At 70.0% G+C, this 42,974-nt stretch carries 31 protein-coding genes and 3 pseudogenes (1 of these 34 only partly in view); 18 read left to right on the forward strand and 16 right to left on the reverse strand.

The window, feature by feature from the left end:
- Positions 1-1,463, reverse strand: partial view of an MMPL family transporter gene (locus ACFZBP_RS21070; protein WP_391415042.1) — the 5' portion only. 736 nt of this gene lie to the left of the window's left edge; only the first 1,463 of its 2,199 coding nucleotides appear in the window; it begins with the start codon at positions 1,461-1,463; the stop codon falls past the left edge of the window.
- Positions 1,464-1,815: 352 nt separating this feature from the next.
- On the opposite strand from ACFZBP_RS21070, the gene ACFZBP_RS21075 reads away from it, so the two are divergent.
- From ACFZBP_RS21075 to ACFZBP_RS21085, 3 genes and pseudogenes are all read left to right on the forward strand, one after another.
- A complete protein-coding gene (locus ACFZBP_RS21075) occupies positions 1,816-3,222 on the forward strand; it encodes an FAD-dependent oxidoreductase (RefSeq protein ID WP_391415044.1) in 1,407 nt (468 codons plus the stop codon).
- 35 nt (positions 3,223-3,257) lie between these two features.
- Positions 3,258-3,743: an SRPBCC family protein gene (locus ACFZBP_RS21080; RefSeq protein WP_383449179.1), complete on the forward strand. Its 486-nt coding sequence runs from the start codon at positions 3,258-3,260 to the stop codon at positions 3,741-3,743.
- A 161-nt stretch (positions 3,744-3,904) separates the two neighbouring features.
- Positions 3,905-4,060 (forward strand): annotated as a pseudogene (locus tag ACFZBP_RS21085) (TetR family transcriptional regulator); the annotation flags it as partial.
- Here ACFZBP_RS21085 and ACFZBP_RS21090 read toward each other — a convergent pair.
- A complete protein-coding gene (locus ACFZBP_RS21090; RefSeq protein ID WP_391415046.1) occupies positions 4,042-4,170 on the reverse strand; it encodes a hypothetical protein in 129 nt (42 codons plus the stop codon). The pseudogene ACFZBP_RS21085 and the gene ACFZBP_RS21090 sit on opposite strands and share 19 nt — an antisense overlap.
- Positions 4,171-4,345: 175 nt before the next feature.
- Positions 4,346-4,741, reverse strand: a complete 396-nt coding sequence (locus ACFZBP_RS21095) for a hypothetical protein (protein WP_383449180.1) — start codon at positions 4,739-4,741, stop codon at positions 4,346-4,348.
- A 51-nt stretch (positions 4,742-4,792) separates the two neighbouring features.
- Between ACFZBP_RS21095 and ACFZBP_RS21100 the strand changes: the two are divergent.
- Together ACFZBP_RS21100 and ACFZBP_RS21105 are read left to right on the forward strand one after the other, a co-directional pair.
- Positions 4,793-5,126 (forward strand): annotated as a pseudogene (locus ACFZBP_RS21100) (transposase); the annotation flags it as partial.
- Positions 5,127-5,858: 732 nt separating this feature from the next.
- Positions 5,859-6,947, forward strand: coding sequence for a GDSL-type esterase/lipase family protein (locus ACFZBP_RS21105; protein ID WP_391415131.1), 1,089 nt, complete (start codon positions 5,859-5,861; stop codon positions 6,945-6,947).
- 181 nt (positions 6,948-7,128) lie between these two features.
- Here the strand turns inward: ACFZBP_RS21105 and ACFZBP_RS21110 are convergent.
- Positions 7,129-7,881: pseudogene (locus ACFZBP_RS21110) on the reverse strand (helix-turn-helix domain-containing protein); the annotation flags it as partial.
- Between the two features lie 82 nt (positions 7,882-7,963).
- Between ACFZBP_RS21110 and ACFZBP_RS21115 the strand changes: the two are divergent.
- The 3 genes from ACFZBP_RS21115 (at position 7,964) to ACFZBP_RS21125 (ending at position 11,174) form a co-directional block, all read left to right on the forward strand.
- Entirely contained in the window at positions 7,964-8,782 is an 819-nt protein-coding gene (locus ACFZBP_RS21115) for a phytanoyl-CoA dioxygenase family protein (RefSeq protein WP_383460808.1), read from the forward strand.
- Positions 8,779-9,054 carry a hypothetical protein gene (locus ACFZBP_RS21120; RefSeq protein WP_391415047.1) on the forward strand — a complete coding sequence of 92 codons (276 nt, stop codon included), beginning with the start codon at positions 8,779-8,781 and terminating at the stop codon, positions 9,052-9,054. Before ACFZBP_RS21115 ends, ACFZBP_RS21120 begins: the two co-directional genes overlap by 4 nt.
- Positions 9,055-9,971: 917 nt before the next feature.
- Positions 9,972-11,174 (forward strand): GDSL-type esterase/lipase family protein, encoded by a 1,203-nt coding sequence (locus tag ACFZBP_RS21125; RefSeq protein WP_391415049.1) that lies wholly within the window; start codon positions 9,972-9,974, stop codon positions 11,172-11,174.
- A gap of 129 nt (positions 11,175-11,303) precedes the next feature.
- Here the strand turns inward: ACFZBP_RS21125 and ACFZBP_RS21130 are convergent, their stop codons facing one another.
- The 6 genes from ACFZBP_RS21130 to ACFZBP_RS21155 form a co-directional block, all read right to left on the reverse strand.
- Entirely contained in the window at positions 11,304-13,757 is a 2,454-nt protein-coding gene (locus tag ACFZBP_RS21130; protein WP_391415051.1) for a SpoIIE family protein phosphatase, read from the reverse strand.
- A gap of 583 nt (positions 13,758-14,340) precedes the next feature.
- Positions 14,341-14,508: a hypothetical protein gene (locus ACFZBP_RS21135; protein WP_391415053.1), complete on the reverse strand. Its 168-nt coding sequence runs from the start codon at positions 14,506-14,508 to the stop codon at positions 14,341-14,343.
- A gap of 493 nt (positions 14,509-15,001) precedes the next feature.
- Positions 15,002-15,757, reverse strand: a complete 756-nt coding sequence (locus ACFZBP_RS21140; protein WP_391415133.1) for a methyltransferase domain-containing protein — start codon at positions 15,755-15,757, stop codon at positions 15,002-15,004.
- 247 nt (positions 15,758-16,004) lie between these two features.
- Entirely contained in the window at positions 16,005-16,976 is a 972-nt protein-coding gene (locus ACFZBP_RS21145) for a glycoside hydrolase family 6 protein (RefSeq protein ID WP_391415056.1), read from the reverse strand.
- Positions 16,977-17,074: 98 nt separating this feature from the next.
- A complete protein-coding gene (locus ACFZBP_RS21150; protein WP_391415059.1) occupies positions 17,075-19,138 on the reverse strand; it encodes a non-reducing end alpha-L-arabinofuranosidase family hydrolase in 2,064 nt (687 codons plus the stop codon).
- A 107-nt stretch (positions 19,139-19,245) separates the two neighbouring features.
- Positions 19,246-20,895, reverse strand: coding sequence for a family 43 glycosylhydrolase (locus ACFZBP_RS21155; RefSeq protein ID WP_391415061.1), 1,650 nt, complete (start codon positions 20,893-20,895; stop codon positions 19,246-19,248).
- Between the two features lie 484 nt (positions 20,896-21,379).
- Between ACFZBP_RS21155 and ACFZBP_RS21160 the strand changes: the two genes are divergently transcribed.
- Positions 21,380-23,026 carry a glycoside hydrolase family 27 protein gene (locus tag ACFZBP_RS21160; RefSeq protein WP_383460829.1) on the forward strand — a complete coding sequence of 549 codons (1,647 nt, stop codon included), beginning with the start codon at positions 21,380-21,382 and terminating at the stop codon, positions 23,024-23,026.
- Between the two features lie 58 nt (positions 23,027-23,084).
- Complete coding sequence (locus ACFZBP_RS21165) at positions 23,085-24,515, forward strand: family 43 glycosylhydrolase (RefSeq protein WP_391415064.1); 1,431 nt, start codon at positions 23,085-23,087, stop codon at positions 24,513-24,515.
- A 157-nt stretch (positions 24,516-24,672) separates the two neighbouring features.
- Here the strand turns inward: ACFZBP_RS21165 and ACFZBP_RS21170 are convergent, their stop codons facing one another.
- From ACFZBP_RS21170 to ACFZBP_RS21180, 3 genes are read right to left on the reverse strand one after another with little or no spacing between them, the layout of a single operon-like run.
- The gene (locus tag ACFZBP_RS21170; RefSeq protein ID WP_391415067.1) at positions 24,673-26,184 is read right to left on the reverse strand and encodes a family 43 glycosylhydrolase; all 1,512 of its coding nucleotides are present in this window, start codon (positions 26,182-26,184) and stop codon (positions 24,673-24,675) included.
- A gap of 41 nt (positions 26,185-26,225) precedes the next feature.
- Positions 26,226-28,358: an alpha-galactosidase gene (locus tag ACFZBP_RS21175; protein ID WP_391415069.1), complete on the reverse strand. Its 2,133-nt coding sequence runs from the start codon at positions 28,356-28,358 to the stop codon at positions 26,226-26,228.
- 16 nt (positions 28,359-28,374) lie between these two features.
- Positions 28,375-29,094: a beta-galactosidase gene (locus ACFZBP_RS21180; RefSeq protein WP_391415135.1), complete on the reverse strand. Its 720-nt coding sequence runs from the start codon at positions 29,092-29,094 to the stop codon at positions 28,375-28,377.
- A 256-nt stretch (positions 29,095-29,350) separates the two neighbouring features.
- On the opposite strand from ACFZBP_RS21180, the gene ACFZBP_RS21185 reads away from it, so the two are divergent.
- Positions 29,351-29,689: a hypothetical protein gene (locus ACFZBP_RS21185; protein ID WP_391415071.1), complete on the forward strand. Its 339-nt coding sequence runs from the start codon at positions 29,351-29,353 to the stop codon at positions 29,687-29,689.
- Positions 29,690-29,726: 37 nt separating this feature from the next.
- Here ACFZBP_RS21185 and ACFZBP_RS21190 read toward each other — a convergent pair whose 3' ends face one another.
- Complete coding sequence (locus ACFZBP_RS21190) at positions 29,727-31,352, reverse strand: PucR family transcriptional regulator ligand-binding domain-containing protein (protein WP_391415072.1); 1,626 nt, start codon at positions 31,350-31,352, stop codon at positions 29,727-29,729.
- A gap of 245 nt (positions 31,353-31,597) precedes the next feature.
- Here ACFZBP_RS21190 and ACFZBP_RS21195 point away from each other — a divergent pair, with 245 nt between their 5' ends.
- The 4 genes from ACFZBP_RS21195 to ACFZBP_RS21210 all read left to right on the forward strand — a co-directional run bounded on the left by ACFZBP_RS21195 (position 31,598) and on the right by ACFZBP_RS21210 (position 37,781).
- Entirely contained in the window at positions 31,598-32,866 is a 1,269-nt protein-coding gene (locus tag ACFZBP_RS21195) for an aminotransferase class III-fold pyridoxal phosphate-dependent enzyme (RefSeq protein ID WP_391415074.1), read from the forward strand.
- A complete protein-coding gene (locus tag ACFZBP_RS21200; protein WP_391415077.1) occupies positions 32,863-35,766 on the forward strand; it encodes an FAD-linked oxidase C-terminal domain-containing protein in 2,904 nt (967 codons plus the stop codon). Before ACFZBP_RS21195 ends, ACFZBP_RS21200 begins: the two co-directional genes overlap by 4 nt.
- Complete coding sequence (locus ACFZBP_RS21205) at positions 35,763-37,202, forward strand: aldehyde dehydrogenase family protein (RefSeq protein ID WP_391415079.1); 1,440 nt, start codon at positions 35,763-35,765, stop codon at positions 37,200-37,202. The genes ACFZBP_RS21200 and ACFZBP_RS21205 overlap by 4 nt, the downstream gene beginning before the upstream one ends.
- A 225-nt stretch (positions 37,203-37,427) precedes the next feature.
- The gene (locus tag ACFZBP_RS21210) at positions 37,428-37,781 is read left to right on the forward strand and encodes a cupin domain-containing protein (protein WP_383460854.1); all 354 of its coding nucleotides are present in this window, start codon (positions 37,428-37,430) and stop codon (positions 37,779-37,781) included.
- A 14-nt stretch (positions 37,782-37,795) separates the two neighbouring features.
- Here ACFZBP_RS21210 and ACFZBP_RS21215 read toward each other — a convergent pair whose 3' ends face one another.
- Both ACFZBP_RS21215 and ACFZBP_RS21220 read right to left on the reverse strand, forming a co-directional pair.
- Positions 37,796-38,539: an IclR family transcriptional regulator gene (locus ACFZBP_RS21215; protein ID WP_383460877.1), complete on the reverse strand. Its 744-nt coding sequence runs from the start codon at positions 38,537-38,539 to the stop codon at positions 37,796-37,798.
- Between the two features lie 366 nt (positions 38,540-38,905).
- Positions 38,906-39,652: an IclR family transcriptional regulator gene (locus ACFZBP_RS21220; protein ID WP_383460880.1), complete on the reverse strand. Its 747-nt coding sequence runs from the start codon at positions 39,650-39,652 to the stop codon at positions 38,906-38,908.
- 284 nt (positions 39,653-39,936) lie between these two features.
- Between ACFZBP_RS21220 and solA the strand changes: the two genes are divergently transcribed.
- From solA to ACFZBP_RS21235, 3 genes are all read left to right on the forward strand, one after another.
- Positions 39,937-41,076 (forward strand): N-methyl-L-tryptophan oxidase, encoded by a 1,140-nt coding sequence (gene solA / locus ACFZBP_RS21225; protein WP_391415081.1) that lies wholly within the window; start codon positions 39,937-39,939, stop codon positions 41,074-41,076.
- Between the two features lie 2 nt (positions 41,077-41,078).
- The gene (locus tag ACFZBP_RS21230) at positions 41,079-42,140 is read left to right on the forward strand and encodes a succinylglutamate desuccinylase/aspartoacylase family protein (protein WP_391415083.1); all 1,062 of its coding nucleotides are present in this window, start codon (positions 41,079-41,081) and stop codon (positions 42,138-42,140) included.
- Between the two features lie 76 nt (positions 42,141-42,216).
- A partial coding sequence (locus ACFZBP_RS21235; protein ID WP_391415085.1) for an extracellular solute-binding protein occupies positions 42,217-42,974 on the forward strand: 758 nt, incomplete at its 3' end.

The following is a 42,974-nucleotide window of genomic DNA, read 5'->3' on the forward strand; positions in this document are numbered from 1 at the left end:
TCGCGGACGAGCCGGTCGGTGCGGACGCTGTCGGGGCCGCTCTCGGGGACGACCTGGATCACGGTCTGCGCCGAGTCACGCGTGGGAACCGCCGGCAGCACCGCCTTGACCCCCTTGAGGTCCCGCAGCTCGCGGGCGACCTCGGAGCCCGCCTGCGCGCCGGGCCCGTCGCCGGTCTCGGTCAGCACCAGGAGCGGGCCATTGAAGCCGGGGCCGAACTTGTCGTCGATCGTGTCGTAGGCCTTGCGCTCGGTGGAGCCTACCGGGGCCGACGCGTTGTCCGGCAGGGCCAGGCGCAGGTCGGCGGCCGGGAGGGCGAGCGCGAGGAGGAGGCCCGCGACGGCCAGGACGGTGAGCAGGGGCTTGGCGACGACGAACTTCACCCAGCGGGCGCCCAGAGTGGTTCGTCCGGCGACCCCGTCGGGGTCGGTGGCCTGCCGGGCGGCCTTGCTGCCGGGCTTCGGGGTCAGCCGGGTGCCGGCGAATCCGGCGAGGGCCGGGACCAGGGTGATCGCGGCCAGGACGGCGACGAGGACTGCTGCGGCGGCACCGAGGCCCATCACGGTCAGGAACGGGATGCCGATGACGCTGAGTGCGGCCAGGGCGATGATCACGGTGCTGCCGGCGAAGACCACCGCGCTGCCGGCCGTGCCGGTGGCCAGCGCCACGGACTCCTGCGGATCGGTGCCGCGGGCGAGCTGCTGGCGGTGGCGGGACAGGATGAACAGGACGTAGTCGATGCCCACGGCCAGCCCTAGCATCAGCGCGAGCGTGACCGCGGTGGAGGAGATGCTGACCGCCGGAGCGAGGGCGAGCAGCCCGGCGAGTCCCACGGCCACACCGAGCAGGGCCGGCAGCAGCGACATGCCCGCGGCGAGCAGGGAGCCGAAGGTGACGACGAGGACGAGCACGGCGACGGCGACGCCGATGATCTCGGACGGGCCTATGTGCACGCCGTTGCTGCCGTAGACACTGCCGCCGACGGAGGTCTTCAGCCCGTTCTTCTCCGCGGACTCGGCCGCCCGCTCGATGGCGTCCAGGGACGAGGCGCGCACCTCCGCTCGCTGAACGGAGTACTGCACCTGCATGATCGCCGTGCTCCGGTCGGCCGAGACGGCGCCGGTGGCGGCCGGGCCCATGACGGCGCTGACCTGGGGCGCCTTCGCGGCCGCCACCTCGGCTCCGGCGATGGCCGCGGTGAAGCGGGCGTCGGTGACCCGGCTGCCCTCGGGTGCGGTGAAGACGATCTGGGCGTTCACTCCGGAGGCTTCGGGCAGCGTCTTGCCGAGCGTGTCCAGAGCGCGCTGCGACTCGGTCCCGGGCACGGTGAAGCGGTCGTCGAGCTTACCGCCGAAGACCCCGACGCACGTGATGAGAGCGGCGAGGACGACGAGCCAGATGCCGAGCACCAGCTTGCGATGACGGAAGGCACTGCGGCCCAGCCGATGGAGCAGGACAGCCATGACGAACTCCCAAGGTCTGTAAGGGATTCCCGCACGTCGCGTCGCGGACGCGGAACGAGAGACGGAACCGGTCGGCCCGCGTCGGCGAGCGGCCACGGGCATGAGGCATTCCGGTGCGGTGGGCGGCGGCCGGGCTGCTTCGAGCACTGACTTTATCACTTGCTCAAGTCGCACGCTCAAGTCGATTAACTTGAATTGCTGACATTGTCAGGCGACCATGTCATCTGTATGGTGATGGCCACCGGAGCACACCGCCCCCGGGAAGGGCCAGGTCACAGGCCATGTGCCTGTGCCGCATCCCCCCACGGAGCACTTCCGCAGCGCCGGGACCCCCCATTGGCAAGGAGTGATCATGAGCAGCACGCAGGACAAGGACATCGCCACGTCGCACCGGGCCCGCAGGGCAGATGTGGTGGTGATCGGCGCGGGACTGGCCGGTCTGACCGCGGCACGTGAACTGGTGGCGGCCGGCAAGTCGGTGGCCGTGCTGGAGGCCCGGGACCGGGTCGGCGGCAGGCTGCTCAACCACCACCTCGGCGACGGGCAAGTGACCGAGATCGGCGGGCAGTTCGTGGGTCCGACCCAGGACCACATCCTGGCGCTGGCCAAGGAGGTCGGCGTGGACACCTACCAGGCCGCCGTCCCCGGCGAGACCGTCTACGTCAACGACGGCAAGGCCAAGCGGTTCACCGGGCACACCCCGCCGGACCTGTTCGCGCTGCCCGACATGGGCATCGCCCTGGCCCGCATCGGCCAGGCCGCGGCCAAGGTGGACCCGGCCGCCCCCTGGCGGGCCCCCGACGCCCGCGAACTGGACGGCATGACCTACGAGACCTGGCTGCGCAAGGCCGAGATCACCGGCGACGCCGTCGACATGATCAACCTCTTCCTCAACTCCGCCTACGGCGGCGAGGCCCGCGACGCCTCCGCCCTGTTCAGCCTCTGGTACGTCTCCACCTTCGGCAACGAGACCCACCCCGGCACCATGGAACGCGGCACCGGCACCACCGGCGGCGCCCAGGACAGCCGGTTCGTCGGCGGCTCACAACTCGTCGCCCAGCGCCTCGCCGAGGAACTCGACGGCCGGGTCCATCTGTCGGCGCCCGTGCGGCGCATCAGCCAGGACTCCACCGGCGTCACCGTGGTCTGCGACGCCGGCGACTGGCGGGCCGAGCGGGTGATCGTCGCCGTACCGCCGCTGGTGGCCTCGCGGATCGTGTGGGACCCGCTGCTGCCCGCCCAGCAGGACCAGCTCTTCCAGCGGCTGCCGTTCGGCACCCTCATGAAGTGCGTCGCCGTCTACGACAAGCCGTTCTGGCGCGAGGACGGGCTGTCCGGCATGGGCCTGCTGCGCGGCGGATCCCCCATCCGCGAGATGTTCGACAACACCCCGCCCGACGGCGGACCCGGCGTCCTCATGGGCTTCCTCGGCGGCAGGGAATGGCGCAAGTGGGCCCACCGTCCGGCCGTCGAACGCCGCGGCGCCGTCCTGCGCTGCTTCGCCCAGGTCGTCGGGGACCGCGCCTTCGACACGGTCGACTACGTCGAGCAGGACTGGACCGCCGAGCAGTGGACCCAGGGCGGCCCCACCTCCGTCGCCGCCCCCGGCGTGCTCAGCGACTACGGCCAGTGGATGGGCCGCCCCCACCACCGCGTGCACTGGGCGGGCGCCGAGTTCTCCCCCTACTGGAACGGCTACATGGACGGCGCCGTCCGCTCCGGCCGCCACACCGCCACCGAACTCCTCCACCAGATCTGAGCGCAAGAAGCACCGACAAGCAAGGGAACCCTGCCATGAACCGTTTCGTCGTCACCGAGACCACCGTCATCGACGCCCCCCTCGGACGGGTCTGGGACGTCATCTCCCGCACCGACCGGTACGCCGAGTGGGTCGCCGGAGCCATCGAGGTCACCGACCACCACGGCGTCGCCACCGTCGGCAAGACCTACTCCGAGCGCAACCGCACCCTCGGCCCGCTCAAGACCGACTCCGTCTGGACCGTCAAGGAGATCGAGCCCTTCAAGCGCCGCGTCGACACCGGCACCGGCTTCGCCCCCCTCCAGGACGTCACCAACATCTTCGAGTTCCGCCCGGTGCAGAGTGCCGACGGCCGGGAGGGGACGGAGATGCTCTACCAGGTCGAGTACACCATCGGCCTCGGTCCGCTGGGTCTGCTCCTCGACTCCATACAGCAGCCCGCGATGCGTGCCGGCATCCGCACGTCCATGGCCAACCTCAACACGCTGCTCCGCTCCGAGGCGCAGAGGACCGCCCTCTGACGGGCGGCGCATGCTCCGGCCGGGGGCCGGTGACCAGTGGCGGGTTCGCCCGGGCCAAGTGGCCCCGTCCGACCGGCCGCCGGCCCCGGAGCGGCCGATGTCATGTGCCGTTGCTCTGCCGAGCGAGCTGTCCGGCAGTCTGAGTCGAAAAGGATCGTGTCATGGCCCATGTGTCCGCGGCGGAGCGCCGTCCACAGCTGGTCAAGGCGGCAATCGCTCTCATGGCCAGGGAGGGTGTCGCCGCCGGCAGTACCCGCGCCATCGCCACCGAGCTCGGGGTGGGACAAGCGACCGTGCACTACACCTTCGGCAGGAAGCGGACGAACTGGGTGAGGACGGCCGGGTCGCGTTCCTCGCTGAACCGCAGTACTCCCCCTGCCGCGGCCACCGACCGTCGGAACGAGGTCCTGCTCCTGGCCGTCCTCACCGCCAGTGTCCTCCGGCACGTCTTCGCCACCGTCGACGTCGTTCTCGGAGCGCCAACTGCCGCTGCGCAGACGGGGATGGCAAGCGCCTCGACACCGACCAGGCCATGGGGGACGAGACGCTGGAGTTCGAGGCGGGCCGGGAGATGGCGGAGGAGATCGCGGGACCGCTGGGAATTACCGGTACAGGACGATCGAGTTGATCGGGGTCAGGTTCAGGTACTCCCCGTAGCCGGGACCCAGCACTTTGCTGCAGTCGCCGGTGCCGTTGTAACCGGTGCACAGCTTCACGTACGCGTCCTCGAACGGGCCGTTCTGGTTGTTCAGGACCCAGTGCTGGTTGACCTGGTTCGACAGGTTGTAGGTGCCGTAACGGAAGTACTTGTTGGTGATGTCTCCGGCGCCGATGTTGCTGTAGCGGCCCTCGGCGTAGATGCAGACGTTGCCGTCCGGGCAGCCGGCCCAGTCCGCCTGAGCGGCGGCGGAGGCGCCGGTCGCGCCCGTGAGCACGGTGGCGCCGGTCGCAGCGGCGACGGCGGCCACGGCCAGCAGGTTGCGGAGCTTGTTCCTCATGGCGGTTCCCTTCCTGGCTCTGTTTGACATGTCACATGCCTACCAGGGGGCGTTGCCGGGCGGGCACCTGACAGATGTCAGGGTGAAACGTGGGAGTTGTCCGGAGCGAACGACGCCGTCGGCACCGCCACCGTGATCGCCGACGGCGGCTACCGCGGCACCGGCCTGGTCATCCCGCACCGCCGCGAACCTGGCCAGACCGCACTCCCGCCCTGGAAAGAGGAACACAACGCGTCTCACCGCAAGGTCCGTGCCCGCGTCGAGCACGCCTTCGCCCGGATGAAGACCTGGAAGATCCTCCGCGACTGCCGTCTCAAAGGGCGAGGGCGTCCACCACGCGATGCTCGGCATCGCCCGCCTACACAACCTCGCCCTCGCCGGGTGACGAAGGGGCAGGCAGGTCAACGAACCCGTCGTAGATCATTTATGGGACAGCGCTCAGCCGATTTTGACCGGCCGTCAAAGTGCTCGTACCGCTCATCGATGAATTCGATAAGGCGATCTCGAGTGGATCTGCCGTGTGTTGCCGTCCCTGGCCGTGGAATGGGTCGGCCGGTCGGACCTCCGGAAGAACTTTCACCGAACGCGGCTGTTCGGTCCGCCGAACGAAAGGGGCGACCGTGGTGCTCTCCATCAGCCCCAAGGGTGGTCGGTAGCCGACCGTAGAGTCTGTGCTCTTTCCGGAGTGGCTCGGTTCGTGCAGGTGGTCGGGCTGCTGCGAGGGAGATTAACTGCTTGGTTGATCACTCAATGAATGGCTACGGGTGAGTCTCGTGACCAATTCCCGACCGCTCGAGCCTTTCTGGTGGTTACACGTGTCTTTGTTATCGTCACGTTGTCGATCTCCCCTGCCCAAGTTGATGTCGGCCTTGCTACGTTGACGTCCACACCTCCGAGGCGAAGTCGGGCAGATCCCGCGGGCCGCGGAGGGAGAATTCCCCCCAAGCCTTCACCAGGCTTTCTTTTGGTGCCCGAAAACCGTTGCGGCTGAGTTTCGCTGCTTCCAGCCATGCTTCATGCCAATCCGTTTCGGCACGCAAACCCCCCAACAACTGGAAAGCGCACGTAAGTGATGAGATCTTTTCAGCGTTTCGCTGCCCCGTTGGCCGTCTCAGCTGTGACGGTCGTGCTGAGCACGCCCGGGCTGGCTGCCGCCGACGAGGCGACCAACGTCAAGGACGCCACGTACTACATCTCGCTCGGTGACTCCCTGGCCTCCGGTTACCAGCCGGACGTGGACAAGGACACCGACGTCGCCTACACCGACCAGCTCTACACGCAGCTCAAGCAGCGCACCCCCGGGCTGAAGCACATACGCCTCGGTTGCACCGCCGAGACCACCGAGTCCCTGATCCAGGGCGGGAAGTGCGACTACCCGAACGCCAAGTCCCAGCTGGACGCCGCCCTGAAGGCCATGGCCCAGCACCCCGGCAAGGTCGCCTACGTGACCGTCAGCGTGGGCGCGAACGACATCCTGCTGAACTGCGTCAGCCCGGCCGGCACCCTCGACGGGGCGTGCCTCAACAGCCGGAGCCAGGCCATGGCGAAGAACCTCGCGCAGATCGCGGGCGCGCTCCGTAAGGCGGGTACGGAGAACACCCAGTTCGTGGGCTCGACGTACCAGAACCCGTTCCTGGCGGCCTGGTTGCAGGGCGCCCCGGGGCAGCAGGCCGCCAAGGAGTCGGCAACCCTGGTCGGGGCCGCCAACGCCGGGATCGCCCAGGTGTACAAGTCCACCGGTTTCAAGGTGGCGGACGTGGCCGGGGCCTTCTCCTCGGACGACTTCACCACCCAGGTGAACGTGCCCGGCGCGGGCGAGGTGCCGGCCAACGTGGCCAAGATCTGCCAGCTGACCTGGGCGTGCACGAAGAAGGACCCCCACCCCAACGCCGACGGCCACCAGGTGATCGCAGCAGCCTTCGCGGCGCAGCTCGCTGCGAACGACGCGCCCGGCGCGGGTGAGTCCCCGACGCCCGGCGAGCCGGCCTCGCCCGGCGCGGGTGAGTCCACCATCCCCAGCGAGTCCGCCACTCCGGCGCCCGGCACGGGCACGGGGGCGAACAGCCTGACCGCGAACGGCGATCTCGCCGAGACCGGCGCGTCGAGCAGCACGCCCGTACTCGCTGGTGCGGGCCTCGCGGTCGCGGCGATCGGTGCCGCCGCGGTGTACTTCGCGCGCAAGCGCCGTACGAGCGAGGCGAGCTGACGGTCAATCAGTAGATCGAACCTGAGGAGCAGGCCGCCCGCGGTGTCGCGGGCGGCCTGTTCGGCTCCTCCTGACTTCCCTGCACGCCTTGCCGGTGAGGTGATGCCGCTTGCGTCCAGGGCGGGGTCCGGTGACGTCCTTGACGGTGCCGAGGGCCTGGGCCGTCCGGCCCCGCAGGGGCAGCCGCACGTACGTCACGTGGGCTCGCGCCGAGTTCACGGCGGCAGGCCTTGTTGAAGGCCTGGAGATCGGCGATGCCCACGGCCGCCGCGATGGCGGTGATGGACAGGGTGGAGGACAACAGGAGGTGGCGGGCGCGTTGAAGGCGTCGGTGCCGGATGTACGACACGACCGTGAGGCCGGTTTCGGCACGGAACACGCGCGTGAGGTGTGTGTGGGAGATTCCGACGGCGTGAGCGATGTCCGGTACGGACAGCGGTCCGGCCAGGTGCTCCTCGACGTAGGCCTGGGCGGCTGCCACGAAGGGGTGGCGGCGCCCGGCTCCATCGCCCCTCGGCAACTCGGCGACGCGCCACAGAGCGGCCCAGACCTCGGCCGTGGCCCTCGATGGAGAGGTCGGCATGGCCGTCACGGCGTGTCGGAGCAGATCGGCCAGGCGTGTGCTCTCGGCCGCGGCGTCCTGCATCAGCGGCACCACCCGCGCGGTTCCGCCGTCGTGCAGCCGCAGGTGGACGTAGAAATGCTCCGATCTGCCCCGGTAGTGGAAGTGCACCTCCGTGTTCGGCGGCACGAGGCTGACGTGGCCGGGGCGTAGGGGGTGGACCGACTGCCCGAGGGACAGTGCACCCTCGTAGTTGTAGAGGTGCAGCTGCCACAGGTCGGGCAGCCGGAAGACGTCGTGGGCGGTGGAGACGCCGTGCACCCCGATGCCGGCGTCGACCACGGTGGGCGCCTCGTCGAGCCGTAGTGTCACGTGCTTCACGAGGACGGAAAACTACCAGCACTGGACGATTTCAGCCCACGACGGGCCCGGACGTGACACGTACGTTCGTCGCATGTCAACCAGCAAGCAACTCCTGACATCGGTTCAGGTGGCGCGCTTCGTCGCGCAGGGATTCCTGCGCCTGGACGGGGTGGTGCCGCAGGAGATCAATGAACGGGCCATCGCGGCCTTGACCGAGGCCCTGCCGGAAGTGTCCTACGGCACTGCGCTGGGCGAGGCGTTCGCGCGGGACACCTTCGTCCACGAGCTGCTCGCCCTGCCGGTCGTCGCAGGCGCTGTCGAGAGCCTGGTCGGCCCCGGGCCGACCGTCGACCATCATGCGGTTCATGTGCGCGAGCCGCACGAGGGACAGGCGCAGCCGCTCCACGGAGACGCGATCATCGACGTGCGGCCGGATGCGTTCGACATCCAGCTCATGTACTACCCGCACGAGGTGACCGCCGAGATGGGCGGCACCCTCAGCGTGCCCGGAAGCCATCTGCGCAGGATCAACGAGACGGACGTCGGCCGCGTCCAGAACCTCAGGGGCCAGACCCGGCTGACCTGCCCGGCGGGCACGGTCGTTCTCGTGCACCACGGCATCTGGCACAGTGGCCGCCGCAACGACACCGCGGGCCGTCGCTACATGTACAAACTCCGCCTCAACCCGACCGTGCCGCAGGTGCGCCTGTGGGACGTCTCCGACCTGAACGACCCTGCGGTGACCGCGGAACTCAATACGTACCTCCCCTGGTACGAACAGGCCACGGCCCGACTGGAGATCTACAACCGGGTTCTCCTTTGGCGCGCCCTGACCGGTGACGACTCGTTCGATGTCGACTACTGGGTCACGCGCGTCAGCAACCGGCCCACCCTGAGGAGTCACGCATGAGGCAGCGGGTTCTGGTCCTCTATCTCTCGACGTCGACGCTGGACTCCCACGTCGTGGGCTGGTCCCAATACGACGGGACCGGCCGGACCCAGCCGACGACCGGTGACAGCGACGAGCCGCCCTATCCCACGGGGCTGGCCGCCCTGCTCGACGGGTGGCGCCTGTTCCAGGCCTCCCAACTGCTGCCCCCTCAGGCCGGTCACGAATACGACGTCTCCTTCCTCAAGCACGAGTTCTTCTTCGAGAAGATGGAGGACGGCTCTCGTCCTTGACCCGGCGCTGGAACTGCTGAACGGCCGAGGGCGCCGGCGATGACGTCCTCGCGCTCGTCGATGTCGGCCTGGGACGTGCAGACGTAGTCCGGGAGGGAGTCCGGTGCGATGAGGAAGTCGGCCGGGCGGTTGGCGACCCGAGGGCGAACTGCGCGATCCAGGTCGCCTGGGCGGACGGCGAGGCGGCTCCGCCCGGGGAGCGCCTGCTGGACCTCGGCGGAACATGGGAGACGACCGACCACCTGGTCGCGCGCGGCCGGACTCACGTGGCGTGATCTGCGCGTTTCCGGACACCGCGGTTGTTCGCCCGCAGCGATGCCGATGCGTGCGTCGCGCAACGCGACAGACGTGCCGCATCGTTTGAGAGCCCGGATCAAGTGATCAAGCGCCACGACACCGCCCCGCCGATCGTCCGCCGTACCTCCATACCTACGGATCTGAGATCGAAGCGTCGCAGCCGGTTACATTCGAAGCGCTTCGACAATAGGGTGTGCGCCGGAGAATCGCGTCCGGAGCGCCTGGAGTGACCAGACGTCTCAGACGTCTTCTCCGAGCCGACGGCGCGTCACCCCGGGAGGGCACGTGCGGGCACCGCCGATACGCATGGTGGGAGCGCGATCGAGATCCGCGACGGCGCCAACTCGGGGCTGCTCCGCGGTACTGAGCCGAGCGCGCTTCACCCCGCTCGTGCTCCGGGCGTCAGGGACGGCGACTCATGGCGGCCATCCGAAGGCCTCGCCGTTGACGCGTGATCGGCGGTGACCGCCGATGAGGCCCGCCGCTTGCTGGTGATCCGTGACCAGGCGCTGACGCACTCAGTGAAGGAGACGAGGATGCAGGGCACGTATACGACACTCAGCGTTCCGTGGCGGCGACGCGGGAGGCGAACGGCCGTGCTCGCCGCGGTGACCGCTCTGATGGCAACGCTTCTGACCGGGTTGGGTGCCGTCGGGACGGCACAGGCGGCCACCGTGGACACGAGCGCGTCATATGCGCTGGTCAACCGCAACAGCGGCAAGGCGGTCGAGGTGCCGAACGCCTCCACCGCGGACGGCGACAAGGTCGGGCAGTTCGCCGACCGGGGCGGCGCCAACCAGCAGGGGCAACTGGTCCGCCCGAGGGGAGTGCTCGCACAGGTCCACACCGCGGGGCGGGTCAAGGACGCCGGGAACAGGGTGCAGTACAGCTGGCCCGGCGTGTACTTCGAGGGCCGCGTCAGCGGCACCGGAGTGGGCATCGTGCTCAATGACCCGGTCGCCGACTACGACGTCCAGATCGACGGAACCACCGTCGCCACACTCGTCACACCCGGCAACACCACGCACTGGATCAACGGCCTGTCCAACGGCACCCACACCGTCCGGCTCGTCAAGCGCAACGACACCCCATGGGACACCAGCACGTTCGGAGGCTTCGTCGCCGCGCCCGGCGGTGCCGTCCTGAGCGAACCGGCCGCCCGCAACCGCCAGATCGAGTTCATCGGCGACTCCCTCACGGTGGGCTACGGCAACCTCTCGACCACCCGCATCTGCACCGGGGACCAGGTCAAGCGGACCACCAACGCCGACGTGAGCTACGGTGCCCTCACCGCCCGGCAACTGAACGCCGATTACCAGATCAACGGCTACTCGGGCCTTGGCATGGTCCGCAACTACAACGGAGGCTCCCCGGACGTCACCTACCGGACCTTCTACGATCGTGCCCTGCTGAACGAGCCCGGCGACGTCTGGCAGAACCCGGGCACCTGGCGCCCCCAGGTCGTGGTGGTCAACCTCGGCACCAACGACTTCTCGACCGCCATCAACCCCGGTGAGCCGTGGACGTCCGACAGCCTCGCGGCCGGCTACCGCGCCGCCTACGGCGACTTCATCCAGAAGCTGCGATCGCGCTACGGGGCCGGCACGACCATCGTGGCGGTCGGCGCCGGCCAGTACGCCGGTCATGTCCAGCAGGTGGTCAGGGCGCGCAACGACGCCGGCGACAGCCGGGTCCGCTACTGGTTCCTCGACGACTCGGGCCTGGACTTCCTCGGCTGCGACTGGCACTACTCGGCCCGTGACGACCGACTCATCGCCGACCGGCTCACCTCGTTCATCGCCGGTCTGCCGACAGGGTGGTGACGGCACCGAGCCACCAAGAGCAGCACGGATCCGACCAGGGACTCGCGAGGCTGCGGGCTCCCGCGCCGTACGTGCAGTGCCGTTGCCGTGCCCTGCCGCGCGGCCGGCGACGGTTCGTGGGCTTGGCTCTCAGCGTGGCTCAGGCTGGGGGAGGGTCTGCGCGCACCAGATCGTCTTGCCGTTGGTCGTGTGCCGGGTGCCCCACCCTTGGGTGAGCTGGGCGACGAGCAACAGGCCCCGGCCGCCCTCGTCGAAGGCGCGAGCCCGGCGCAGGTGCGGAGCTGTGCTGCTGGCGTCGGACACCTCGCAGATCAGCGAGGTGTCGCGAATCAGCCGCAGCCTGATCGGCGGCTCGCCGTATCTGATGGCGTTGGTGACCAGCTCGCTGACGACCAGCTCGGTGACGAACGCCGCCTCCTCCAAGCCCCAGGCGTCCACCTGGTCGACGGCGAACTTCCTGATGCGCGGCACCTGCGCGGGTTCGGGCTCGACGTCCCAGTCGGCGACGTGATGGGGATCCAGTGCGTGCGTGCGAGCGAGCAGCAGGGCGGCGTCGTCGGTGCGGTGTTCGGGGAGCATGACGTCCATCACCGTGTCGCACAGGGCCTCCAGCGAGGTCGCCGAGTGTTCCAGGACCCGCTGCAGTTCGGTGATCCGCTGGTCGACGTCGAGCTCGCGGCTTCCCACCAGCCCGTCGGTGTAGAGGGCGAGCAGGCTGCCTTCGGGCAGCTCGAGTTCGGTGGCCTCGAAGGGCAGCCCACCGATGCCGAGCGGCGGTCCCGGCTGTGCGGTTACGGGTGTCCTGGTGCCGTCCGGAGAGACGATCAGCGGCAGCGGATGGCCGGCGCTCGCCAGCGTGAAGCGCCGGGAGACAGGGTCGTAGACGGTGTACAGGCAGGTGGCACCGGACTCGCCGCTGGGCTGGAAGTGGCTGTCGGGCTGGAGGTCGCTTGCGAGGTGGAGTACCAGGTCGTCCAGGTGGGTCAGCAGCTCGTCCGGCGGCAGGTCGACGTCGGCGAGGGTGCGGACCGCCGTACGCAGCCGGCCCATGCTGGCCGAGGCGTGCAGTCCGTGACCGACGACATCGCCGACGACCAGGGCGACCCGTGCACCTGACAGCGGAATGACGTCGAACCAGTCACCGCCAACTTCCGCCTCGGTCCCGCCGGGCAGGTAGCGGGAGGCCACCTCGACCGCCTCCTGGACGGGCAGCCCCTGCGGCAGAAGGCTGCGTTGCAGGGTCAGCGCGGTCGCGCGCTCGCGCGAGTACCGGCGGGCGTTGTCGATGGCGACGGCTGCCTTGGCGGTCAGCTCCTCGGCGAGGATCAGGTCGTCGGCGGTGAAGGCCTCGGGCCGGTCGAGGCGGGAGAAGGCGACGACGCCGAGCAGCGCGCCGCGCGCCCGGAGCGGCACGGTGATCCGGCCGGTCAGCCCGTCCGCGGCGATGGACTCGTCGATCACCGGGTTGCCCGGTGGCCAGTGGGCCGGGTCGGCGGCGAGCCCAGGCCCGAAGGCCCACTCGCCGCCCTGGCCGGGGTCAGCGGCGAGCTCGACCGTGGACCTGCCGGTGGCCATGCAGCGGGCGGCGACGGAATCGGGTCGGTGCGTGACGGGCTTCGTGGGCCCGGGAGCCCGGTCGGCGCCGTCCTTCGCACTGTGCTGGGCGGCACGGCTGAGCCTGATCGTCTCGCCGGGCGCGAACGCGGACACGGAGGGCGGTTCCTCACCGTGCAGTACCTCGTCGAAGAGATCCACGCTGACGAGGTCGACGAATCTCGGCACCGGGGTCATGGCCAGCTCCTGGGCCGTGCCGATCACGTCGAGTGTCCGGCCGATGCCGCCGCTGGCCTGGTTGAGGATGAGCAGGCGTTGCCGAGCCCAGTACTCGGCGCTCATGTCGAATCCCCAGTTGGCGATCCCGCGTACCCTGCCCTCGGCATCCCGGACGGGCCAGATGCTGGTGGCCCAGGCGTTGGCGTAGTCGCTGCCGCGCGGGCGGAAGACGGTGATCAGACGCGTGGGCTCGCCCGTCCTCGCCACTTGGGCGAGAGCGTCGGTGTAGGGCTTGTCGTCCCTTTCGGGAAACAACGTGCGGTCGAATTCGGGAAGCACCTCGCGGTACTTCTTGCCGAGCACCTGCTCCTCGGAGTGCGCGATCACCCGGCACGAGGAGGCGTTGATCCACAGGAACCGCAGCTCAGGGTCGTATACGCCCAGAGCGAAGGGAGACTGCTCGAATGCCCGGTCGGCGATCACCGGACGGCGTCCCCAACGCTGGATGGTCATTACGTGGCCCAGCGCCCGCCCGTCGGGGCCGAGCAGCGGGTGAGCCGTCACCACGGCGTCCACCGTGGAACCGTCCCGGTGGCGCAGGGGGATGAACCCCGTGGGGTCGGGGCCGGCGCCGTAGCCCTCGGGGAAGCCGGGGGGCGGGGGATCGACCAGCAGGTCGGTCACGGGGCGCCCGACGGTGTCCTCCGCCGTCCAGCCCAGCAGCAGCCGGCCCCCCTCGCTCCAGCCGCTCACCAAGCCGTCCGGGTCCACCACGACAGCGGCAGTGGGGGCATCCTGCTTGTCGGCCATCTCCACACACCACGCCTCCGTCCGGACAGCCGTGCCCGTCAGGGCTGGTTCCAGCGGCTGCTTCCAGCCTAGATCGGCTCCCGCTCCATGGCGCTTTGGCTGGTGCGTTCGGGGGGGGGGCCGGGTGGCCGGGTGCCGGAGCGACCGGGGGCGGGGCCTGCGCGTCCTCGGTCGACAGCAGCCGCAGTGCCTCCGCCGATGTGGGCCCGCCTCCGTGCCATACCTCACGGGACACCCGTGGGGACGGCGGGTCTCGAAGGTCGGGGCCCGCTCGTCTTGAACGGGTGACGCACCGCGCAACGAGGTCCAGCCCGCTACGCCGGCCGTCAGGACGGCGGCCGGGCCGCACTGCTGTCTCCCCTCCAGCGCAACAAGAACCGCCCCTGCTGCGTGGACGGTCTGGTTCACAAATATGGCAAGTCCATCTCCCCGGGGCGGCCGCAAGCTGCAAGCCGTCGGCATTGCACCGGGCGAGAACGCCACGTCCGGGCCCCTGCCCGAGCGCACCAACGATGTGTCCCGGCGGGGTCGTGCGTGTCCAGGCGCCGCCGGGATGGTGACGTTGTCTGCCCGTGCACGGACATCAGTCACTGCCTTGCATCCTGTAGACGTTGCCTGCTTGGAACAGGGCGTATCTGTTGGAGTCCTGGGCTGCGATGACGGTGTCGGAGAAGCCGTTGGTGAACTGGTCGACGGCCGTCTCGGATCGCTTCAGGTGTCCGTTGCCGCTCGCCGACCTGTGCCCGTTCATGGGCTCCTTGGACACGGCAACGGCGGGGCCGTTACGAAGCCGTCCGAGCAGCGGTGCGGAGGTGGGTGACGGCGATGCGAAGAGAGACGTGCCCCCGAAGGAGAGGTACGGCCGTCGGGGGCCGATTACGTCCTGGTCGAGGAGGTCGGGCGGGACGGCGTCGTCGGCCTATCCGGTCTGCGGGAGACGGTCCGCGGGGGAGAGGTCGCTGGTCGAGGCTTGAGGGAGGCCGGTGCCGGCCGCCTGCCGTGCGGGCCTTCCGGGCCATGCACAGGAGCGCTTCTGAGGAAGGGCGGGGAGGGCCAGGGGCGTACCTTCCTCGGAACGCCGCGACGAGGCGCCCGACGGCCGGGGCGAACCGATGCGAAGCGCTTCGACTAGGCATCCTTTCGAAGTAATGGGGTGTCCGCCTTCAGCTCGGCAATCCAGTCACGACACCGCAGCCGACGGCTCACCGCCGGGTGTCCAGGTGCGCCATGAAGGGTTGACGCATCTATACCTTGCTCGCGACCACCATGTAGTCCTCGGCCTCAAGATCGAACGTGCTCACTTCCGTCCGGAGTCCGACCCGGTCCAGCTCGACTTCGAGTTCCTCGTACCGGTAGGGCCAGCAGGACAGCAGTTCCGAGCGGACAAGAACCAGCCCGGTCGCATCAACTTGGGCGATCGCGATCTCGATGTGGTGCTCATCCTCCCAATGCGGCGCAATCTCCCAGCGGTAGACCACGACGGCATCGCGACCGTTCCGTCGGACGAGTCGGTCCCTGATGTCCAGCCGGGAGCCTCTGGCCCTCACGAGTTCCCAAGTGCGGGATGTGAGCACCAAGCGCCCGCCAGGGCGCAGAAGCCGTGACATCGACTCCAGAGCAGCACCCCTGCCTGTCGCGCCCGCGGCATGGTGAAGCGAGTTGCCGACGCAGAACACCATTTCGAACGTGGCGTCCTCGAAATGATCGGGCAACTCTTCCCAGCTCGCCCGCACGGTTCGGACGGAGGCCCCGAACTCCTCAGACAGCTCCGCAGTCCGGCGAACCATCGCTTCGCTGGCGTCAGTTGCGACAACCTGCATGCCACGACCGGCGAGGCCAACCGCCAACTGTCCGGTTCCGCACGAACAGTCGAGGACGTGAGCGTTCGACGGCAGGAGACTGAGGACGTCGTCGAACGACGCAGCGAACTCGGCGGGAGGCAGCTTTGCATCCGAGATGAGCCATTCGTACACCTCGGCAAGCACGTCATATTCCGTCACAACCACTACCTCCGTCACACAGCAGGCTCACGGCGGGACGTGAGTCCATCAGAGGAGCAAGCCGGGCACCAATGGTTTTCGCAAGGAGAACCCGTCCCCACCCATGCCGCGGATAGCGCGAGCCGATCCACTCCGAGGGCCGCCTCGTAGTGTGCTTCGGCCAGAGCAGGTTCCGGGCGAAACCGCTTGGCCGGGACCGTCGTCTTTGCGCCTCGGCCCGCGGAGCCGCGCCCGAGCGGCTCCCGGATCAGTAGCCGTAGATCATCTTGTAGGCGACCTCCGGAAGGAACTGTCCTGCCGAGGAGCCGGTTCCCACGCCGCAGTTGCCGTCGGACTCGCCCGGAACCTTGATCCACAGGAGCATCTCGGCGCCTCCGCCCAGCTGCGTGGGGGTGCCGATGCGCCGGCCCGAAGGGTTGCACCACTGGCCGTTGGAGCCGTTTCCGTTGCGGCTGGTGTCCACGACGAACGGCTTGGTGTAGCCGAACCGGGCGGCGAGTTCCCTGTTGACGGCGTTGCCGTACGCGGTGTTCTCGGCCGTGGTCAGGTAGTTGGAGACGTTGAGCGAGAAACCGTGGGCCTGCCGGACGCCGGCTTCGTGAAGGCGCACGGCCATGGTCGCCGCGCTCGCCCAGGCCGGGTTGCCGGCGTCGAGGTAGACCCAGGTGTTGGGAGCCTGGCGGTTGAACTCGGCGAGTGCTCCGGTCAGCATGCTCTCGCGTTCGTCGATCTGGGCCTGGGTCATGCAGCCGTAGTCCCCGAGAGAGTCGGGTTCGAGGACGACGACGGCCGGACGGCCCGCGATCCCGCCCGCGAACTGGGCGATCCAGTTCGCGTAGGCGGCCGGCGAGGTGGCTCCACCCGCGGAGTGCCCGCCGCAGTAGTCGCGGTTGTAGATGTTGTACGCGACGAGGAGCGGCAGCTTGTCCCGGGCGTCCGCGGCGCCCACGTACGCGCCGGTGGCGGTGCCGATGGTGCCGCTCCAGGAGCCGAACCAGCGGGCTGTCGGCGTGTTGGCGATGGAGGCGTTGATCGCGGGCGTCCGGCCGTCACCGGGGTTGGCGGCGGCCCACCGCTTCGCGCTGGAGTCAGGGTCCGCGTAGAAACCGCTGGTCATGGTCGTCGGGTCGGCCGCGTGGGCGGTCGGGGCGGTGGCGAGCGCCAGCGGCAGCGGCAGCGAGGAGAGTGCTGCCACCAGGGCGAGGAGTCTGCGGCGCATGAAGGGTACCTCGGCTTCTTTTGACGGGGGTGCGTCCGAAGGTCGGCGGTGAGGATGGGGAGCGCTGCCATCGGAAGCGCTCCCCACGGCAGGGCCGGTCAGCAGGTCGAGTTGGTCTGGGTCAGGAGGCCGAGCCGCCACGGGAGGAGGTTGTAGTCTCCGCCCGCGTTGGGGTTCATGCCCTGGTAGACGTACTGGAGCCGGCATGCGGGAATGGTCAGCGTCTGGTCGTAGCCGGCACGGATCATCTCGCCGTGACTGATGTCCCGGGTCCAGGCGCCCGACGGGAAGGAGACATTGCTCGCCCGTGCGAACGGGTTGCTCTCGGACGCGGCCAAGGGGGTCCAGGAGCCGGCGAGACTGCCCGAGGTCCAGGACCGGAAGTAGCGCCGGCCGTCCGATCCGATGGCTTCGACGAGCAGCAGATACTGATTACTGCCCTGCACCTTGTACACGTTGCTCGCTTCGAACAAGGCGTACTTGGAGTCCTGGGCCGCGATGACGGTGTTGGTGAAGCCGTTCGGGAACTGGCCCACGGTGGTCTGCGAGCGGTACAGGTGTCCGTTGTCGTCGGAGGAGAACAGGTAGCAGTTGGCGCTGTCGCAGATCACCCACATGTCGACCCAGTGACCGTTGCCGATGTTCTGACGGATGATGTCGGGCATCGACGAGTAGAAGTTGCGCGGCGCGCTCCACCCGTTCGGGTTGCTGATGTCGGGGTTGGTGGAGAACGAGGCATTGCCGGTCTGGTACACGAGGTACCACAGGCGTTGCGGCGCGTAGTAGAAGACCTGCGGTGCGGCTCGGTACCCGCGGCCGATGGCGCTGCGGTCCAGGTAGTGGTGCGTGGCCGAGCCGGCCTGGGACCAGTCACTGAAGTTCAGGTACACGAGGTTGTAGCCGGAGGAGCTGGCGACGCTCGCGAACACGTGGTACTTGCCGTTGTACTGCACGACCGTCGGGTCCTTGATCCCGGCGATGTTGTGGGTGGCGTCCGACTTCGGCGAGATCAGCTGGCCGCTGGAAGTCCACGAGTAACGGCTGGGCAGAGCAGCGGCGTTGGTGGTGCCGCGCGGGCCGGCGGGCGTGCCGCTGGTGGTGGCGGGCGTCGTGGTGGGCGTGCCGCTGGTGGTGGCGGGCGTGCCGCCCAGCGTCGTCAGCACCGCGTTGTACGCAGACTTCTTGTTGCCGCTGCGGTCGAACAGCAGCGGGTTCTCCGAGGCCCGCCAGGAGTCGCTGTCGCGGATTCCCCAGACCGTGATGCCGCTGCAACGGGCGACGTTCATGCAGGCCCTGACCGTGTTGGCGTACGCGGTCGGCGACGCCTGTGCGATGTCCAGTTCGGTGATCTGGACATCCACGCCGAGGGCGGCGAAGTTCGACAGCGTGGTCGGGAAACTGGCGGGCGGGCCGCCGGCGCCGAAGTGGGCCTGGAGGCCGACGCAGTCGATGGGTACGCCGCGCGCCTTGAAGTCGCGGACCAGGCGGTAGACACCCTGGGTCTTGGCGTCGCTCCAGTTCTCGATGTTGTAGTCGTTGTAGCAGAGCTTGGCCGCCGGGTCGGCGGAGCGCGCGGTGCGGAACGCCTGCTCCAGGAATCCGTTGCCCAGCACGTCCCGGAAGACCGAGCCGCGGAGCTGGCCGCTGGGGCCGTCGGCGAAGGCCTCGTTGACCACGTCCCAGGAGTGGATCCGGCCCTTGTAGCGGTTCATCACCGTGGTGATGTGGTTGTTCATCACGCCGCGCAGGGTGTTCGCGTCCCTGATGGAGCTGACCCAGCCGGGCAGTTGGGAGTGCCAGACCAGGGTGTGGCCCCGCAGGCGCTGACCGCGGGCCTGCGCGCGGTTCGCGATCTGGTCGGCCGGGCCGAAGTTGAACGAGCCGCGGGAGGGCTCGGTCGTGTCCCACTTCATCTCGTTCTCGGGCGTGACCGAGTTGAACTCACGGTCCAGGATGCCGGTGTACGTGCCGTCGCCGAGCCGGCCCGCGGCCACGGCCGTTCCGAAGTACCGTCCGGACTGGGCCGCCTGGGCGCCCAGCGTGGAGGCCTTCACGGCGTCGGGCGCGCCGGTCGCGGTCCCGGGTGTCACCAGGAGAGTCGCGGCCAGCAGGCCTAGGACCGAGGCCCGGCGACAGCCGAGCCGTTTCTTCAGCGGGTTCATGGTTCTCCTCGTGGAGTGGGTGGGGGGTGTGGTTGCGGTCGGCGGACCTCCTCAGGCGTGGTGCGGTCGGTGGGCTCCACAGGTCGGAGTGCGACCGGTGGTCCGCTTCAGGGCGTGGACAGCTCGAAGCGCGTGACGCGGACCGCGCCGCCCAGCGCCCGCGTGGCGTGGTTGAAGAGGGCGAACCGGTAGCCCATGAAGAACCGCCAGTCGTTGCCCAGGGAGAAGGCGGGGCCGAGGCGGGTGAAGGTGGTGCCGTCGGTGCTGTAGGAGAAGGTGCCGAGGCGTCCGGTGCCGGGGCGGATGTCCGCGGTCGCGCGCAACCAGACGCGGCTGCCCGAGAGGGCCGCGCTCGCGGCCTCTCCGCCGGTGCCGGTCGTGTTCCAATTGCCGTCCATGGTCAGCCCGTTGACCATCACCACCCGTGACACTCCGCCGTCGCGCTTGACGCCGATCCAGGCGGAGGAGTCGCGCAGCAGCGCGAGTCCGGCGCGGTCGCCGTCCCGCATCGCGGAGTGGTCGAGCTGGACCGTGGCGGTGGAGGTGGGGCCCTGGATGCGGTGCGTCAAGGTGTTGCGGGCCCAGTAGAGGTCGTTGGTGACGGTCGCGGTCCGCAGGGTCAGCCCGTTGCCGGCCGACCACTTGGTGTTGTCCGGGTTGTGGTTCCACTCCCATCGCGGTTTCAGGGCGGGCCCGTCGAAGGTGTCGACGCCGGTCATGGGAGTCACCGGGCGAGGCGGAGGTGGCACGGCCGGGCTGGGATACGAGGTGCCCCATGCGCCGTCGACGAGCTGCACGACCGGCCAGCCGTCCGAGGTCCAGGTGACGGGTGCCAGGGCGGGCATCCGGCCGCCGGGGTAGGCGTCGACGAAGGCCATGTAGTACCAGGCGCCGTTCTGCGTCTGTACCAGCCCGCCCTGGTGCGGGACACCACCGCCGGGGATCGGTCCGCGCAGGTCGAGGAGGACCTGTCGCATCGTGTACGGACCGAAGGGGCCGCTCGACGACTTGAGGATGTACTGGCCGTTGGCGGGGCGGGTCAGGAAGATGTAGTACTGCCCGTTGATCTTGTAGAAGCGGGCGCCCTCGAGGGTGCCGACACTCGACGGTGTGGTGAACACCTGCTGTGTGCGCACCTGGTTACGGCCGTCGGGTGAAAGCTGGGCCACGCTGATGGTGGTGTTGCCGTACGCCACGTACAGGGTGTCGTCGCTGTCGACGAGCAGCCCCGCGTCGTAGTACGGAGTGCTGATCGTCGTCAGCCTGCTCCACGGCCCCTCGGCTGCGGTGGCGGTGTAGACGTACGTCCGGGCGAAGTCGATCTGGCCGAGCCAGTAGAAGGTCCTGTTGCTCGGACGGTAGGCCAGTGACGACGCCCAGATCCCTCTGACGTAGCCACGGGCACCGTTCAGGTCGTACTTGCCGCCGAAGTCGAGCACGGGCACCGAGTGACCGGCTATCTCCCAGTTCACCAGGTCGTACGAGCGCAGCACGGGTGCGCCCGGCGAGTAGTGCATCGTCGAGGCCGAGGCGTAGAAGGCGTCACCGACGCGGATGACGTCGATGTCCGCGAAGTCCTGCCAGATCACCGGGTTGATGTACTGCGCGTCGGCGGTGTGGACCGGCGACCGCGCGGGAGCGGAGGCGGCGGTGGGGGCGGGGCCCGCCAGAGCCAGGAAGGCGCCGGTGACCAGGCCGCCGCCGGCGGTCAGTGCCCGGCGGCGATCCAAGTGTTGATGAGGGCATGACATATCCATGTGTCGTTCTCTCTGCGAGGGAGCGCTGTGGGGGTGGGTCGAGCCTGCTCGTTCGAGAGCGTGAACGCCGACTGGGAGTCGAGCATCCAGGATGCTAGGAGGCTGGTACATCCCGTCAATGCTTCTCGCAGGATTCGTTGAGATCATCGAAATGTTTCGATTTCGGAGTGGCCTCAAGATCGGCGGAGAGTCTGTCTGACGGGCCATCGGAGATGGTCGACCACGGTGCCGATGGTGAGCTGACTGGCCATACGGTGTTGACATGTCCAGGACTCCCTCTAGCATCCGTGGAGAAATTACGATCCGAAAGTCGACCGAAATTTCGAACGCACGGGCAAGTGTCGAATACGCGCCATGGCTCAGTCCTCCCCATCGGTCATCCGCTGTCTGTCACGGCCTGTCGACGAACGCGTCAAGCGCCGAGCCGCTCGCGGGGCGCCTTCGGTGGGCAGGTCCGCGGCGCCCTCCCCGAAAGGAGCCCACGGTGCCCCGACCCTCAGGCAGACGACTGCTGCGTGTCTTCGCGGCCACCGCGCTGGCGGTCGCCGCGTCCCTCACGGCCTCCGCCCACTCCACCGCTTCGGCCGCCCCTGGCAGCCCCGCACCCACCCCACCCCTGGGCTGGAACAGCTGGAACAGCTTCGGCTGCGGGATCACCGAGACGCAGGTGCGCCAGGCCGCCGACGCGATGGTGTCCTCCGGTATGCGGGACGCCGGCTACCGGTACGTCGTCGTCGACGACTGCTGGTTCGACCCGCAGCGCGACGCGGCGGGCAACCTGCGGGCCAACCCGACGAAGTTCCCCAGCGGCATGAAGGCGCTCGGGGACTACCTCCACGGCAAGGGCCTGAAGTTCGGCATCTACCAGGCGCCCAACGAGAAGACCTGCGCGCAGGGCGTGGGCACCTACCCCGGCTCCACCGGCAGCAAGGGCCACGAGGTCCAGGACGCAAACATGTTCGCCTCATGGGGCGTGGACTACCTCAAGTACGACTGGTGCTCCGGCAGCGGCACCCTCGCCGAGCAGGTCGCGCGGTTTACCCTGATGCGCGACGCCCTGCGTGCCACCGGGCGCCCGATCGTCTACAGCATCAACCCCAACAGCTTCCACGCCCCCACCGGCGACAAGCACAACTGGGGCGAGGTCGCCGACCTGTGGCGGACGACCGAGGACCTGCTCGACATCTGGCAGAACAGCAACACCAACAGCTACCCGATGGGCGTCGGCAACGTCCTGGACGTCACCGCGCCACTGGCCGCGCAGTCGGGCCCGGGACACTGGAACGACCCCGACATGCTCGTCGTCGGACGTCCCGGCCTGTCACTGACCGAGTCCCGCTCCCACTTCGCCCTGTGGGCTCTCATGGCCGCCCCGCTCATGGCCGGCAACGACATCCGCACCATGTCCGCCGACGTCAGTGCCATCCTGCGCAACCCGCGTCTGCTGGCCGTGAACCAGGACTCGCTGGGCGCGGGCGGACGTCGGGTACGCGACGACGGCGACACCGAGGTGTTCGCCAAGCCCCTGTCCGACGGTTCGGTCGCCGTGGGCCTGTTCAACCGGGGAGGCAGCGCCACCACCATCACCACCACTGCCGCCGAAGCCGGCCTCTCCGGCGGGCCGTTCACCCTCACCGACCTGTGGACCGGCGGGACGTCCAGCACCTCCGGGCAGATCTCGGCGAGCGTCCCCGCGCACGGAGTGGCCGCGTTCCGCCTGACCGGTGGCAGCCCGCTGCCGGCCACCACCTCCCGGCTGCGCGGCAACGCCTCCGGACGCTGCCTGGACGTCGACAACGCCTCCACCGCGGCCGGGGCCACGGTACTGATCTGGGACTGTCACACGGCCGCCAACCAGCTGTGGACCACATGGGCGGGCGGCGAGATCAGAGTCTTCGGCGACAAGTGCCTGGACGCCTACAACCAGGGCACCGCCAACGGCACCCGGGTCATCACCTGGCCCTGCAACGGCCAGAACAACCAGAAGTGGACCATGCAGGCCGACGGGTCGATCCGCAACGTCCACGCCGGCCTGTGCCTGGACGTCAACGGATCCGGCACCGCGAGCGGAACCCCGCTGGTCCTGTGGACCTGCAACGGTCAGGCCGGGCAGAAGTGGAGCCGCACGTGAGGGACGTCGCGCACCGGTCAACAGCTCAGCCGCCAGCCCGCGTTCACCGGAGGTCTTGATGAGCACGGCTCGACCGTCACGCACCACCGGCACGAGGCTCACCCGGGCAGCCGCCTGGGTGCTGGGCCTCCTGCTGGCGTTCGCCGTCGTTCCCGCCGCGGTACAGCCCACCGCGGCCCGAGCCGACAACCCCATCGTGCAGCACGTCTACACCGCCGACCCGGCCCCGTTGGTCCACAACGGACGGGTCTACCTCTACACCGGGCACGACGAGGACGGCTCCACCTACTTCACCATGAAGGACTGGCGGGTGTGGTCCTCCGCCGACATGGTCAACTGGACCGACCACGGCTCCCCGCTATGCCTGGCCACCTTCAGCTGGGCGTCCGCCGACGCGTGGGCGGGACAGGCCGTGCAGCGCAACGGCCGGTTCTACTGGTACGTACCCGTGAAGAACCGGGCGACCGGCCGGATGGCCATCGGCGTGGCGGTGGCGGACAGCCCCACCGGCCCGTTCCGGGACGCCCTCGGCCGTCCCCTGTTGGAGAACGGCGAGATCGACCCGACCGTCTTCATCGACGACGACGGCCAGGCCTATCTGTACTGGGGCAACCCGAATCTGTGGTACGTCAGGCTGAACGCCGACATGACCTCCTACTCGGGCAGTCCCACCAGGATCCCGCTCACCACCGCGGGGTTCGGCACCCGCGTCGGTGACCCCAACCGTCCCACGCTCTACGAGGAGGGCCCCTGGGTCTACAAGCGGAACGGCCTGTACTACATGGTGTTCGCGGCCAAGTGCTGCTCGGAATTCATCGCCTACTCCACGGCGCCCGGCCCGACCGGGCCCTGGACCTACCGCGGGACCGTCATGCCCACACAGGGCAGCAGCTTCACCAACCACCCCGGAATCGTGGACTTCAAGGGCAGTTCGTATTTCTTCTACCACAACGGCGCACTTCCGGGCGGCGGTGGCTACACCCGCTCGGTCGCGGTGGAGAGGTTCTCCTACAACGCCGACGGCACGATCCCGACCATCACCATGACGAACACCGGCGCACCCCAGGCCGGCACGCTCAACCCGTACGTACGCCAGGAGGCCGAGACGCTCGCCTGGGGATCCGGGATCGAGACCGAACCGGCCGGCGAAGGCGGAATGAACGTCGGCTGGATCGAGAACGGCGACCACATCAAGGTCAAGGGCGTGGCCTTCGGACAAGGCGCGTCCTCCTTCACCGCGCGGGTGGCCTCGGGCAGCGGCGGTGGCACCGTCGAACTGCGTCTGGGTTCGCCGAGCGGGACGGTCGTGGGCCGGTGCGGTGTGCCGAACACCGGGGGCTGGCAGGCCTGGACGACGGTGACCTGCCCGGTAGGCGGCGCGGCCGGAACGCAGGACCTCTATCTGCGGTTCACCGGCGGCAGCGGCTACCTGCTCAACATGAACTGGTGGCAGTTCACCCCCGGCACCACCCTGACGGCACCACGCTGACCTGCGGCGCCGCACGTCCCCCAGGGTGACGCGGCGCCGCCTGCGCTGTCGCGGGGAGTTGACGGATCGCCGCGGCACGGCGTGCGTCCGACCCTCACCTGCACCACCTCGCCACTGACTGTCACAACTGGCGGTGTGGCAGGAGGGAGTGCACCGGTCAGCTGTCCAGGGGCTCGTAGTCGAACCAGTCGAAGTGGACAGTGCCCTCAGCCGCGTACATGCCGATGACGCGGCCGGTGAAGCCGCCGGCGACCTCGGTCGACAGGTAGCGGCCGTCGAGAGCCGCGAGCTCGGTGAACATGCCGTCGGGTTGTTCGATGCCGAGGGAGACGGTGTCCGGGCCGGTGCACGGTCCGAGCGGAGGCTGCGGATCCGTGATCGTGACGCCGAGGACCAGTGGCCCGGTGGGCACGGAGAGTTCGGCCACGACCGTGCGCAGGGAGCCGACGCGCGCGATCACCCGTACGTCGGTCCCGGACGCCTCGATCGCGTAGTGGTGCCGCTCGTCCAGCCGGACGGCGAGGCCGCCGCGCCCCTGCCCCGGGTCGACCAGGGTGCGTGCCCGGCAGGTGAGGTGCTGCTGGCGGCGGCCGGTGAACACCACGTCGGGCTCGTCCAGGGACCCGCCCCGCGCGCGGAGCGTCAGCCATCCGGGGCGCTCCTTGGTGGTGCAGAGCTCGGCGGGGCGGTCCCGTACGGAGATCCAGGTCGCCCCGAGTTCGCTGAGCTCGAAGTCGTCGTGCCGTTCCTCAGCGGGAGCGGGGGAGAGGGGCCAGGGGAGCGCGGGTAGGTCCAAGGTGACTTCCCCGACGACCGGCCAACCGTCCTCCCAGGTCACGGGAGCCAGGAAGGTCTCCCGGCCGAGCGCGTGCCAGCCGGGTGTGCCGCCGCGCGGGCGTACGCCGAGGAAAACCATCCACCAGGAGCCGTCGGGCGCCTGGACCAGGTCCGCGTGCCCGGTGTTCTGCACGGGGTGGTCGGTGCCGCGGTGGGTGAGGATCGGGTTGGCCGGGCATGGCTCGAACGGGCCGGTCGGCGTGAGGCCACGGGCGACGGACACGCCGTGCCCGCGTTCGGTGCCGCCCTCGGCGATGAGCAGGTACCAGTAGTCGCCGACCCGGTACAGGTGCGGCGCCTCCGGGGCCTTCGCGCCGGGGCCGCCGGACCAGACCTCGTGCGGTGTGCCGTGCGTCTCGCCGGTGGCAGGGTCGAGGCGGACCTGCGACACCCCCGCCACCGTGCACCAGCACCTGCCGTCCTCGTCCCACGCCAGGTCGGGATCGATGCCGGGCACGCCGGGCGCCCAGATCGGATCCGACCATGGTCCGGCCGGGTCGGTGGCCGTGACGATCAGGTTGCCGCCGCCCTCGCTGCAGTTGGTGACGATCAGCCAGAAGCGGCCGTCGTGGTGGCGCAGGGTGGGGGCGTAGATCCCGCCGGAGGACGGCATGGAGGTGGGCAGACGCAACTGCTCCGGTCGGTCCAGGACGTTGCCGATCTGCCGCCAGTGCACCAGGTCACGGCTGTGGAAAAGGGGTACGCCTGGGAAGTACTCGAAGCTGGAGCAGGCGAGGTAGTAGTCGTCGCCGACCCGGCAGATGCTCGGGTCGGGGTGGAACCCGGGGAGCACGGGATTGGCGGCGCGGGCGGGTTGGTTCTGAGCGGGCACTCTTGGGCGTCCTTTCGTCGGGTGGGCGGCAGGGACGGCGCTCAGGAAGCGTCCGGCTCTGTGCGGGTGATGCGGAACAGCGCCGCGGAGGGCGCGGTGGGCAGGGTCACGGTGAGGTCGGCCGTGTCCGGGTCCCAGACGGCGACGGCCTGGTGTGCTGCGGGGTACAGCACCTCGATGTCGGCCGCACCGCCCGCCCGTTCGGGCAGTTGGAGGGTGGTGACCTCGCTGCCCGAGCGGCGCCATACGGTGAGGTAGGTGGTGGCGGGGGTGTGCAGGGCGAGAGCGATCCAGGGGTCGTCCCAACCGGGAAGGCCAAGTGGCCAGGAGGGCACGGCCCGTGGCAGGTCCGCGCGGATGGACTTGTACACGCTTACCGCCTCGTGGACCAGGGCGCGGGCCTCGGGCCCCAGCTCCGACAGGTGGCCGGAGAGGTGGATGCGGCCCAGGAGTCCGCTCGCCATGGTGAAGGCGACCTCGTCGAGGGAGTCCTCCGGCTGCGGGTAGGCCCAGACGGCGCCTTGCTCGGGAGTGACAGCGGTGGGTGCGGAGGCCGCGATGGGCGCGTACAGGTGGAGGTTCTGCTGGTCGCTGGTGGACTGCAGCTGCAGTCGCGACAGCAGGGCGTGGTCCCAGCGCATGCCGCCCGAGGAGCAGTTCTCCAGCACCAGGTGCGCGTAGCGGTCGAGGATGCCGTCGAGCCAGTCGAGATGCGCCCGGTTGTGGCCGAGCAGGCCGGCGCCGGGACTCTCGCCGGGGTGGGCGCTGGTGCCGGAACCGGGGTCGATGTTGTGGTCGAGCTTGAGATAGCCGACGCCCCACTCGCCGACCAGGCGGTCCACGACCCGGTCCAGGTGGGACCGGGCGGCGGGGTGGCGCAGGTCCAGGTGGTACCGGCCGACTTCCGAGACGCGGGCGCCGTCGCGGCGGAAGAACGCCTCGTCGGGCAGGGTCTCGGCCATCGGGCTGTCGACGCCGACGACTTCCGGCTCCAGCCACAGCCCGGGGACCATGCCGCGCTCCCGGATACGGTCCAGCACCTCGTGGATCCCTTTCTCGCCGGGGAAGCGGGAGGTGGCCGGTTCCCAGGCGCCGACGGTGGTCCACCAGCCGCCGTCATCGTCGTCGTACCAGCCGGCGTCGATGACGAAGTACTCGGCGCCGGCCTCGGCGGCCTCGTCGATCAAGGGCAGGAGCTTGTCGGTGGTGGGGTCGCCCATCAGGCAGTTCATGTAGTCGTTGAAGATGACCGGCAGCCCTCGGTGGTCGGAATGCGGGCGGCGCTGAGCGCGGCGGTAGCGGGTCAGTGCGGCGAACGCCTCATCGGGGCCGCCGTCGGCGCTGAAGGACAGCGCGGCCGGTACGGTGCGGAAGGCGGCGCCGGGTTCCAGGGGGTGCCGCCAGCCGTGGTGGGTGTCGGTGGGCCCGAACAGCGCCGCGTAGGCCGCCCGGTCGTGCTCTTGGCACTCCCAGCGCCAGCCTCCGCCGTTGTGCTCGATCTGCCACACCCAACTGCGGCCGGTGTGCCGGTCCGTCAGGCCGCCCATGGGCAGGTGTCCGCAACTCGACCAGGTGCCCTGGCCGTTCAGGGCGAAGCCGGCCTTGCCATGCCCGTACTGCACGCGTCCGCTGACGCCTGGCGTGGTCCGGCGCAGAGGCTGGCGCTGCCAGCGGCACTCGGCGAGCCAGTCGTTGTCCGCCCACAGCAGGTCGGTGGCGTCGACGGCCGCCGGGTCCTGCGGGGTGAGGCAGCCCACCGTGAGCGAGCTGACCGACTCCAGGTGCAGCGTGGTCTGCCCTTCGTTGCGCAGGGTGACCTCGCTGCGGAGCACGGGGATGCCGTCCCGCGACCGGTAGGCCACCTCCGCGACCAGCCCGGTTTCCGGGTCGTGGAGATGCACGGTCAGGGTGTGCCAGTCACCGTCGCGGGCCGCGCGGTGGGCCCGATGGCGCAGCCGCCCACCGAGAGCGGTCCCGATCAGACGGCTGCCCGACCAGCCGCGGCCGTGACCCGCGGCTGTCACCTCCACCAGCGGCAGGGACGCACCGGTGTCGCTGCCCGCTTCGCCGGGCAGTCCGAGGTGTGTCAGACGGGCGCTGCCGTCGTCGCCGAGGACGAAGTCGAGTCGCAGGGCCTCGTGACCCCAGCTGAAGCTCCGCTGTTCATTGTCCATGGTGTCCTTCTCCAGGTCAGTGACCGCGCAGGACCGCGCAGCCGCCGGGCGGGAGTTCGTGGGCGGTTGTGCCGGTGAGCAGGGCATGGGCGGGATCCGGCAGAGGCGCGGCGTCCGCGGTGTGGTTGATCAGGACGTGCCAGCGGCGGCCGTCGGCTGCGTGCCGGGTGACGGCTTCGGCACCGGCCGGCAGGCCCGGCGGCTCCGGCTCGACGCCGCCGTCCTTCGGGAGCCGTCCGACCAGGGCGCCGTAGTCGGAGTCGTCGAGGCGGGTGGAGAGATACCAGCCCTGTCCGCTGCCGAAGCGGTGCCGGGTCAGTGCCGGGCTGCCCGTGAGCAGGTCGTGGGTGCCGTGCTCCATCAGCAGCCACGGGCGGCCGCCGGCCAGGGAGCGGGAGCGGTCGGCGTAGTGGGCCACATGTGCGGCGCCGTCGAGGCCGTTCGCGTCCGGGTACTGGTCGCAGCCGACGACGTCGAGTTCGCGGGCGAACGCCCACCCGTCGAGCCGCAGACAGTAGGGCAGCATCAGGTTCGTCGTCACCGGACGGTCGCTGTGCTCGCGGATCGCGTCGCGCTGCTCGCAGTAGGCGGCGATGATCTCGTCGCCCCAGAAGCGCGCTGCCGTGGACCAGGCGGATGCCGTCGGCCATGATCGCCAGCGCCTCTGGGTGGGCGATGGTGAACCAGGGCGGCGGTCAGCCGGCCGATCATGTGGTCGGTCGGCTGACCGGCTCAGTTCCCGCCTCGGGCCGGACCCGAAGGTGAGCGTGGGCCACGAGGGCGAGCCAAGGTCCTGCTGCGCCGCCGCGCCTACGAAGCTCTGGCGGTTCGACTCCGTGCGTCATGGAACAGCCCTTCTTTCCGATGTGTCGAAGCGCTTCACTAGATGGGGAAGTTAACGGACAGGTTTCGTGCGAAACAAGAGACTCGGCATGAAGAAAGTCACTCCATCCTTGTTAGTTGACGGACTGTGGGCGGAAAGGGCGGCGTCGATGCGCTTCGACAACCTGCCTCTCAACCGACATCCGGTGCGGCGCACCCCACGACCGCCCGCTATGCGGCCGAGGTGCCGACATCCGCGCGCCGACGACCAGCACCTGGTCTCCGCCCTGAGGGTGCACGCCTTCACCGGCGGCGCGCGGCCCACGGTCGTGATGCCGCGCACGGACCGCCCCGGTGGGACGGCCCGCCTCGCCGTCCACCGAGGGAGCCTGCTCCGCGTCACGACCGCCAGCCAGCACCCATGGCGACTGCGGATCGGCGGCCCCGACGGCACCGTGCACACCCATACCGCGAGGCGGGCGACGACCGACGTGCGCCACGAGGACTGAGTGTTCCTGCCATCAGCCCCCGCCCCGGGATTCCGCGTCAGTCGGCTCGCAACACGTCGAGTGCCGTGAGTGCCACATGGAGCTCGGTGCGCTGGTCGCCCGATTCGAGGTCACGGGCGAGGAGACGCTCGATGGTGCGCAGCCGCTGGTACATCGTCTCGCGGGAGAGGCCGCCCCGGCGCGCGGCGGTCGTCTTGTTGCCGGCCGCGTCGAGGTAGTGGCGCAGGGTCGTCAGCAGGTCGGTGCCGTGCTGGGTGTCGTGGTCGATGAGGCGCCGGAGCTGCCGTTCGGTGTACTCCTGGATCCGGGCGTCCTCACGGAGCGCGTACAGCAGGCGGCGCAGACCGATGTCGGACAGTTCGTGGAAGGAACGGTCCGGAGGGAGGGGCTGACCGGACGGGGTGGCCTCGGCGACGCGGGCCGCTGCACGGAACGAGCGGGCGGTGTCGGTGAGGTCCGTGACCTCGGAGCCGACACTCACGACGGCTTCCGGGGCCAGGCCCAGTACCGTGCCGGACAGGCGCTCGACGATGGGACGCCAGGGCTGGGAGGTGCGCAGAGCCAGCAGGATGCCGAGGCGGTCGGGGGCCAGTTCGCCGACGAGGGCCGGGACGCCTGCCGTTCTCAGCTCCTGCAGCAGACGGGACTCGGTCTCGGCTCTTCGCTTCTCTGCGCGCAGGTCCACCAGGGCGGCGACGAAATGGCTTCGATCAGTCGGCAGGCCCAGTGCGGCGCAGCGGGCGCGGGCGTCCTGCGCGGAGCGGTGGCGCTGTTCCACGAGGTCGAGAAGGGCGTTCCGGTGTGCGGTGCGTTCCCATGGGGTGGGGTGGATCAGGCGCGCGACGGTCAGTGCCATCGCGGTCCTCTCCAGCAGGGTGATGTCCTCCGGCCCGAACGTCGGTCCGGCGGTGCGCGCCGGGAGCATGGCCACGCGACCCCAGCGCTCGCCCTGGTACTCGACGGAGGCCGTGAGCCAGCCTTCCGGGCCGCGGATCGCCGTGTTGTCGCCGGGCCCGGTCGCCCTGGAGCGCTGTTCCCAGTCGGCGAGTGCCTCCTCGACGGTGAGCCCGGACGGTTCGCAGATCAGGGCCTGGTGCACCAGGTTCTCCAGGACGACCGTGCGGCCGCACATCTCCGCCGCCGCGCGCACCACGTCCTCCGGGCCGGCGCCGCGCAGGGTCAGGGCGGTGAACGCCTCGTGGATGCGCTGGGCGCGGCGCATCGCGTCCGCCTGGTTGCCGAGCAGCAGGGTGTGCACGACCTGGGTGACCTCCAGGAAGTTGACGTCCTTGGCGAGGGTGACGAGGGGGAGGCCGCGCTGGCGGCAGGCGTCGACGAGCGCGTCCGGCGGTCGGTGATAGCGGCGTACGAGTTCGATGACCAGCGCCGCGGCCCCGATGCCGGCGAGTTCGTCGACGTACCGGCGCACACCGGCCGCGTCCTCCGGAAGCGGCATGCCGGTCGTGAGGACGAGTTCGCCGCCCTTGAGGAAGGACGCGGGGTCGGTCAGTTCCGTGATGTGGACCCACCTGACCGGCCGGTCCAGGTCGGCCACACCGGTGACGACCTGGGGGCGTCCCGCGGCCAGGACCGGAAGGGCCAGGACGTCGGCCACGGTGAGCGCACGGGCGGGCCCGTGGTCGGCCGGGTGGTTGTCGTTCACATGTCTCCATGGGGTCCCTGCCGAGCACGGCCCAGCGCCCGGGAGTGCCCGGCCACTGTGACAAGCGTCGCTGACCAGCGCAAGTGCGGTCCGTGAGCGAAGAGCACCCGGCATGCCTTCGAGGAGGCTGACACATCGTCCGGATGTCGCGGCCCGGCCGGACAGATCGCAGGTTGGCGCACCCCCCGACCGCGGAGATGCTCAGGAGACCGCAGCAGACCGAACACCGAGGCCGGGAGACGAACATGACCGCACTGTCGCCGCACCTTCGCCAGGCCACGCCCGTGGTGGCGGCCCGAGGCGAGGGCGTCCACCTCTTCGACCAGGACGGCCGCCGCTACCTCGACTTCACCGCCGGCATCGGCGTCACCAGCACCGGCCACTGCCACCCCAAGGTCGTCGCGGCGGCCCAGGAGCAGGTGGGCTCGCTGATCCACGGCCAGTACACGACGGTCATGCACGAGCCGCTGCGCCACCTCGTCGAAAAGCTCGGTGAGGTGCTGCCCGCTGGCCTGGACAGCCTGTTCTTCACCAATTCCGGCAGCGAGGCCGTCGAGGCCGCGCTGCGCCTGGCCCGCCAGGCCACCGGTCGGCCGAACGTCATCGTCTGCCACGGCGGCTTCCACGGTCGTACGGTCGCAGCCGCCGCCATGACGACCTCCGGCACCCGTTTCCGCTCCGGTTTCTCCCCGCTGATGAGCGGCGTGGTCGTCACTCCCTTCCCGGCCGCCTACCGGTACGGCTGGGACGAGGAGACCGCCACCCGCTTCGCCCTCAAGGAGCTCGACTACACACTCCAGACGATCTCCTCGCCCGCCGACACGGCCGCGATCATCGTCGAGCCGGTGCTCGGTGAGGGCGGTTACGTGCCCGCCAACCGCGCCTTCATGGAAGGCCTGCGCGAGCGCGCGGACCGGCACGGCTTCCTCCTCATCCACGACGAGGTGCAGACCGGCGTCGGTCGCACCGGCCGCTTCTGGGGCCACGACCACTTCGGCGTGACACCCGACATCCTCGTCACCGCCAAGGGCCTGGCCAGCGGCTTCCCGCTGTCCGGCATCGCCGCCTCCGAGGAGCTCATGACCAAGGCGTGGCCCGGCTCGCAGGGCGGGACGTACGGCGCCAACGCCGTCGCCTGCGCCGCGGCCTGCGCCACCCTCGACGTCGTACGCGACGAGAAGCTCGTCGAGAACGCCGAGGCGATGGGCGAGCGGCTGCGCCAGGGCCTGGAGGCGGTGGCCGACCGGACGCCGGGCATCGGAGACGTGCGCGGCCTCGGCCTCATGCTCGCCACCGAGTTCGTCACCGAGGACGGCAGCCCCGACCCCGAGACCGCGGCCCGTGTCCAGCGCGCCGCCGTCGACCAGGGCCTGCTCCTGCTGCTGTGCGGCGCCTGGAACCAGGTCGTCCGCATGATCCCGGCACTCGTCATCGACGAGACCGCGGTGGACGAGGGCCTGCAGGCGTGGGCGACCGCGGTCGAGGTCGGCACATCGGGAGCGGCACGGCGATGACGGACATCACCACGGCCCTGGAGCCGCTGGTCGCGCGGCTCGGCGAGACCGCTCCCGGCCTGCGGGTGGAGACCGGCCCCGGCTCCACGGGTCTCTACGCCTACGACGCCTCCAACTACCGGGTCCCGCCGAGGGCCGTGGTGTTTCCCCGCAGCGCCGACGACGTCGTCGCGGTGCTGCGGGCCTGCCGTGAGACAGGCATTCCGGTCACCGCGCGCGGCGGCGGCACCAGCATGGCGGGAAACGCCGTCGGACCTGGCGTCGTGCTGGACTTCTCCCGGTACCTGAACCGGATCCTGGACATCGACCCGGTGACCCGCACCGCGCGCGTCGAGGCCGGAGTGATCCTGGACGCGCTGCGGTCCGCGGCCGCCCTGCACGGGCTCACCTTCGGCCCCGACCCCTCCTCGCACAGCCGCTGCACCATCGGCGGCATGATCGGCAACGACGCGTGCGGCAACCGATCCGTGCGGCACGGGCGCACCAGCGGCCACATCGAGGCGCTGGAGATCGTGACGGCCGACGGCGTGCGGGCCGTCGCCGACCGCACCGGACTGCGCGCCGTCGACCCGGACGACACGGAAGCCGTCCGGCGTGTCGCCGCTTTGGAAGCAGACGTGCGCCGCCTGATCGACGGCAACCTGGCGTCGATCCGCACCGAGCTGGGCCGGGTACCGCGCCAGGTCTCCGGCTACCAGCTGCACCACCTGCTGCCCGAGCACGGCTTCGACATGGCCCGCGCACTGGTGGGCACCGAGGGCTCCTGTGCGGTCGTCACCGCAGCGACGGTCCGCCTCGTGGCGACCGCACAGGCTTCCACCCTGCTCACCCTCGGCTACGACGACGTGGTCGACGCCGCCGAGGACGTCCCCGAGATCCTGCGCCGGAACCCCACCGCCGTGGAGGGCATGGACGAGGCGATCGTCGCCACCATGCGCGCCCGGCGCGGCCCGGACTCCGTCACCGGCCTCCCCGAGGGGCGTGCCTGGCTGTACGTCGAGCTCGACGGTGACGACCAGGCGGCCGTCGACGCCCGCGCCGCCGAACTGCTGGACGTGCTCAAGGCGCAGGGCCGGATGACCGGTGGGCGGGTCGTGCACAGTCCGGCCGAGCGGCGCTCGCTGTGGCGGGTCCGCGAGGACGGGGCAGGGCTCGCCGCCCGCCTGGTCGACGGCGGGGAGTCCTGGCCGGGCTGGGAGGACGCCGCCGTCGCGCCCGAGAACCTGGCCGCCTATCTGCGCGACTTCCGCAAGCTGCTGGCCGCGCACGGTCTCACCGGTGTGCTGTACGGGCACTTCGGAGCGGGCTGCGTCCATGTGCGCATCGACTTCGACCTCGCCACGGACACAGGGCGGGCCGCCACCCGCCGGTTCCTGACGGAGGCCGCCGCCCTGGTCGTCGAGCACGGCGGAAGCCTGTCCGGCGAGCACGGCGACGGACGGGCCCGGGGCGAGCTGCTGGAGGTCATGTACAGCCACCGGCTGATCCGGGCATTCGCCGGCTTCAAGGAGATCTTCGACCCCGAAGGGCTGCTCAACCCGGGCGTCATCGTGGCCCCGGCCTCCCTCGACGCCGACCTGGCACTGCACACGCCCGCCGAGGTGCTGCCCGTCGAGACGCTGTTCTCCTTCCCCCACGACGAGGACGGTTTCGCGGGAGCGGTACGCCGCTGTGTCGGGGTCGGCCGCTGCCGCAGCGACGCCGGCGGAGTGATGTGCCCCAGCTACCGGGCCACGGGGGAGGAGAACGACTCGACGCGGGGCCGGGCCCGTCTGCTCCAGGAAATGGTGCGGGGCGGAACCGTCCAGGACGGCTGGCACTCCACGGAGGTGCGTGACGCCCTCGACCTGTGTCTGTCCTGCAAGGCCTGTTCCAGCGACTGTCCGGTCGGCGTCGACATGGCCACGTACAAGGCGGAGTTCCTGCACCAGCACTACAAAGGCAGAGTCAGACCCCGCTCCCACTACTCCCTGGGCTGGCTGCCCCTGACGTCCAAGCTCGTCGGATACGTGGCCCGCCCGGTGAACGCGCTGCTGCGCGGCCCCGTCGGGAAGCTGCTCGCGCGCCTCGGCGGCGTGACCACCAAGCGCCGGATCCCGGCCTTCGCCTCCCGCCGCGCGGTGCGCCGGGCCCTGCGCGCGTCGCGGACCGGCGAACCGACGAAGACGCTGCTCTTCGTGGACAGCTTCACCCGCGCCTTCCGCCCCGAGGTGGCCGGGGCCGCGAGCCGCGTACTCGCCGACGCCGGCATCCCCTGCACGGCCGAGGACGATCTGTGCTGCGGCCTGACCTGGGTGAGTACCGGACAGCTGTCCCTCGCGCGCCGCATCATGGCCCGCACCGTCGCCCGCCTGGACAACGGCGACGAACGGCCCATCGTCGTGGCCGAACCCAGCTGCGCCGCGGCGCTCAAGCGTGACGTGCCCGAACTCCTCGGCACCGACGCCGCCCGGCGCGTCGCGGCCCGCGTCCACACCCTCACCGGAGCCCTCACCGACCTCGCCGCGCCCGGCTGGACGCCCCCGGAGCTGCCGGACAACGTCGTGCTGCAGACCCACTGCCACGAGTACGCCACCTTCAAGGGCCGCCACCCCCGCGACCTGCTCGGCCGCCTCGGCGTGCGCAAGGTCGACGAGGCCGAGGGCTGCTGCGGACTCGCCGGCAACTTCGGGTTCGAGGAGCAGCACTACGACACCTCGATGGCAGTCGCCGACCTCGCCCTCAAGCCCCGCCTCGACGACATCGACCCGGGCGCACCGGCCGTCGTCGTGGCCGACGGCTTCAGCTGTGCCACCCAGATCGACCACCTCGCCGCAGACCGGGGCATCCGTGCCCTGCACCTCGCGGAACTGCTCGACCCCGCCGCCGACCGACCCGGACAACCAGGAGAGAACTCATGACCGACACACCCACACAGTTGTTCATCGGTGGCGCCTGGGTGGATGCCGCGGACGGTGCCACCATGCCCGTCGACGACCCCGCCACCGGCGAGGTCCTCTGCCACGTGGCCGACGCGGGCGCGAAGGACGCCAAGTTTGCCGAGGAAGCGGCCGTGCAGGCGCAGGAGGAGTGGGCGCGTACGGCACCCCGGGTGCGCAGCGAGATCCTGCGCCGCGCCTACGAGATCATCATCGAGCGTACCGACGAGCTCGCCCATCTGATGACGTCCGAGATGGGCAAGCCGCTCGCCGAGGCCAGGGGCGAGGTGGCGTACGCGGCCGAGTTCTTCCGCTGGTTCTCCGAGGAGGCCGTGCGCATCGACGGCGGCCTCGCCACCTTGCCGGACGGCCGCAACCGCATGCTGCTCTCCCGCCGCCCGGTCGGCCCCTGCCTGCTGATCACCCCGTGGAACTTCCCGCTGGCCATGGGCACCCGCAAGATCGGCCCGGCGGTCGCCGCGGGCTGCACCATGGTGCTCAAGCCCGCCCCGCAGACCCCTCTGTCCAGCCTTGCCCTCGCCGCGATCCTCAAGGAGGCCGGGCTGCCGGACGGCGTGCTCAACGTCGTCACCACCTCCCGTGCGGGGGAGGTGTGCGAACCGCTCCTGCGCGGCGGGCGGATTCGCAAGCTTTCCTTCACCGGCTCCACGGCCGTCGGACAGCTGCTCCTCGCCCAGAGCGCGGAGGCGGTCGTACGAACCTCGATGGAGCTGGGCGGGAACGCGCCGTTCATCGTCTTCGAGGACGCCGACCTGGACAAGGCCGTCGACGGCGCGATGGTCGCCAAGATGCGCAACATGGGCGAGGCGTGCACGGCCGCCAACCGCTTCTTCGTGCACCGCTCGGTGGCGGAGGAGTTCGGGCGGCGCCTGGCCGAGCGCATGGGCTCGCTGATCGTAGGCCCGGGCACCCGGGACGGCGTCGATGTCGGCCCGCTGATCGACAGGACGGGGCGCGCCAAGGTGGCGGATCTGGTCGCCGACGCGGTGGAGCGCGGGGCGCAGGTGCTCGTCGGAGGCCGTACCCCCGAAGGCCCCGGCTGCTTCTACCCGCCGACCGTGCTGGCCGACGTCGATCCCGGCAGTCGGCTGATGGAAACGGAGATCTTCGGCCCGGTCGCCGCGATCCTCACCTTCGACGACGAGGACGAGGTGATCCACCGGGCCAACGACACCCCTTGGGGCCTGGTCGGCTACGTCTTCACCGAGGGCCTCGACCGTGCCCTGCGGGTGAGCGAGCGGCTGGAGGTGGGCATGGTGGGGCTGAACACGGGTCTGGTGTCCAACCCGGCGGCACCCTTCGGCGGCGTCAAGCAGTCGGGGCTGGGCCGCGAGGGCGGCCGGGTCGGGATCGACGAGTTCCTGGAGTACCAGTACCTCGCGGTGCCCGTGAGCTGACGGCGGTCATGCCCTGACCGCGCCGCAGCGCGCACCGTGACGGGCCTCACCCGTGCCCGGTCCTCCACGCCACCGGGCGCGGGTGCACGGCCCGTGATCTCTCCTCGGCGACGGCCTCGGCAACCTGCGAGTCCGGCAGCCTCTCCTGCCCGGGCCCGGGGATCGACGCGGGCCGCGGCCGTCAATTTCTCGACTCCGGGACTCGCACCCAGGAAAGGAAACACCATGTCGTTCCTGAAGACCATCGACAGCAATCCCTCCGTCGCGCCGCACAAGTCCGGCCCGCTCCCGGAACGTCTGGTATCCGGCGACCCGGCGTTCATGACCTGGCCCCAGGACATCGCCCGCGGGGAGATGATCCATACGGGAGTCTGGGAAGCGACGCCCGGCGAGACGCGCTCGATCAAGGGTGAGACCTTCGAGTTCTGCCATATCCTCGCCGGCGTCGTCGAACTGACGCCGGACGGGGGTGAGCCGGTGGTCTACAAGGCGGGCGACAGCTTTGTCATGAAGCCGGGTTTCGTCGGTGTCTGGAAGACCATCGAAACCGTGCGCAAGATCTACGTGATCGTGAAGTGATGCCGCAGCCGTCGTCAGGCCAGGTGCCGGGCGGTGATCTCCGCCGCCGTCTCGGCGACCAGCCGGCCCAGCTCGGGCAGTCGGCCGGACTCGAAGCGGGAGTCGGGCATGGAGACGGCCACGGCGGCCAGCGGTGTGTCCTCACCGTCGAGCACGGGTGCCGCGATCGCGCAGACACCCTGCAGGTACTGGTTGTGGTTGACGGCGTAGCCACGCTCTCGAACGCGGTGGAGCTCCGCCCGCAGTCGCCCCGGCTCGGTGATGGTCTCCTCGCCGTAACCCTCCAGCCCGCCCGCGGTGACCTCGTCTATCTCGGACTTCCCCAGATGGGCGAGGACGGCGTTCCCGGCGGCGGTGGCGTGCAGGGGCGAGGTGTCGCCGATGGCGTGGAAGGTGCGTACGGCGTGGTCGCAATCGACGCGGTCGACGACGACCATGCCCTGCAGGGCGTCCGGCACCGACAGGTGGATGGTCTCGTTCAGCTCGTCGCGGAGCCGGATCATGGGTTCACGGGCGGCGGCGAACAGGCTGGAGCCCTGTAGGGCGGCGGGTCGTACGGCCAGGACGCGGGCGCCGATCTCCCAGCGGGTGGTGTCCTTGCGGTTCGCCCGCAGCCAGCCCGCCTCTTTGAGGGTGACGAGGGTGCGCTGCACGGTCGACTTCGGCAGGCTGAAAATCCTCGTCAACTCCCCGACAGTCACGGGCTGATGTCGGGCGACCGCCTCCAGAACCCGCAGCGACCTGGTGACGCTCTTCATTTCCATTCGATGCCCCCTCAGACCTGTGGATTCCCGGTTCTCATTTCGTGACTCCAGAACGGAGTCTCGATCGCGATTCGTGCCGGACTCTAGCATAGCGTTCCACAATGCGGCATGACGCTGAAGTTCGGCTGATCGGCGGACCGGCCTTGAGGTGCGCCGGGAGTCCCGATTCCCCGCGGCAACGGACAGCGGTGGTGCCTTGACCAGGCCTGCCGTGCCGCGTGGTGCGGCCGCCCCGCGTCCGGCCTCCCCCCGGCGGGGCGCGGGGCGGTGGCTGCCGTGACACAAGACTGAGGGCCGGCTCGCGCGCTGACGCGTGCGAGCCGGCCCTCGGTCGACGGCTTGCGGGTCGTCGTCCGCCGGTCAGGCGCCCAGGCGGCGCTGTGAGATCTCCGCGGCCGTGTCCGCGACGAGGCGGCCCCACTTGGGCGCCCGTTCCTCGTCATAGCGTGCCTCGGGCATGGAGACGGCCACGGCTGCCAGTGGGGTGCCGTCCTCGTCGAGCACGGCGGCGGCGACGGCGCAGACGCCCGGCCGGAACTGGTTGCGGTTGACCGCGTAGCCGTCGGTGCGGATGCGGTCCAGCTCGGCGCGCAGGTCGTCCGGTTCATCGGGAGTCGTGTCGCTGAATCGCTCCAGCCCGGCAGCGATGAGGTCCTCGACGTCCCGCCTCGGCAGGTGCGCGAGAACGGCGCGCCCGACGGCTGTGGCGTGCAGAGGTGAGGTGTCGCCGATCGTGTGGAAGGTCCGTACCGGATGGTCGCAATCGACGCGGTCCACCACGACCATGCACTGCAGGGCGTCGGGCACCGACAGGTGGATGGTCTCGTGCACCGCGTCCCGAAGGCGAACCATGGGTTCACGGGCGGCGGCGAACAGGCTGGAGCCCTGTAGGGCGGCGGGTCGTACGGCCAGGACGCGGGCGCCGATCTCCCAGCGGGTGGTGTCCTTGCGGTTCGCCCGCAGCCAGCCGGCTTCCGCCAGTGTGACCAGGGTGCGCTGCACGGTGGACTTCGGCAGTCCGAAGAGCTTCGTCAACTCCCCCACGGTCACGGGCTGATGCTGGGCGACCGCCTCCAGGACGCGCAGCGACCTGGTGACGCTCTTCATTTCCATCCGGTTTCCCCCTGTTAATCCTCGTAATTTCTGCTGGACACCCTCTTGACTCCCCTCGGAATCCACTGTCATTCTCTGTGCCAGATTCTAGCACAGCATTCCACAATGTGGCACGGCCCTTGGTGGAGACCCCCCCGAAGTGAGCCGGACTGCGAGACGCGGCGGTTGCGAGCCTCAGGTCCACAACGAGGACCTGGCTCCCGCCCAAACCATCTCGAATCGAACAGCCTCACGTCGAAGGCCCAGCATGCGCCTCGGCGATACGAAAGGAAAGTCCTGTGTCAGCTGCCAGGAAGCGCGTCGCGGTGGTCGGCGTCGGAACGATGGGCAGCCAGGCCGCCTGGCGGCTGGCGGCCCGCGGCGCCGAAGTCGTCGGATACGACCGCTACGCACCCGGCCACGACCGTAGCGCCGCCGGCGGCGAGTCCCGGATCTTCCGCAGCGCGCACTTCGAGGACTCCCGCTACGTCCCGCTCCTCAAGCACGCCGACGCTCTCTGGGAGCAGCTCCAGCAGGAGACCGGACGCGAGCTGCGCCGCCTGACCGGGTGCCTCCTCATGGGGCCGACCGATCACCAGCAGATGGCCACCGTCCTTCAGTCCATCGCCGAGCATGACCTCGACCACGAGGTGCTGGACGCCGAGACGCTCGACAAGCGCTTCCCGCAGTACCGCATAGAGGACGGCGACGCGGCCGTACTCGACCGCCGCGCCGGCTTCATCCGCCCGGAGCTGACGATCCAGACCGCCGCCCGCCGCGCCGAGCAACTGGGCGCCGTGATCCACCGCTACACCACGGTCCGCGAGATAGTGCCCGTCGCGGGCGGTGTGGAGATCCGCACCGACTCCGGCAGCGAGCGCTTCGACACCGCCGTCGTCACGCCCGGCCCCTGGGTCAACGACCTCCTGCCCGACCTGCCGTGGGAGGTGGAAGTCCGCCGCCTTGTCAGCGCCTGGTACGTGCCCACCGCCCCCGAAGCCTGGTTCGGCGAGGAGCGTCCGGCGTTCATCCGTACGGCACCCACCCACTGCTACGGCCTGCCCTCCCCGGACGGCATCTCGGTCAAGCTCGGACTGTCCCGCGCGCTGCACCGGCTCGCCGACGACCCCAACCAGCTGGACCGCACCGTGCGGCCGGACGAACTGGAGGTCTTCTCCGAGCTGATCGGGCGCTACCTGCCCGATCTGCACCCGGACCCGACTCGCCTGTCCGTCTTCATGGAGGGCTACACGGAGAGCAGCCGCCCCCTGGTCGGCCCGCTGCCCGGCGCCGAGAACGTCATCCTCCTCGCCGGATTCTCCGGTCACGGCTTCAAACTCTCGCCCGCCTTCGGCGACATCGCCGCGGACCTCGCGCTGGACGGCGCCTCGCCCCAGCCCATCGACTTCCTGTCCACCATCGGCCGTACGGAGGCATGACCATGAACGACACCACGCTCTCCGTCGGCACCCTGGTCGCCGAGCCGGGCGCCAAGGCCCGCGGCACCGTCCGCGCCGACCTCGGCACCCTCACCGCGGACATCCCGCTGACCCTCGTCAACGGGGCCCGCCCCGGCCCCCGGGTCGTCATCACCGCGGGTGTGCACGGCGGTGAGTTCCCGCCCATCGACGCCGCCGTGCGACTGGCGGACGGGCTGGACCCCGGTGAGGTGCACGGACAGGTGATCATCTGTCCGGTTGCCAACCCGCCTGCGGTGTACCAGGGCCGGCTCAACATCTCCCCGGTCGACGGCGTGAACCTCAACCGCGTCTTCCCCGGCGACCCGGCCGGCGGCCCCACCGAGCGGCTGGCCGCCTGGCTCTTCGCGAACCTGGTCGACGGCGCCGACGTCTACATCGACCTGCACTGCGGGGGCATCGACCAGGTCCTGCGGGACTTCGTCGGCTACCGGGTCACCGGTGACCCGGACCTGGACAAGGCGACGGCCGAACTGGCAGGCTCCTTCGGCATCGAGGACGTCATCATCGGGCTGACGCCCGAGGGTGGCAACAGCCACGCGGCCGCCGCCCGCAGGGGCGTCTCGGCGGTCCTCGTCGAGGTGGGCCAGCTCGGCCAGCGGGACGAGGCCACCGCCCTCCGCCGTGTCGACGGCCTGCTGAAGGCACTGCGCCACCTGGGCGTCCTCGACCAGGACGGCTCCACCCCGGCACCGATCCGCGAATGGGTCTGGTCCGGCGGCGCCACCGCCGAGGCCACCGGCCTGTGGTACCCGGAGTTCTCCTTCGACGCCGACATCATCGGCGAAGTCACCGAAGGCGACCTCCTCGGCCGCATCATCGACCCCGTCGACGGCCGCGAACACACCGTCCACGCCCCGGCCGACGGACGGATCATCTACGGCATGCACGGCCTCACCGTCGCCCCCGGCAAGGAACTGGCCGCCCTGGCCGTCCCGTGGGACCCCGACACGGCAGCGCGGGCCGACACTCTCCGGCCTCCCGGCCTGGGAGCCGGATCCGACGAGGTGGATCCCCGCCCCTAGACCTCTATTTCAGCCGCCCCCCTTCCCACGTCCCCAGCCGCCCCTTCTCACGGCCAGTACCACCAGGAGGCACCAAATGAAAGATGCCCGAATAGACCGCAGACTGTTCCTGCGAGGAATAGGCGGGGTCACTGCGGGTGTCGCCGCTGCGACCACCCTCTCTGCCTGTGGTACCGGCACCAGCCGGTCCGGCGCCGGTAGCGGTGGCAAGGGCGGGAAGACGGTGGTCGTCCGTGACAGTGGCGGTTCCTATGGTGCGGCTCTGCAGAAGGCGATCTACACGCCGTTCACGCAGGAGACCGGCATCCAGGTGAAGGTGCTGAACCTGGACGACGCTCCGCTGCTGGCCCAGATCAAGCAGGGCCGGCCGCAGTGCGACCTGATCAACAACTCGATGATGTCGCACACCAAGTACGTCCAGCAGGATGCGCTGGAGAGGCTGGATCTGGACCGGGTCAAGAGCGTGAAGAGCGCGAAGATCCCCGAGGCCCAGGTCACGGACCACGCGATCGGCAGCAGCTTCTACGGCGCCTGTATGGCGTATCGCACGGATGCTTTCGGGGGTAGGAAGCCGCAGTCGTGGGCTGACTTCTTCGACACGAGTGCCTTCCAGGGCGGGCGTTCGATGTGCAACCCGGACGGTGACCTGCCGGAGCTGGAGTTCGCGCTGCTGGCGGACGGCGTCCCCGCGGACAAGCTGTATCCGCTGGATGTGGACCGCGCGTTCGAGGTGCTGACGCGGCTGCGGGGCGACATCAAGAAGTTCTGGGACAGCGGCCCGCTGCCCGGCGTTCTGCTGAGCCGCCAGGAGGTGACGATGTCCACCGTCTGGGA

The organism is Streptomyces sp. NPDC008086, from assembly GCF_042957325.1.
GTDB lineage: Bacteria > Actinomycetota > Actinomycetes > Streptomycetales > Streptomycetaceae > Streptomyces.

What these genes read in the sequence shown, in the direction of transcription:
- ACFZBP_RS21075 (WP_391415044.1), top strand. Translation starts at nt 1,816, where the DNA reads ATGAGCAGCACGCAGGACAAGGACATCGCCACGTCGCACCGGGCCCGC.
- ACFZBP_RS21080 (WP_383449179.1), top strand. Translation starts at nt 3,258, where the DNA reads ATGAACCGTTTCGTCGTCACCGAGACCACCGTCATCGACGCCCCCCTC.
- ACFZBP_RS21095 (WP_383449180.1), bottom strand. Translation starts at nt 4,741, where the DNA reads ATGAGGAACAAGCTCCGCAACCTGCTGGCCGTGGCCGCCGTCGCCGCT.
- ACFZBP_RS21115 (WP_383460808.1), top strand. Translation starts at nt 7,964, where the DNA reads ATGTCAACCAGCAAGCAACTCCTGACATCGGTTCAGGTGGCGCGCTTC.
- ACFZBP_RS21120 (WP_391415047.1), top strand. Translation starts at nt 8,779, where the DNA reads ATGAGGCAGCGGGTTCTGGTCCTCTATCTCTCGACGTCGACGCTGGAC.
- ACFZBP_RS21125 (WP_391415049.1), top strand. Translation starts at nt 9,972, where the DNA reads ATGGCAACGCTTCTGACCGGGTTGGGTGCCGTCGGGACGGCACAGGCG.
- ACFZBP_RS21130 (WP_391415051.1), bottom strand. Translation starts at nt 13,757, where the DNA reads ATGGCCGACAAGCAGGATGCCCCCACTGCCGCTGTCGTGGTGGACCCG.
- ACFZBP_RS21135 (WP_391415053.1), bottom strand. Translation starts at nt 14,508, where the DNA reads ATGAACGGGCACAGGTCGGCGAGCGGCAACGGACACCTGAAGCGATCC.
- ACFZBP_RS21145 (WP_391415056.1), bottom strand. Translation starts at nt 16,976, where the DNA reads ATGCGCCGCAGACTCCTCGCCCTGGTGGCAGCACTCTCCTCGCTGCCG.
- ACFZBP_RS21150 (WP_391415059.1), bottom strand. Translation starts at nt 19,138, where the DNA reads ATGAACCCGCTGAAGAAACGGCTCGGCTGTCGCCGGGCCTCGGTCCTA.
- ACFZBP_RS21155 (WP_391415061.1), bottom strand. Translation starts at nt 20,895, where the DNA reads ATGGATATGTCATGCCCTCATCAACACTTGGATCGCCGCCGGGCACTG.
- ACFZBP_RS21165 (WP_391415064.1), top strand. Translation starts at nt 23,085, where the DNA reads ATGAGCACGGCTCGACCGTCACGCACCACCGGCACGAGGCTCACCCGG.
- ACFZBP_RS21175 (WP_391415069.1), bottom strand. Translation starts at nt 28,358, where the DNA reads ATGGACAATGAACAGCGGAGCTTCAGCTGGGGTCACGAGGCCCTGCGA.
- ACFZBP_RS21185 (WP_391415071.1), top strand. Translation starts at nt 29,351, where the DNA reads ATGCGCTTCGACAACCTGCCTCTCAACCGACATCCGGTGCGGCGCACC.
- ACFZBP_RS21195 (WP_391415074.1), top strand. Translation starts at nt 31,598, where the DNA reads ATGACCGCACTGTCGCCGCACCTTCGCCAGGCCACGCCCGTGGTGGCG.
- ACFZBP_RS21200 (WP_391415077.1), top strand. Translation starts at nt 32,863, where the DNA reads ATGACGGACATCACCACGGCCCTGGAGCCGCTGGTCGCGCGGCTCGGC.
- ACFZBP_RS21205 (WP_391415079.1), top strand. Translation starts at nt 35,763, where the DNA reads ATGACCGACACACCCACACAGTTGTTCATCGGTGGCGCCTGGGTGGAT.
- ACFZBP_RS21210 (WP_383460854.1), top strand. Translation starts at nt 37,428, where the DNA reads ATGTCGTTCCTGAAGACCATCGACAGCAATCCCTCCGTCGCGCCGCAC.
- ACFZBP_RS21215 (WP_383460877.1), bottom strand. Translation starts at nt 38,539, where the DNA reads ATGAAGAGCGTCACCAGGTCGCTGCGGGTTCTGGAGGCGGTCGCCCGA.
- ACFZBP_RS21220 (WP_383460880.1), bottom strand. Translation starts at nt 39,652, where the DNA reads ATGAAGAGCGTCACCAGGTCGCTGCGCGTCCTGGAGGCGGTCGCCCAG.
- ACFZBP_RS21230 (WP_391415083.1), top strand. Translation starts at nt 41,079, where the DNA reads ATGAACGACACCACGCTCTCCGTCGGCACCCTGGTCGCCGAGCCGGGC.